The organism is Candidatus Thiodictyon syntrophicum (assembly GCF_002813775.1).
GTDB lineage: Bacteria > Pseudomonadota > Gammaproteobacteria > Chromatiales > Chromatiaceae > Thiodictyon > Thiodictyon syntrophicum.
In genome coordinates, this window is sequence record NZ_CP020370.1 from 2,289,156 (window position 1) to 2,346,826 (window position 57,671).

The following is a 57,671-nucleotide window of genomic DNA, read 5'->3' on the forward strand; positions in this document are numbered from 1 at the left end:
GAAGGGCCAGGAGTAGTTACAGGACGATCGGGTTCATTAGGGAAGGTGCAGTATTTGCCCGGTCGTTTCTGGCCGCTGAATACATCTCTATATGTCAAGGATTTCAAGGGTAACAATGAAAAATTCGTAGCATATTTTCTCGAAACCATGCGCCTGGAGAACTTTAATTCGGGAGCTGGTGTGCCTACACTAAACCAAAATCATCTACACAAATTATCTGTAAGTATTCCACCGCTTTTTTTCCAGCGCAAGATCGCCGGAATCTTAACGGTGTACGACGACCTGATTGACACAAACAAACGCCGTATCGTCCTACTCGAAAAAATGGGCGACGAGATTTACCACGAATGGTTTGTCCGTATGCGCTTTCCTGATCATCAAAATGGCAGGATTATCAGAGGTATGCCGGAGGGATGGGAGCGTAAGAGATTCGGTGACTTCTGTATGCTGAAGCGTGGTTACGATCTACCGAACGATCTCGTGGAAGAAGGCCCCTATCCAGTCGTCGCATCGACATCAGTCAAGACATTCCACAAACATTACAAAGTCGAACCCCCCGTAATCACTACAGGGCGATCAGGTAGCCTTGGTGACGTATTGATGACTCACACGAGGGCATGGCCCTTGAATACCGTGCTCTACGTCCGAAAGTTTTTCGGCAACTCGCCCTTTCTGGTCTACTATACGCTCAAAAATATGGGCCTTGAGAAGTTCAATTCCGGGGCTGGAATCCCGACCCTCAATCGGAATCATGTGAACGGCATACCGATGGTGGTTCCTGATAAGAATCTTCAACAGCAATTTGATAGGATCGTCGACCCGATTCACAAGCAGGCCGAGAATTTTCGGCAGGAAAACATAAACCTCACCAAGACACGCGACCTCCTCCTCCCCCGCCTGATCTCCGGCAAGCTCTCGGTTGCAGACCTCGACATCCAGTTCCCGCCCAGCATGTGCGAAGGCGCCAAGGGGCAGGATCGGGGCGATGCCTCAGGGTGAGCGGGGGCGGGCCTGGGGGCCTTGATCGTCGTTCCGGCCGCAGGGGGACAGGAGGTCGAGGCTTTAGCCGGTCGACGGCGCGTCAGCGCGCCCCGGGTCCGGCTAAAGCCTCGACCTCCGGTGTGAGACCTCGGGGCAGCGGCCGAAACGATGATCAAGCCCGGCCTGGGCCATCCCCTGACCCATATCTTAAAAAAGAAGAATTTCTCTCACGGAGACACGGAGACACAAAGAAAAGATCCCTGATAAGAAACTCGGCGCCCATGACGAGGTGCAAGGTCTTGATCGTGCCAATGCCTGGTACCACTTAACGCGATTGCCCGGACCATTGGCGTAGGGTGCGCCGTGGGCACCTTGAGATGCTGCGGTTGATCGCCGTGGCCAGGGTTTCGGTTGGCGCCAGGGTGCGCACGGCGCACCCTACGGCCGCGGTGGCGTCAATGGTCCGAGCACTTGCATCGTGCAGTACCAGCGCCTGCCTGGGCGGTTCCGGGCCTTAGTCGCAGAGATCTAAGGCCCTGATGTTAGCTTCTTCTCTGTGCCTCCGTGTCTCCGTGAGAGGATCAAGAAAAAATGGCTCCGGATTTCGTGGTTTGCGTTCAAAAAGAAGACCTGGGCGATGTCTGCGGTGATGACATTCAGGTCGGCCGTCTCTATGAAGTGGTCGAGAGGAACGCCGGACATGGAATGATTCGTATCATCGATGACTCGGGTGATCATTACCTGTATCCCGCAACTTGCTTCAAGCCGGTCTTCATCCAGGACTCCGTCGCCCTGCGGCTGAGTCAGGCGTTACCTCACAACTGAACCAGGTTCCATTGAAGTCTATCCACTATAGACAGAGCACCCGATGGAATTTACATGGCGTGACACGAATGAAATCGAAGACTTCTTCTCCTACCTCTGAGCCCCGTCTCCGGGTCGGGCTCAAGGATGTCAGCCGCGAGGAATTCGCAACGGCCGTCGGTGAGCGACTGGGCACCGAACAGGTTTCCATCAGATTGGACGCCTCGGTCATCGCGTTTTTCAAAGCCAAGGCCGGCACGCAGAGCTATGAGATACTGATCAATCAAGCGCTGCATCGTGCGATGGATGACGAGCACATGGAGGACAGGCTGCGCCGGGTAGTCGGCGAGGAGTTGGCGTCACATCGGGACGATCGTCGGGACTGAGTGCGTAGGGTGGATAAGGCGATTTCCGAAAAACTTCGTACCGCGAATGGGGCCTTGATCGTCGTTCCCGCCAGCATCGGCAGGAATGAGGTCTTACGGGGGGCGGTCCCGCACCGTACGGCGCGTGCAAAGCCAAGATATTTAGACAGGATTAACAAGATTTACAAGATGTTATTCGTTTTCAATCTTGTAAATCCTGTTAATCCTGTCAAAAAATTTCGCAACATTCGCATCGTGAACCGCAGGGTGTCGCGGCCGTTGGTCCGCACAGCGGACCCTACGGGACACCTATTTCTCTTGAAATATGAGCCGCGTCAGCGACAATGCCCCTGATCGCTGAAAGGCTCGCCGTCACCGAAACCCCACCCATCACCCAGGACGCGGTTTATGCCGAACTTCATTTCCGAGGACGAGATCGAAGCGGCCATGCTGCAACACCTGCAGTTGCTCTACGGCTACGATGCCCTGATCTGCTTCACCGCCGATCCGGCCGATCTCAACGACGGCTCGGGACGGACCGACAAGCGCGAGGTCATCCTGTATGACCGGCTGCGGGCGGCGGTGATCGACCTGAACCGGGACATTCCCGAGTCCGCCATCGACGACGCCATCAGGCAACTGTGCGACAAGCGTGAGGCGCAATCCGCCATCGCCGCCAACCGGGCGTTCGATGACCTGATCCGCAACGGGGTGCAGGTCGAGTTCAAGGACGCGCAGGGCCGCACCCGGACGGAGCGGGTCAGGATCATCGACTTCGCCAACCCCGCGGCCAACCAGTTTCTGGCCGTCAGCCAGCTCTGGATTCTGGGCGAGCGGGGCTTTCGCCGTCCGGACCTCCTGCTGTATGTCAACGGACTGCCCCTGGTCTTCATCGAGTTGAAGAACTCCAACGTCAAACTCAGGTGCGCCTACGACGACAACCTGACCAACTACAGGGCGGAGATCCCACAACTCTTTCTCACCAATGCATTTTGCGTCTTTTCCAACGCCATCGAGACCCGCGTCGGCAGCCTGACCGCCGAGTGGGAGCACTTCTTCCATTGGCTGCGCCCCGAGGATGAAAAGGAGAAGGACAGACGCGAGCAGATCGCCGCGGCGGGCACCAGCGCCGAGCGGTTCCTCGCCGGTCTCTGCCCCAAGGACAGGCTGCTCGACTATATCGAGAACTTCATCCTGTACCACAAGGATACCCAGAAGATCATCGCCCAGAACCACCAGTTCATCGGCGTGAACCGGGCCTATGAGACCTTTCTTCACCGCGAGGGGCGCGGCGGCCGGCTCGGTGTCTTCTGGCACACCCAGGGCTCGGGCAAGAGCTTCTCCATGATCTTCTATGTCCGGAAAATCCTCCGCAAGTGCCGGGGCAATTTCAGCTTTCTGGTCGTCACCGACCGCGATGACCTCGACGGCCAGATCTACCGCAACTTCCTCAATACGGGCACCGTCCGCCAGGCCGATACCGCTCAGCCCAAGGACAGCGAGCAACTGCGCGCCTTCCTGGGCCAGAACAAGCGACTGGTCTTCACCCTGATCCAGAAGTTCCGTTGGTCCAAGGGCACACAGTATCCCCTGCTTTCGGACCGTGACGATATCATCGTGATCATCGACGAGGCCCACCGCACCCAATACAAATCACTGGCGGAGAACATGCGGACGGGGCTGCCCAATGCCCAGTATATCGCCTTCACCGGCACCCCGCTGCTCGGGCGCGCCCGCAAGACCAATGAGTGGTTCGGCGACTATGTCTCGGAGTACAACTTCAGCCAGTCGATGAACGACGGCGCGACCGTGCCGCTGTTCTACAGTAAGCGTGTGCCGCAGGTGCAGAACCAGAACGACGACCTGAGCGCCGAGTTCTACGAGATCCTCGAGGACGAAAACCTCGATCCGGTCGCGCAGGCGAAGCTTGAACAGCGCTTTGCCAGCGAACTGGAGGTCATCAAACGCGATGACCGGCTAGAGACTATTGCCAAGGATATCGTCTACCATTTCCCCCGACGGGGCTATCTCGGCAAGGGCATGGTCATCGCCGTGGACAAGTTCACCGCGGTGACGATGTACGACAAGGTCCAGCGGTTATGGAAGGAGGAGATCAAGGCGCTGCGCGGCCGGCTTAAGCAGACACCGGACGAACTGCTGGCGGCACGCCTGAAGCGAATGGTTGACTATATGCGCAGGGTCGAGATGGCCGTGGTGGTCAGCGCGGAGAACGGCGAGGAGGAGAAGTTCGACCAACAGGGGCTGGATATCCACCCGCACCGCAAGCGGATGGATCAGGTCGACCCGAACGGCCACGACCTCGAATACAACTTCAAGGACCAGCAGGACCCGCTCCAACTCGTCTTCGTCTGTGCCATGTGGCTCACCGGCTTCGATGCGCCCACGGTCTCGACCCTCTATCTCGACAAGCCGCAACAGGGCCACACCCTGATGCAGACCATCGCCCGCGCCAATCGGGTGTGCGCGTACAGGATCGGCGGGGTCGAGAAGAAGAACGGCGAGATCGTTGATTATTACGGGGTCTTCGGGCGCCTGAAGAAGGCGCTGAAGGACTACGGTGAGGGCGATGAAGGGGAGGGCGCGGCGTCCGTCAAGGACAAAACGGAGATCTTCCGCCTGCTCGATGAGGCCATCGACCAAGGCCGCGCCTTCTGCGCGTCCATCAATATCCCGATCGACAGGGCGCTCGAGGGCCGCGACGTCTTCCAGAAGGTCGGGCTTTTTGCGGACTGGGCCAATGCGCTGCTGTATAAGGACGAGTATCGCAAGTCCTTCAGCGTCTACGAAAACACCATCACCGGTCTCTACGAGGCCGCGAAGCCGGAGGTCCTGGGCCAGCCCGTGGTCCGGACCGTTGCAGTCTTTCAATACCTGCGGGGTGTGGTCGATGGGATCGTCCAGCAGCAGGATGTGGACTCTGCCGTGCGCAGGATCGGCGAACTGCTGGATGAGAGTGTCGTCGTCGATGACGCGGGCTATACGCAGGCCAAGGAGTCCGGTCCGGCCTTCATGATTCGGCAACAGGGCAGGTCCTGGGACCTGAGTACGATCGACTTCGACAAGCTCAGGGAGGAGTTCGGGAAGACCGCCTACAAGAATATCAAGATCGCCGACCTGCGGGCCTTCCTCGAACAGAAACTCGCCGACATGATGAAGCAGAACCTCACCCGGCGGGACTTTGCGCAACGCCTGCAGGCGATCATCGACACCTACAACGCCGGGAGCACCTCGGCCGATGCGGACTATGCCGCGTTGTTGCGATTCACCCAGGCACTCCGGGAGGAGGAGGAACGGCACGTCCGGATGGGGCTCACCGAAGACGAACTGGAGCTCTACGACCTGCTGTGCAAGGACAAGATGACCAAGGAAGAAGAGCAGCGGGTGCGCCTCGCGGCCAAGGCGCTGCTGCGGCGCCTGACCGGGGACGCCCCCAAGGTCCTGGTGCAGGACTGGTTCAAGGACAGCCAAACCCGGCTGGCCGTCCGCGACGAGGTCGGCAAGGTGCTCGATCTGCACCTTCCAGACCAGGGTTACGACAAGGACCTCTTTACGCAGAAGCGCGACCGGGTCTTTGAGCTCACGCTCGATCTTGCCATCAACCACCGCAAGTGGGCGGCCTGACCCGGGCCCTTCGGCCGCGGCGGTGGGCTTGATCATCGTTTCGGCCGCTGCCCCGCGGTCTCACACCGGAGGTCGAGGCTTTAGCCGGACCCGGGGCGCGCTGACGCGCCCTCGACCGGCTAAAGCCTCGACCTCTTGTCCCCTGCGGCTGGAACGACGATCAAGGCCGCGGCTTGCGTGCTCCCGCTCCCGCGGGTGCGCGGGTGCGGTCAGAACTGGTGTTTTGACGCCGATCCCCTAGGGTACGCATCGCGTACCCACCGAGCCGCGGCAACCTCTGGGGCCGGGTACGCGATGCGTAGGCTACAGGGACCGGACCTTCTCGTGGACCGGGCGTCGTTGTCGTTGTCGTAATCGAAGAGTCCGATCACGACAACGACAACGACAACGACAACGACCAGGACAGTGGACCCGGAATCTCGGTCGGCACATCAGTTCCGATCGCACCCGTGCCCCGCCGCTCGCCCCGCGCTCCAATGGGGTATCCTGCACGGCTTCCGATCCGTTCCGGCATCATCGACCGCCATGACCGTGACAGTCCCCGCCACGCCCGCGCCGCCTCCCGCCGGACGCCCCTGCACCGGCCGCGGGGCATGGGTCACGGCGCTCGCGGCCAAGGTCTCGCTGCGGACCCTCCTGGTCGCCACCTTCACCTTACTCGCGATCGGCGCCGCGGGCACGGTGGGCATGCTGTCTTATCAGGCCGGCCGGCAGGCCGTGACCACCCTGGCCAACCAGTTGATGGCCGAGATCGGCGCCCGTGTCGACCAACGCCTGGCCTGGTATCTGTCAGGGCTGCGCAACATCGTCGAGACCAACGCGGTGCTGATCCGACAGGGCCGGCTCGCGGCGGACGATACCGCGGGGCTCCAGGGGCATTTCGCCGCCCAACTGGGCCTGTTCCCCGGGGTGGACAGCATCGGTCTGGTCTCCGCCCGGCGGGACATGCTGATGCTGGCACGCGGCGGGCCGGACGCCCTGATCATTCGCCGCTGTGACGCCGCCACCGGTTACCGCCTGCATCATTTTCGGGCCGACGCGGACGGTCGGCCGGGTGAACTGATCGAGTCGCGCGACAACTACGACCCCCATAACGACCCGCCCGGCAAGCCCTGGTATCCGGCCGTGCGCGAGAGCGGACAGGGCAGTTGGCGCCTGTCGGTGAGCCTGGCCAAGGGGCAGGATCACCCGGCACTGATCACCTTTTATGCCCTGCCCTTCGATGACGGCCGGGGCGTGGCGCAGGGCGTGCTGGTCGCCGGCATGACCCTGTCCGGTATCGGCGAGTTCCTGCAGGGTCTGCAGGTCAGTGCCCACGGGCGCGCCTTGCTCCTCGACCGTGACGGGCTGTTGGTCGCCACCTCCACCGGTGAGACGCCCTTCGACAGCCGGGCACGCACCGAACACGGGCAAAACGTCGCGGTGGAGACCCGGCGCCTGGCGGCGAGCGCCAGCACCGATGCGGTGACCCGCGAGGCGGCCCGGCACCTCTCGGCGCTGCAACCGGCGCTGGGGCAGTTGCGGGTCCCGCTGAGGTTCGATTTCGCTTTCAATGGGCAGCGTTACCTCGCCCAGGTCGCCGCGGCCGTCCCGGAGTTGAGCCACCCGGACTGGCTGACCCTGGTCATCGCGCCCCGGCGGGACTTCACTGACCTGATCGCCGCCCACCTGCACCGCCCCGTCCTGCTCGCCGGCCTGACACTCGTGATCGCCGTGCTGCTCGGTCTGGTGGCCGCCGACGCGATCAGCCGCCCCTTGAGACAGTTGACCGCGGCGACCCGGCGCCTGGCCGAGGGTGATTTCGCGCAGTCGCTCCCGCCCGCGCCGATCCGGGATCTGCGTGAGTTGGGTGAATCTTATGGCAAGATGACCCTGCGGTTGCGCGATGCCTTCGGCGAACTGCACCAACTCAACCAGACCCTGCGGGTCGCCGAAGGGGAACTGGCCGGACAAAACCAGCAACTGGAGCGGCGGGTCGCGGCGCGTACGGCGGAACTCGCGGCGGCGCAGACGCGGGTGCAGGACAATGAGCGCCGCACGCGCCGGATGCTGGACTACATCCCCACCGCGATTGCGGCGTCCACCTTGGAGCCCGATTCCAGGGTGACCTACCTGAACGAACAATTCGTGCAGACCTTCGGGTACACGCTGGCGGACATTCCCCGCGTGCAGGACTGGGCCCGGCGCGCCTATCCCGATGAGGACTACCGCCGGGGCGCCATGGACTGGTGGGACGCCGCGGTGGCGACGGCGATCTCGCAGCGGGGTGAGGTCGATTCGCGGGAGTACCGGATCATCTGCAAGGACGGCACCGCGCGGGATGCCGTCATCCGTGCGACTACCCTGGATGACCTGCTGCTGGTTTCGTTCTTCGACATCACCGTGCGCAAGCAGGCGGAGACCGAACTGCGGCAAAGCGAGGCACGGCTGCGCAGCTATTTCGAGCAACCGCTGGTCGGTATTGCCGTCACCTCGCTGGACAAGGGCTGGCTGGAGATCAATGACCGGCTGTGCACCATCCTGGGCTATACGCGCGACGAGCTGCGGCGCAAGACCTGGACGGAACTCACCCATCCCGATGATCTGGCGGCCGATGTCGCCGAGTTCGAGCGCGTCTTGCGCGGCGAGCGCGACAGCTATTCACTGGAAAAGCGCTTTGTGCGGGCCGATGGCCGGGTGGTGCCCACGGACATCAGCGTCGCCTGTATCCGCGGGCCGGACACCAGACCCGAGTATTTCGTGGCGCTGATACAGGACGTGACCGAGCGCCGCCGGGCTGCGGAGGCGCTGCGCGAAAGCGAGGAGAAATTCCGCCTGGCCTTCGACAATGCCAATACCGGTATGTGTCTGGTGGACCTCGGGGGCCGGCTCTTTCAGGTCAATGACAAGATGACCGCCATCTTCGGTTACGCCAAGGCCGAACTGGAGGGGATGACCGTCAATGACCTGGCGTATCCCGACGACCTGGGTCTGAGTCCGCAGTTTATCGATCATGCGGTGCACGGCACCGGCGACAGCGCGTCCTTTGAAAAGCGCTATCGCCACCGTCAGGGCCGGCTCATTATTGGCGAGGTTGCCTCGTCACTGGTACGCGATGCCCAAGGGCAACCCCGGTATTTCATCTCCCAGGTCCAGGACATCACCGACCGCAAGCACGCCGAGCGGGAGCTGGCGCAGGCGCGGGACGCCGCCGAGACCGCCAACCGGGCCAAGGGCGAGTTCCTGGCCCACATGAGCCACGAGATCCGCACCCCGATGAATGTCGTGCTGGGCCTGGCGCAGGTGCTGAACCGCGAGCCGCTCACCCCCACTCAGCGCGACATGGTCGGGCGCATCCAGACCGCCGGGCAGTCGCTGCTGGTCATCATCAACGACATCCTCGACCTGTCCAAGATCGAGGCCGAGCAGTTGCGCCTGGAGCCGCGCCCCTTCGTGCTGGGGGCGCTGCTGGAGCGAATCGACACCATGATGGCGCCGGGCGCCCGGGCCAAGGGGCTCGTCTTGCGGGTCGCGGCGGCGCCGGCGGTGCCGGGTGCCCTGCTGGGCGATGCCCTGCGACTGGAGCAGGTGTTGCTCAACCTGATCGGCAACGCCGTCAAGTTCACCGAGCGGGGGCAGGTGACCCTCGCGGTGCGCCTGCTGCGGACCGAGCCGGCGGCCGTGCGCCTGCGCTTCAGGGTACAGGATACCGGCATCGGCATCGCCGCGGAGGCGCTGGAGCGGCTCTTCACCCCCTTCACCCAGGCCGAGGAGGGCATTACGCGCCGCTTCGGCGGCACCGGGCTCGGCCTGGCCATCAGCAAGCGCCTGGTGGCCCTGATGGGCGGCGAGATCGGCGTCGCGAGCCGGGTGGGCGAGGGCAGCACCTTCTTGTTCGAGTTGTCATTGGCGCGGGCGAGCGCCGCTGACGGGGTCCTGGCCCCGGTCGCGCCGCTCGGGGGGGCGGTGTTGCGGCCCACCGCGCCGCGCCTGGCCGGGGCGCATTTTCTGTTGGTCGACGACAGCGCCATGAACCGGGACCTGGTCGAGCGGGCCTTGGCACTGGAAGGCGCCACCGCCACCCTGGCGGCCGACGGCCAGCAGGCCCTGCAGGTCTTGAGCAGCCGGCCCGGGGTCTTCGACGCGGTGCTGATGGACGTGCGAATGCCGGTCATGGACGGCCTCACCGCCACCCGTCTGATCCGCGCTGAGTTGGGCCTCACGGACCTGCCCGTGATCGCCCTCACCGCCGGCGTCTTGGCCGAAGAGCGGGAGGCCGCCCGCGCGGCCGGCGTCAACGCCTTCCTGCCCAAACCACTGGACCTGGAGCAACTGACGGCCGTGCTGTTGAACTGGGTCAAGCCGAGGTCAGCGGCGCCCGACGCCGATACCGCGGCGGCGCCTGGCGCGCCAATCCCCGCCGCCGCGCCGGTCCGCGGCCAGGACGCGGTCGCGGGACTCCCTGACATCGAGGGCATCGACCGGGCGCGGGCCGGGTACCTGATGCCTGACCGCGACCTGTTTCTCCGGGCGCTGGGGTGGTTCGCCGACGAACATGGGCAGACCGCCGACCGCACGGTCCGTGACCTGGCCCAGGGCGAGCGGGCGAGTGCCGCCCGGCGGATGCACAACCTGCGGGCGGGGGCAGGCCAACTCGGGGCCGCGGACCTCGCGGCCCTGGCCGGGGCACTGGAGGCGGCCATCGACGGGGGCGAGACGGGACTGGAGGGGCGGCTCGCCGCCCTTGGCCGCCAGGTCGCGGACCTGCTGGCGGCCAGCGTGCCCTGGCGGGAGGCCGCCACGCCCGGGACACCGGCGTCGGCCGGAGCGCCGCCGCCCCTGGACGCCGAGCGCCTCGCCGCGCTGCGCGAGGACCTGCGTCGCCGCAACCTGAAGGCCCGGCAGGGCTTCGAGGACCTGCGACCGGCGCTCGCGGGCGCGCTGGGCGAGGCCGGTGCCGAGGCGCTCGGCGGTGCCATCCATGGCCTGCGCTACGCGCAGGCGCTCGCCGCCTTGGATGAGGCCGCGGCGGGCCCCAATCGTGACACCGTGCAGGAGACCAACCCGTGACGGCGACCGCCAGAATCCTGATCGTCGATGATGATCCCGCGGCCATCGAGGTGGTGGCCCATGCGCTGGCGGGGCTCGGGGAACTGTGCTTTGCCACCAGCGGGGCAGAGGCCCTGTCCCTCATGGCGAATGACCCGGCCGACCTGGTCCTGCTCGATGCCAACATGCCGGACCTGGACGGTTTCGCGACCTGCCGGATCCTGCGGCAGGACTATCCGGACCTCCCGGTGATCTTCGTCACGGCCTACGGCGAGGAGGGGCACGAGGTCCAGGCACTCGCGGCCGGGGCCGTCGACTTCATTCACAAGCCCATCAAGCCGCCGGTGGTCCGCGCCCGGGTCGGCGTGCACCTGCAACTGCGCGCCCTGAACGCGGCCTTGCGCGTCCTGAGCGACCGCGACCCCCTGACCGGGATCGCCAACCGTCGCGCCCTGGATGACCGGCTGGACCAGGAGTGGCGGCGGGCCGCGCGGCGGGGGCAGCCGCTCGGCCTGCTGATGATCGATATCGACCACTTCAAGCGCTACAACGACCACTACGGCCACCTCCAAGGCGACGCTTGTCTGCGCCGGGTGGCGCAGGCCCTGGCCGACACGGTCACCCGCGCCGGCGAACTCGCGGCCCGCTACGGGGGTGAGGAGTTCGCGGTGCTGTTGCCCGGCAGTTGCCTGGCGGCGGCCGCCGCGCTGGGCGCCCGGGTCTGCGCCGCGGTCCGCGCCCTGGACCTGCCCCACGCGGGGTCCGACGCGGCGCGCCAGGTCACGGTGAGCATCGGGGTCGCCAGCGGCGTGCCGCGGCCGGTGCCGACCCTTCCAGGCCCCCAGGCGACCAAGGCGCCTGCCGCGGACGGCGCCGCGGGCCTGGAGTGCATCGCGGCCTTGCTCACACGGGCCGACCGGGCGCTCTATGCCGCCAAGGCCGCGGGCAGGGATCGGGTCTGCGTGGACGAGCCCGGGGCGCACTGCTGATCCCGCCGGGCGCTGTCAGCGTAGCGCCCTGACAGGCTTGATCCTCGCCGACAATAGTCTAATATTCAGGGGAAAGGACGAAAACAGGAAATATACGACACACGGGAGGTCGGTGCGATGTTTCTCAAGACCCTGGTGTGGGGGGCGGCGGCGGCGTCGTTGGCCAGCGGTGCCTACTTTGTCGCCCAGGAGATGAGGACCTCCGAGTTGCAGGCGCGCTACTTCTCCGCCATCGTTGACCGGATGCGCTTTCAGGTGGAACCGGGATCCAGCCCGACCATCCGTTATCCGACTGGCGGACCCTACGATCAGCGGCTGGGTTATGCGCAACTGCCGGACTTCTTGCCACGGCTTAAGGCGGAGGGGTTCGCGATTGCCGCGCAGGCGCGCCTCTCGCCGACGCTGCTGCGGGCGATGGATTGGGGTTTCAACGCCGCCTATCCTGAGAAGAGCCAAGCCGGGCTGCGGCTCTACGCTCGCTACCCAGACCGAAAAGTTCCGCCATTCCGGCGGCGGTCGCACCGGCTCCGTGCCGGAAAAATTTCGCCAGATGGGTAGCGCCTCATTGCGGGCCTACCTCGGGGGACCGCAGACCCTGGAGGCGCGGCGCGCCATCGCACTCAACTATCTGAATGCCATGCCGCTCGCCGCCGTGCCCCGTTATGGCGAGGTGCATGGTCTCGGTGACGGTCTGTGGGCCTGGTTCGGGGTCGACTTCGACACCGTCAACGCGCTGCTGACCTCCGGCAGTTTCGGTGCCGACCAAGGCGCCGCCGGGGTCACCGAGCCGCAGGCCCGTGCCTATCGTCAGGTCTTGTGCCTGTTGCTCTCCCAGCGCCGTCCCTCCTGGTATCTGCGCGAGGGACATGCCGACCTGCAAACCCTGGCCGACAGCCATTTACGTCTGTTGGCCGCACGCGGGGTCATCAGTGGGGCATTGCGCGATGCCGCGCTGCGGGTCAGGACCGATCCTGCGGCGTACCCGGTGCCGGTCCTGGCGGCGTTCGCCGACGACGGCAAGACGAGAAGCGTCTGGCGCGCCCGGCTCGCCGCCGCCTTGGGGCTGGATCGGCTCTATGATCTGGATCGGCTCGATCTGACCGCGCGCGCGACGCTCGACCTTCCGACCCAGCGGGCCGTGACCGATGCCTTGCACCAACTGCGGCGGCCCGAGCAGGCGCGCGCGGCCGCCGTGATCGGCGGCCGCCTGCTCAATCCCGCAAGCAGTTTGGAGCCCATCGTCTACAGTCTGATGCTGTTTGAGCGCGGGCCGGCAGGCAACCGGCTGCGCGTTCAGGCTGACAATTACGCCGGACCACTGGCTGATGCGCGATCTGGTCTATTATCACCTCTACAATCCGCAGGGCGTAGCGCACTGGATCGACGAAGGCGATGATGAGATGCGGCAGGCGTATCTGGAGCGCTTTGTCGATAAAGAAGGGCAAACCTATCTGCACCGTTTCTATCAAAAATATCGCGGCAAGAGCGAGGCGCAGTCCTTGGCCTTGCTGACCGACGGCGTGTATCCCCTGCCGCATCGCCTGGCCACTGTCTACCGGTCGGTGTACCCGCGGCGGGACCTTGCCGCCTTCGGCGCTTGGCTGCGTGCCAAGCACCCGGCGTTGTCCGCGTCGGACACCGACGAACTCTATCAAAAATATTCGGTCGAGCATTTCGATCTGCAGGACCGCGGCTATCTCGCGCGCATCCATCCGCTGGAACTCTGGTTGGTCGGCTACCTGGCGGAGCATCCCAACGCCACCTTCAGCGAGGCGGTGGCCGCCAGCCGCGAGCAGCGGCAGCAGGTCTATCGCTGGTTGATGAAGGACAGCCGCCGGCGCGCTCAGGACACGCGCATCGCGACCCTGCTCGAAACCGATGCCTTTATGATGATCTATGATGCCTGGAAGCGGGTGGGGTACCCCTTCGAGACCATGACACCATCCTATGCCAGCGCCATCGGTGCCTCGGGGGACCGTCCCGCGGCGCTGGCGGAACTCGTTGGGATTCTGCTGAATGACGGCAAACGCCGGCCGCTGGTGCGCTATGAGAGCCTCGACTTTGCCGTCGGCACGCCATACGAAACGCGGTTGCAGATGCCCCAGAGCGAGGGCGAGCAGGTGCTGTTGCCGCAAGTCGCTGCGGCCGCGCGCGGCGCGCTCGTGGGGGTGGTCGAACAGGGTACCGCCGTGCGGGTCAAGGGGGCCTACAAAGGACCGGACGGCAAGCCGTTGCTGGTCGGCGGCAAGACCGGTACCGGCGATCATCGCCGCGAGGTCTTCGGCCCCGGCGGCCGGCGCATCGCCAGCCAGGTCATCAGTCGCGCGGCGGTGTTCACCTTCTTTATGGACGACCGCTTTTTCGGTGTATTGACCGCCTATGTGACCGGGCCGACCGCGGTCGGCTACCGCTTTACCAGCGCCCTGCCGGTGCAGATACTCAAATCGCTGGAGCCGACACTGCGGCCCTTGATCGCCAGGGCCTATGTGCCGCCGCCGGCCCCCGAACCAGAGAAGCCGGAAGCGGTCACCGAACTCGCTGCCGGTGTCACTCCAGTTGCACCGACAGCGTCCGATGGCACTCGGGGCGCGACACCGGTTTCCCGCCCGGCACCGAAAATCACCAAGGTCGTGACGCCGAAGAAGGCGAAGGCCCTCAAGCCCGCACCAAGAAAAATCCGCAATCTCGAAGATCTGTTTTGAGCGCCGTCAACGCCGGTCCCGCCGCCCACGCAGGCCTCGATCGCCGTTCCGGCCGTAGAAGCGGCTTCCAGCCGCTTTGAAGCGCCAGGATGGCGCTTCTACGAGCACTGGCCGCTTCGCGGCGGCCGGAACTATCACCAAGGTCCCCACGCAGGGTCGCGCCGAGCGACGCCTTGCGGCAAGATAGCGGCTCGCGCGCCGGCCCCCAGGCCGGCCAACCCGATCATCGCGACCGCAGGACAGGCACAGACCCGGATGCAGCAGGAAAAGATCACACTCTCCCAACTCGAATCCTTCCTCTTCAAGGCCGCGGACATCCTGCGCGGCAAGATGGACGCCTCCGAGTACAAGGAATTCATCTTCGGCATGTTGTTCCTGAAACGCCTGTCCGACGAGTTCGACCTCAAGCGTGCACAGTTGCGCAAGCGCCTCGCCCACCTGGACGACGACCTCGCCTTCGACCTCCTGGAGGACCGGACCGCCTACGGCGAAACCTTCTTCGTCCCGCCGCGCGCCCGCTGGAACGCGTCCTGGATCGATGAAAAGGGCCAGGAGATCCCGCCGCTCAAGCATCTCAAGCACGACATCGGCGCCATGCTCAACAAGGCCCTGTGGGCCATCGAGGAGTCCAACGACGTGCTGGCCGGGGTGCTCAAGGGCAACATCGACTTCAACGCCACCCGCGGCAAGACCAAGATCCCGGACCAGAAGTGGAAGGACCTGCTCGACCACTTCAACGACCCCCGCTTCATCCTGGTCAATGACCGCTTCGAGTTCCCGGACCTGCTCGGCGCCGCCTACGAATATCTGATCAAATACTTCGCCGACAGCGCCGGCAAGAAGGGCGGCGAGTTCTATACCCCGGCCGAGGTGGTGCGCCTGCTGGTGCAGCTCGTCAAGCCCCAGGCCGGCCAGGAGGTCTATGACCCCACGGTGGGCTCTGGCGGCTTCCTCATCCAGACCCACCAGTATGTCGAGGAGCAGGGCCAGGACAAGGACGACCTGAACCTCTTCGGCCAGGACTCCAACGGCACTGTCTGGTCCATCTGCAATATCAACCTCATCCTGCACAACATCACCCGCTTCACCGTGGAGAACGGCGACACCCTGGAGAACCCCCAGATCCTGAAAGCAGGGCGCATCCGCACCTTCGACCGGGTGCTGGCCAATCCGCCCTTCTCCCAGAACTACAGCCGCGCCGGTCTGGTCCACGACTACCGCTTCTGGGAGTACTGCCCGGAGGCCGGCAAGAAGGCGGACCTGATGTTCGTCCAGCACATGATCGCCAGCCTCAAGCCCAACGGACGCATGGCCACCATCATGCCCCACGGGGTGCTCTTTCGCGGCGGCAAGGAACGGCTGATCCGCGAACACCTGATCGAGAAGGACCTGATCGAGGCCATCGTCAGCCTCCCCCCGGCACTCTTCTACGGTACCGGCATCCCCGCCTGCGTACTCGTGGTGCGCAAGGACAAGCCGGATCACAGGCGCGGCAAGGTCCTCTTCATCAATGCCGACCGCGAATATGCCGAGGGCAAGAACCAGAACCGGCTGAGGCCCGAGGACATCGAGAAGATCGACCACTGCTTCACCCAGGCCCGCGAACTGCCCAAATACAGCCGCCTGGTGGACCAGGCCGAGATCCGCGACCGGCACGACTACAACCTCAACATCCGCCGCTATGTCGACAACAGCCCGGAACCCGAGCCCGAAGACCTGCGCGCCCATCTGTTGGGCGGCGTGCCGGCGGCCGAGGTTGAGGCCCACCGCGCCGACTTTGCTCAGTTCCGCATCGACCCACTCAACGGCAAGAGCCCGCTCTTCCGCTCCCTGGCCGATGAGGGCCGTCCGGGCTATCTCGCCTTCCGCGCCGGGATCGACGCCAAGCCCGCCATCAAGGGCTGGTTGGAGTCCGATTCCAACCTGCTTGAGACCCTCGCTAACCACGACGTGGCCCTGGCCGACTGGTGGTCAGAGGCGCGCGACGACTTCGCCCAACTGGAGTTCGCCCGGACCGGGGGGGCCAAGAAGCTGCCGGAGGTCCGCGCCGAACTGCTCGCGAGCCTCAAGGCACGACTGATCCCGCTCGCCGTACTCGACGAATTCCAGTCGGCCGGGGTCTTCGTCAACTGGTGGCGAACCATCCGCTACGATCTGAAAACCATCGTCACCAGCGGCTGGTTCCATGGCCTGATCCCGGACGCCTATCTGATCGCCGCCTTCTTCCAGCCGGAGGCCGACGCCATCGAATTGCTGGAGGCCAAGGTCGCCGAGGACCAGGGCGCCCTGGCCGAGGCCGTTGAGACCGCCCAGGAGGTCGCAGGCTTTGAGCCGGAGGAGGACGAGAAGGTCACCGCGACGCTGATCAAGAAGGCGCTCAAGGACCTGATCGACGACCTCAAGGGCAGCGCCGGGGCCGGGGCCGCGAAGGAGCGCAAAGGGCTCATCGACGCGCGCGATGCCATCACGGCCGTCGAGGTCCGCATCAAGGCGAATAAAGAGCGGCTGCGGGAACTGCAATTCGAGTTGGATCTGAAGCTCACACTCAAGCGCGTCGGCGCCGAGGACGAGCAGGCCGAGTCAAAGGAGTTGATCCGCAGCATCGACGAACAGATCGCCGGGCTGGATGCGAAGGATCCCGAGGACAAGAAGCGCATCGCCGCGCTCACCAGGGACAAGGCCGCTTTAGCGCGTCGGTGTGCACGCGCCGATTCATTGCTGGCCGAGATCGGCGGTCAACTCACCGAGCAGGAGGCCAAGGACTTGATCCTCAAGAAGATCTATGACCTGGTGGCCAATGAACAGACCCGCTATCTCAACGCTGCTCGGCGGCGGCTGATCGCCGTCTGCGAGAACCTGTGGGACAAGTATGCGGTGTCGAGTCGGGACTTGGAGGCGGAGCGGGCAGACACTTTGCGGGAGTTGGATGGGCTGCTTGATGGGTTGGGGTACTTGGAGTAAGAACGATGGATGACTTCGACGTTCGATCCATAGGTAGCCTCTTCGAGTACACTATCCCCGGTGAGTGGGGTGGTGATGCCACTCCTGAGTCTGGGGTGCCCGTGTTACGCGCCACAAATTTTACAGACAGCGGTGCTATCGATTATACAGATATCGTGTACCGCGAAATCCCTCCCTCACGCCTTTTGTCTAGGCGAGTGACCAAAGGAACCATCCTGATTGAGAAGTCCGGAGGAGGACCGTCTAAGCCAGCCGGGAGAGTGGTCTTTTGTGATTCGCATTTCTCAGGATGTGCTTCAAATTTTGTAGAGATCGCGAAGGTCAAGAAAGGCTTTGATGCGAATTTCGTTTTCTATCTTTTGTATTATCTTTATCAGATCGGCTTAGTTGTCAAATATCAACAGCAAACGACGGGTATAATCAACTTCAAACTAGATCAATACAAGGATGAAAAGGTTTCTATACCCCGGAGCACTGCCGAGCAAACTGAAATTGCCGCGATTCTTACAACCATCGACAAAGCCATTTCACAAACCGAGGCCATCATCGCCAAGCAGCAGCGCATCAAGACCGGCCTGCTGCAGGACCTGCTCACCCGCGGCATCGACGAGCACGGCAACATTCGCTCGGAGGCAACCCACGCCTTCAAAGACTCTCCGCTGGGGCGGATTCCGGCAGAATGGGAGTTAAAGTCACTCAGCGACGCGTTCGCGATGCCGCCGCGAAACGGCATCTATAAACCGGCTCAACAAATTGGGGAAGGCTCCCTTCTTATCGGACAAAATGCTTTTACCAGGGACGGGACTTTAGACTACGCGCTCGCGCGTCGTGCTTTTGTCAATGCGGCTGAGCTGGAAACCTTTGGGTTACAAGAAGGTGATCTATTGGTCTCAAGAGTATTTGCTACAGCGGACGGAGTCGGAAAACCCGTCGCCGTTTCCGATCTTCCGGAACCGGCGGTCTACGAGTCGAACATGTTGCGGCTGCGCTTCAATACTGATTGCGTGCATCCTGGTTTTGTGTTCCATTGGCTGTTGTCTCATCAGATGCGATTGGCGATTACATCGTCTGTTAATGCATCGAACCAAGTGAGCATCAACCAAAAGACTCTCAATACACTACCCATTGTTATCCCAAAAAAATGCGAGCAAGAGCGGATTCTTGGCGTCATTGTCACAGCGACGGAGGCACAGCTTGACCTGAAGCGGTCGTTGGTGAAACTTCGGCGCAACAAATCCGCCCTCATGCAAGACCTCCTAACCGGCAAGGTCCGCGTCACGCCACTGCTGGAGGCCGGAGCCTGACCCATGTCCGCGGTGCCCTGTATCGATCCCCTCGAGATCCTCGGCCGCTTGTATTGGGCAGAGGGCGACGACCTGGAATTGAAATCGGCCCGGGGCGGGTTTTCTCGTTCCCACGCTCCTGCGTGGGAATGCCGCGCGGGCGCTCCGCGTCCGGTCTCGGCAATGGACGCGGAGCGCCCGCACTTGCTCCCACGCTGGAGCGTGGGAGCCAGAGGGAGACTCTTCTTCTCGCTGCTGGGGGTGGAAGACGATCGCCGCGTCAGCGGGATAGCGGACCCGCTTCTCGTTCCCACGCTCCAGCGTGGGAATGCCGTCCGGCCGCTCCAGCGGCCCGAGGTGCGACGCGACGCCGGAGCGTCGGGACTTGCTCTCACGCTGGAGCGTGGGAGCCAGATCGAACGGGGACTCCGAACATATCAGGTGGGACTCCATACATATCGATGCCGACTCCGTACATATCGGGGGAGGGCTCCGTACCTATGGACGCGGACTCCGTACATATTCCTCTCGTTCCCATGCGGAAGCAGGGGAACGCCGTCCGGCCGCGGAAGCCTCCCGCGGCGCGAACCGAGCTTGTGGGCTTAAGTGCATGTCACTGAATCTGAATCCAGAGAAGGCACTGATATTCCGAATCATTCACGCACAGAATGTGCCGTGGGTCATGGATCATGGCCTGCATTGCCGAAATTCCGCAATCCAAGATTCCAACTTCCGCACGATCGGGAACCCCGACCTCATTGATAAGCGGCATCAACGCATAGTCCCCGTACCCCCGGGCGGGACCTTGAGCGATTATGTACCCTTTTACTTTACCCCGTCATCACCCATGTTGTACAATCTGACGACGGGCTTTGGTGGCATCACTCAATGCCCGAATGAAGACATCGTGGTCCTGGTGTCGAGCCTTCCGCGACTGAGACAGTTGCGCCAATGCTTCGTCTTCACTGATCGCCATGCCTATGCGCAGGCGGCTCAATATTTCTGCGATCCGGCGGATTTGAAGAACATCGATTGGGCGATACTTCGGAATCGCGATTTCAAGCGCGACCCGGATGACCCGGGTAAATTCGAGCGTTATCAGGCGGAGGCGCTGGTTCATCGTCAGGTGTCTTTCGCCGCACTGCTGGGCATTGTCTGCTATACTGATGGAGTCAAGTTGGCACTTAAAGAACAGGCGATGTCGCGAGGCATCGAGATCAAGGTGCTTTGTGAACCGGGCTGGTATTTCCGTGATCCACTACACTAAAGGCAATCTGTTGGACGCCGATGTCGAGGCGGTCGTCAATACGGTCAATACCGTGGGCGTGATGGGTAAAGGCATCGCGCTCATGTTCAAAGAGCGGTTTCCTCAGAATTTTTCGGCCTATGCGGCGGTCTGTAAGGACAAGAAATTGGCGCCTGGGGGGATCTTTGTTACCGAGCGCACCGATCTGCTGGGGCCTCGCTGGGTGATCAATTTCGCCACCAAGGGGCATTGGCGTCACCCCAGCAAGATGGAATGGATCGATACGGGTCTTGCAGATCTGCGTCGCTTCATTCGGGAACACGGGGTGAAATCCATCGCCGTGCCGCCCCTGGGTGCCGGTAACGGCAAGCTCGATTGGTCCGAGGTCAAGCCGCGTATCGAGGCGGCGCTGGGCGACTTGACAGAGGTTGATGTCATCGTCTATGAACCTACCAGCCAATACCAGAATGTAGCCAAACGTAGCGGCGTAGAGAAGCTCACGCCGGCACGCGCCTTGATTGCGGAGCTGGTGCGGCGCTATTGGATACTGGGGATCGAATGCTCGCTGCTCGAGATACAGAAGCTGGCGTGGTTCCTGGAGCGCAATATCGAGATCTATGCGCTCGACGATCCGCTGGACCTTCGCTTTGAAGCCAATAAATACGGTCCCTATGCCCGCCGACTACATCACCTGATCAACGGTCTGGACGGAAGCTACCTGCACTGCCATAAGCGCCTGGCGGACGCCGGCTCCTTGGATGTCATCTGGTTCGAGGACAGCAAGAAGGAATATATCAAGGTCTACCTCGACGGTCCTGAGGCAAAGCCCTACCGCGCTGCCTTCCACGAAACCACCGCGTTGATCGACGGGTTCGAGACCCCTTTGGGGTTAGAGCTTCTGGCGACAACGGATTGGCTGATCGATCGGGAAGGCTGCCCGGCGACGGTTGAGGGCATATTGGACGGATTGAAACACTGGCCGGGCGGCGGCCCTGAGGCTGGTCCACGCAAGCTGAAGTTGTTCGACGAACGTCTCATCCGGCTGGCCCTAGAGCGTCGGTCCCAATGGGACCAGGGCAAGTTCCAAACAGTGCGCTGAACGAGAGCTATCATGGCCTTCCAGGACAAGACCCCCGCTTACCTCAAACTCGACGAGCGCAACCACGTCGAGAAACCGTTACTCGATCAACTCGCCGGGCTCGGCTGGGAGGTCATCGACCTGGGTCAGGGGCAGACCCCGGCGCAGAGCTTGCGCGGGTCCTTCGCGGAGGTGGTGCTGGAGCCCGTCTTACGTGAGCAACTGGTCCGGATCAATCCCTGGCTGGAGCCGGACCAGGTGGACGAGGTGGTGAAGCAGATCACCGGCTTCTCGGGCAAGGACCTGCTGGCGAACAACCGGCACGTCCATGACCTGCTGCTGGGCAATACCAGTGTGGCCGAGAACCGTCAGACCGGGGAGAAGAGCCCGACGGTGCACTTCATCGACTTCGATGGCCCCGACCCCAAGGTAAACAACCGCTTCATTGCGGTCTGCCAATTCAAGGTGCGTATCCTCGGCACCGAGTACCATATCGTCCCGGACATCGTGCTGTTCATCAACGGTCTGCCGGTGGTGGTGATCGAGTGCAAGTCGCCCAAGTCCAAGGAACCGATCCCGGAGGCGATCGAGCAGTTGCTCCGCTACAGCGGGCAGCGCGGCGATCAGGGCGAGGGCAGCGCGCCGCTCTTCTGGTTCAATCAATTCACGGTAGTGACCTGCCGCGATCAGGCCAAGTTCGGCACCATCACCACCCACAGTGAGAAGCACTTCTACCGCTGGGCGGACCCCTATCCGCGCACCCTGGACGACCTGGCCCACGGTGCGAGCTCGCCCAATGATCAGCAGCGCCTGGTCGCCGGCATGTTGGTTCAGCGCAACCTGCTGGACCTGATCCGGACCTTCACCCTGTTCTCCACGACCGCCGACGGCAAGACGATCAAGATCGTCGGGCGCTATCAGCAGTTCCGGGCGGTGAAGCTGGCGGTGAAGCGGCTATTGGAGGGTCATACGCCGCGTCAGCGCAGCGGGGTCATCTGGCACACCCAAGGCTCGGGCAAGTCACTGACCATGATGTTCATGGTGCGTGAGATGCACCGGCATCCCGCCCTGCAACAGTGGAAGATCGTCTTCGTCACCGACCGCACCCAACTGGAAGAACAACTCACCGCCACCAGCCAGGCGATCGGTTTCACGGTGAAGGTGGCAGACAGCATCAGCCGCCTGAAGGACCTGTTGCGCACCGACTCCTCGGACCTCGTGATGGCGATGATCCACAAGTTCCGGGATGAGGAGTTGCAGGAGACCTTCCCCGAACTGAATGCGAGCCCGCACATCCTGGTGATGACGGACGAGGCCCACCGCTCCCAATACAGCCTGCTCGGCGCCAATCTGGACCGCGCCATCCCCAATGCCGCACGGATCGGCTACACCGGCACCCCGATCGACAAGACGACCCGGGTCTTCGGCGATTATATCGACAAGTACAGCATGCGCCAGGCCATCGAGGACGGCGTGACGCTTGAGATCGTCTATGAGGGGCGCGCCGGGAACGCGCAGGTGGCTGACCAGCAGGCCATGGATCAGGCGTTCGAGGACCTGTTCAGCGATTACAACGTCGCCGAGCGACTCCAGGTCCTGGGTTATGGCTCCAAACTGGCCTATCTTGAGGCCGAGCCGATCATCGCCGCCAAGGCGGCCGATATGATCGATCATTATCTCACGCAGGTCTTCCCGAACGGCTATAAGGCCCAGGTCGTGGCGACCTCCCGCGAGGCGGCCGTGCGTTATCGGACCTGCCTGTGCGCAGCACTGGCCGCTGCCGTCGCGCGGTTGGAGCAGTCCAATCCGACCAGTCTGGACCTGGAGCGGCTGCGTAAGCTCGCGGTCGGCGTGGTGATCTCCGGCGGGCAGCTCAACGACAAGAAGCCGCACCTGGAGCTCTATGCGAATCCGGCCGAGCACAAACGGCTGATCGCGAGCTTCAAGCTGCCATTTGATGCGGTAGTCGCCGGGCAGTCTGGCGGCAAAGGCGGTCGGATCAATGGTGACGTGGGCATTCTGGTAGTGAACCACATGCTCTTGACCGGGTTCGATGCGCCCATCGAGCAGGTCCTGTATCTGGATCAGGTGATCCGTGCGCACAACCTGTTGCAGGCTATCGCCCGGGTGAACCGGGTGGCGGGGGTCGCCAAGGGCAAGGGTTTCGTGGTGGACTATGTCGGTATCGGTCACCACCTGCAGGCGGCGATCGACAACTTTGACGAGCGGGAGCGCCGCGAGGTGCTGGAGAACCTGAGCTTCCCGGAGGACGAACTGCGTGACCTGGACGCCGCCGAGCGTGCCGTCATGGCCTGGTTCGGCAAGTTTGGATTGACCGACCTGACCGATTACGATGCCTTCAGTGACCTCTTCTATGACGAGGACTGCCGTTTCGAGTATCTGCTGCGCTTCCGCGAGCTGACCCGCTGCCTGAACCTGGTCTTTCCGGCGCGCCATGTGCTTGCCTATATGGAACGCTATAAATCGCTTGCCGAGATCAACGTGCTGGCCGCCAAACATCTGCGCGATGAACGCCTGAGCATGCGCGGCATCCCGCAGAAGCTGCGCGCGATCACCGATGCGCACCTCATGGCACGGGGGATCGAGCAGAAGGTTGCACCGATCTCGATCCTCGATGAGGGTTTCGAGGCAGAGGTCGGTAAGCACAAGCGCACCAAGACCAAGGCGGCAGAGGTAGAGCACGCCATCCGCCACCATATCGAGATCACACTGAACGATGACCCCGAGCTTCAGGCATCCTTTGCCGCGGCGCTAGCGGCCATTTTTGCCGAATTCATCGACAATTGGCAAAAGATCTATGAGGCACTGGAGAAGCTGCGTCAGCGCATGCGCGCCGCGGAATGCGAGGAGACCTATGGCCTCAACAAGAAGAAACAGATGCCGTTCTTCCGCATGTTTCGCGGTGAACTCTTCGGCACGCCGGTGCCCGCGCAGATCCCGGCCGGGGTGCGCGAGGAACGCGGCGATTGGTCGGCGGTTGCCGCACTGAACGACGATCAGATTGCCGGCCTCGTGGACCTCACCCAGCAGGTCTTCAACGCGGTGGAGCGCGAGCTGAAGCTGACCGGATTCTGGGAGAGCATACCCGCACGCAATAAGCTGTGCGCCGAACTGTTGATGCTCTTTCTCGCACCGCGCTTCAAGGGCCTGCCCGGTATCGTGACACGACGCGACGCACTCATCAGTCGGGTCCTGGAGATCGCGGAACGCAACCACGACGCGATTCTCTACGCGGCTTGAAATGGACCTGACCTATCGCACCCTCTTCTCGAAGCGCAAGACGCTCAGTATTTCCGTCGAGCGGGATTGCTCCGTGGTTGTTCATGCACCCGATGGTACCGACCCGGAGCGCATCAGGCGTGCCGTCGAGTCCAAGCGGCTGTGGCTCTATGAGAAGACACGTCACCCGCAGAAGACCCAGACGCGGACCCACCCACCGGGGACTGAACTGGTGTCGGGCGAATCGCTCTTGTATCTGGGGCGGCATTACCTGATCGAGATCGTCGAGCGGGAGGGTTTCGCCATCGAGTTTCGCAATCGCTTCATCATCCCCAGGGCGCGCGCCGCCGGTCGTACCGAGGTCTTTCGGGAGTGGCTCCAGGCGCGCGCCCGGGGGCTCATACTCCCACGGGTGCGCAAACAGGCGCAGGCACTGGGCGTTGCGTATGAAGAGGCCAAGATCACCGACGGACATTACCGCTGGGGCTCCTGTACCCCGGGCGGCAATCTCAATTTCAACTGGCGGCTGATCAAGGCGCCGCTCTTCGTGATCGACTACGTGATCGCCCATGAACTGGCCCACCTGATCGAGCCCAACCATACCCCGCGATTCTGGAGTATCGTGCGGATCGCGGTGGTACAGATGGACAAGGCGAAGGGGTGGCTCAAGGAAAACGGGCAATTGCTCGAACAGGATCTATGACAATGAAGCGTCGATTTCTGCTTGCACTGCGGGCGCGAGTCGCTATGCGAACCACGGGGAGCGGGTGGTCGCTGGACAGCGGCGCAAGCAGGCCGCCAGCGACACGGGTGCAGTGTTCCCGGGGCCAAGCCACGTAAATGCTTGCCTGTGGGCAGGCAGTGGACGCTACTCGCGGGTCTCCATCTTGCGCTGGGCCTCCATCAGTGTCCGTTCGTCCTCCGGCGTCAGCTTGGGCTGGTCGATGCGCAGCGTGAGCCGCTCCAGGGTACCGCTGAAGCGGAACGGCACCTGATAGTCCCCGTCGTCGACCCCGGTGCCGGTGTCGGCGCCGACATCGAGATTCTCATCCCACTGCATCGTTAGCGGCAGGGTTTTATCCATCCTCTGGACGGCCAGCTCGCGGCCGTCCACCTTGAGCACGCCGGTGCCGCCGCGCCCGATCCCGCTGACGCTATTGAAGGCGAGGGTCGCCTGCCCCAGACCGTCATATTGGAAATCGAATTCGAGTATGTGTCTGCCGGGCGCGAGCGGCTCGCCGCCCTCCCAGCGCACCCGCTTCATGTCGACCAGGTTCCACAGGAAAACCGGGCGGCCCTTGAGCAGATAGAAGCCGAAGCCGCCGAAGCGCCCGCCCTGGGTGATGAGCATGCCCTCGGCCCCGCCTTGCGGGACCTCGATCTCGGCCTTGAGGTTGTAAGACGCATTGAGTATCCCAGGCGCGGCACCCATCGGCGTTCCGGTGAGTTCGCCGGTCCAGGTGAAGGTGTCGCGGCCGGCGGTGGGGCTGGGCCGCAGGGTGCCGCCCCGGGTGAGGAAGCTCGAGTCCAGCGGGAGCACCTGGTGCCGTTGCGCCTCCTCCCAGAACATGCCCTGTAACTCCTTGAGCTTGTCGCGATGCCGGTCGGCGACATTCTCGGATTGGGTCCAGTCATGGCGCAGGTCGTAGAGTTCCCAGGGGAAAGCCAAGGGGTCTCTGGCGGGCGACAGCAGGTCCCAGGGCGGACGCACGACCGCCGTGCCGGCCATCCAGCCGTCATGGTAGAGGGCGCGGTCGCCCATCATCTCGAAATACTGGGTCTGGTGCGGGGACGGCGCCGCGGCATTGCGCGCGTCGAAGCCATACCTCATGCTGACCCCCTCGATCGGGCTCTGTTTGATGCCGTCGACCACCTCGGGCGCGCGGACCCCGGCCGTTTCCAGGATCGTCGGCGTCACATCGATCACATGGTGGAACTGGCCGCGAATACTGCCATGGTCCTTGATCACGGCCGGCCAGGAGATCGCCATACCCTGCCGGGTGCCGCCGAAGTGCGACGCGATCTGCTTGGTCCAGGAGAAGGGCGTACTGAAGGCCCAGGCCCAGGGGGCGGCCATGTGTGGATAGGTCTTGTCGGACCCCCATAGGTCATAGAAGCGCGCGAGTTGGACCCCGACCGGGATCTCGACACCATTGAAGGTCGCGACCTCGTTCGGGGTGCCGACCATGGTCCCCTCGGCGCTGCTGCCGTTGTCGCCGCTGATGTAGATGATCAGGGTATTGTCGAGCCGGCCCAAGTCATCGACCGCCTGGATCACGCGGCCGATCTCGTGGTCCGCATACATCAAATAGGCGGCATAGACCTCGGCCTGACGGATGAAGAGCCGCTGCTCGTCGGCCGAGAGCGCCTCCCAGTCCTTCAACAGGTCCTTGGGCCAAGGGGTGAGTCTCGCGTTCTGCGGGATGACGCCTAGCCGCTGTTGGTTTGCGAAGATCTGCTCGCGCAGCCTGTTCCAGCCTTGGTCGAAGAGCTTGAGCTGCGTCGCCTTCGTGATCCATTCCGGCGTGGCATGATGCGGTGCGTGCGCCGCGCCGGGGACATAGTAGACGAAGAACGGCTGGTCCGGCGCCAGGTTGTCGACGCGCTTCATATAGGTGATCGCCTCGTCGGCCATTGCGGTGATCAGGTTGAAGCCGGGACTGTCCTGGGGATGATGCTGTCATAGCCGGGATAGCCCGTCGCCTGTTCCGTAATCACGCCGGTGCCGACCGAGTGGTGATTGCGCCCGGTGAGCAGCGCGGCACGCGTCGGCGAGCACAGTGCAGTGGAGTGAAAGTTGGTGTAGCGCAGGCCGTTGGCGGCGATACGCTCGAGTGCGGGGGTGGGGATGACGCCGCCGAAGGTGGACGGGGCACCGAAGCCGACATCATCGGTCATGATCAGGAGCACATTGGGCGCGCCCTTGGGCGGGACTATACGCGCCGGCCAGTAGGGCTCGGACTGCAAGGCGTTGCGCTCGATGCGGCCGTGAAACGCCGGCGGCGGCGGGAGTTGGCGACCGTCGATGGTCGTCGTGGCGGCCGACGAGCCTGGCGGTGCCGCGGCGGGCCCCGCGGCGGCGCGGCTGCCGCCGCTCGGGGCAGTGCCGAGGATGACCAAGGCAAGGGCCATGGCGATGTGCGGTAAGGACCGCGGCGGTCTTGGCAGGTGCATATCGACCTCGATGGATTCGGTTGATCGCTCACTGGGTGCCCCGCGACCGGCGCTGACAGTGGCCGGATTCGCTCTACGCGATTCTAGCAGTTGCCCGTGATTTTGCTATGATTCCAAGCAGGTAAGCCGCCGGGCCGCCGCAGCCCTTGGAACCGATGGCGATGGCGATGGCGCGGCACTGGTTGTCGCGGACCTGTGACAGCCCCGTCAGAACGAGCACCCGCGTCGGCGGATTCTTGCCCAATCCTTAGCGCCCTGATAGGCTTGATCCTCGTCGGCAATCTAGTCCAGGATTGAAGGGAAAGAACGAAAACAAGGGCAGCACAGTAATGGTCCGTCACATCCTCTGCGGCACCTTCGTCAACGAAAGCGAGCGCCTCGCCTGCGCGCGGCTGTTCGCCAAGCTCCAGGCCGCCCCCGGCGACTGGATCATCCTTTCCAACCTCAATCACGCCCAGCACCCCAGCGTCCGCTCCGACGAGATCGACGCCGTCGTCATCGGCCCGCCTGGCGTCTTCGTCCTGGACTCGTTCCAGGAGGCCGAGGGCTATCCCGGCGAGTTGGTCTTCTATTCCCTGGTCGACCCGGCCGCACCGACCCTGTCCGAGCGGCGCAAGGATAGCGGTTGCGACCTGCCCGCCCGGCTCGCCTATGCCCAGGCCGCCTCCCTACTCACCCTGTTCGAGCCCGGCGAGCAGCTGGCCGACCAGGTCCGCGGAATCCTGGAACTGGGCTGCGCCCCCAATCCGAGCGACCGCCCGCCCCTCGACGACCTGGCCCAGGCCCTCGCCGACCTGGCCCCGGCCGAGGCCCCGGCCGCTCCGCCCAGCCTCCCGCCCGCCGATTACTGGGACGAGGACACGGTGGTCGACTTCCAGCAGTCCCGCTACAAGATCGTCGGCCGGTTGCTGGGCAAGGGCGGCATCGGTCTGACCTTCAAGGTAGTCGAACTCGATGCCCATTCCGATGAGAAGTTCGGCACCTATGTCGCCAAGCTGGTACGCGATGCCGCCGACGGCGAGGCCGCGATCCTCGCCTACAAGCCCAAGAATCTGATCGTCCAGGGCGGGACACTCGTCCTCACCGACTACGACACCGTAGCCCTTGCCGGCGAGGCGGCCCGCGGCGGGACCTTCCCCTATACCAGCCGACTCGGCCCAAGAGCCCCGCGAGTTGGACACCTTGAGATGCGTCGCTGCTGAGCGCATCCTAGGGGCCAGTGCCGTTAAGCGTTCGCCGTGCGGCGCTCCCAACCGATCGCCGCGCCGTTTGGCACCACCATGCGTCTCCAAAGGCTAGCTTCATGCGCCGGGTTGTAGATATGAACACGACCGACATCGAAGGCATGAGCGTCGCAGAGCCTATGCAGGTTATGGAGGCGATCTGGGCTTCTCTGTTGAAAAGTGATTCAGAGATGGAATCGCCGGACTGGCATCAAGACGAGTTGGTAACGCCGTTTGGGCTGATGGAGACCTTGCAATGACCGTCACCCCCGTCTGGCGAGACCCGATTGTCGCCGAACTACATACCATTCGCGAGCAGCTTGCAGAACGTTTTCACAACGATCTGGCAGCGTATTCAAGGGCAGCGGAGGCCCACTGCCGCGAATTAGGATTCCAGATTGCGCAGTCTCCGGCGTATGAGGAGTCCAGGACTCTCGACCTTTATCAAGCGTCGCTGCCTGGAATTTGCGACCCGCGACAAGTGGACCTGACTGAGCGATGAAACTTGGGGAAGACGCACTGTCTCAGGCGCAAGTATCACCCCCTGAGTTCACTGCCAAGAGCCTCCGAGACGACTTCGCGGACGCATTAGTCAACTCTGCGCCTTTATCCCCGAACGATTGTGAGTCGGCGCCCCCACGACGTATGGCATCATACGGCCGAATTGAAGAATGGCTGCATCGCGGATGGCCTTGCTTTGCTCAATGTGCACAAGTGTCGTGTAAGCGCTGCTGCAGCATGGTCTGGATCGCGCGTTGAGTATTCGAATCAGTCGCAGTGTCCGCTTTCGCAAGAAGTCCTCCGGTATGCTGAAAGAGCGCCATCGAATTGAAGACGTCTGCGAGGTACATGTTTCAGCTATCCAGAGATTAAGGCGCCACAAAGGCGAGGTAGAAGCGTAGCCCAGAGAGACACGATGGCAGACTTTCTTGAAGGTCAGTTGATCATAGTGCGGCCAAGGCGCCCGCTGTTGGCGCAACACAAGCTATCGTGCCGCCTCGATCAGCTCGATATCCTTCTTAAGCAGGTCATTAACCAGACGATCAAAAGGAACGCCCTTGGCATCCGCCCGAGCCGTCAGATAACTCTGGACTTCCGCATCCAGATACACCGGAAGTCTAAGAACCGCGCCTTCCCGAAAGAACTTCCCACGCTGCGCCCCGGAGAAATCGATCTCTGCAGGCATCTCGTCGTTGGTGTCGTCTATTTGGCTTGACATGGCTCACCTATCGCGGCTCGTTCTGGTACTGTTGCCGTTCGCGGCGTGTGGCTTCTCGGGCGGAGATGATGCGGACCAAGACGCTCTCCCCAGGTTCGCACAGATAGGTGTGAGAAACCGCCAGGAATCTGCGGCGCGTCGTGGCGCCAAGGGTAAACCAGCGCTCCTCGTCAGTGCTATGCGCGACGTCGAATATGGTGAGCGCCATCGGATCAAGCAATACCAAGGTGGGAACCGGTGGAAACGGCCGGCTCGCGGGGCCCGCTGGTCAACCGGTTGTGTCAGGGACTCGACCGCTTTCCAGGCACCGGTCAGACCAGCACCCAGACGGGGCGCTTCCTGGCTGCCACCGCCGAGCGTCGGCGCAGCGGCGCGGGCTCGGTACCGGAGGCCGATCGTTGGTTGCTGGAAAGCGTGACGCGACCGGGCGGCGTGACCCTGCCGCGGCTGCGCTGGGCGCGCCGGGCCGACTCCAGGCCCACGACTCCCGCCCATGTCTCAATCGCCTTCGATTGCTTCGCCTCGCGCGTGGAGTGCCGCAATCAGGCCGCACTGCCGGCCGATGGGGTACTGGAGGCCCACGGGCTGACGCTGATGCCAAGCCGGACATTTCAGGCCGCGCCCACACCACACTGGTTGAGCTTCATCCCTCCCAACCCGGACGGGGAGAAGCACGCGGTCACCGGCATCCTGACCAAGCGTCAGGTGGGGCTGCACGCGCACATCCTGCGTACCGGAACGCGACGACCTGGGATTCATGCAGTTGATCACCTCCACCAGCAGCTTCGACGAGGTGGTCAATCTGCTGGACGGCGCCTTGGGCGAGATGGGCCTGTCCGCCAGCCCCCGCAATTGCACCTACCTGCTGGATGCACTCAAGGCGGTCAGCGGTCGGCTGGCCTTGCGGCTGGCCGGGGCCGGTAATGCGGTCCAGGAGATGATTGCGGTCGCGCTGGCACAACGGAACTGTGCGCGGGCCGGCGGTGATGTCCCGGCGTGACTATCGCCGGCCGACGGTTTCCTGATCCCGCTGGAGATCACCGCGTTAGCTGGGGCTGCGGTGTTCTGGCAGTACCTCTGTTTGCACCCTTGAGCAGGCAACTGTCGCTGCCGCACCGGCCACCGGGCGGCAAGGTCTTGTGGCCCTCGCTGATCATTCCGGCCTTCGGGTGGACAACCGCGAGCGCAGTCTTCCCTCTATTTCCTCACGGTTGCCGCGATGTCCCGCGCACTTGATAACGCCGTCTACGTCCATATCCGGGGCGAGGGCGGGTCCAAGAAGAGCGTTCGCGACACTGATGAGGCGGTGCACATGCAGCAGGTTGGGGAGATTCGCTCTCATCACCCATGGCAACACGACCAAGAGGCATGAATCAGATGCAAAATCTTACGGATTACCCACAACTGCAGGCGCTGCTGTCGCAGGACCCGGAGGCCACCACCGAGTTGCTTGCGGTATCCAAGGCACCGCTCGGGGACTATCTCATCGTTGGGCAGAACGATGACGAGTCCGGCGGCTCATACCTGGTCTTTGCTGCACAGGACGGCACGGTCCAGATCCTGGCTGCCGACACCACGGTCTTCCCCCTTTCCGCCGCCACCGTCCCGGCCGAGAATATCGATGAACTCGCTGAGCAGATTGTCGGCTCCGAAATCGCGAACACCGCTCGCGGCGCGCGCGCCGCCGCCGAATTTGATTCTCCGCTCGCCAGTTTGGGCGAAGAGTTTCCGGCGGACCTCGAACGGGCCATGCGACGCGCGCTCGGCAACCGCCCAGTAATCACCCGTGCTGCCGGTCAGACCAACCATCAACGCATCCACGCGAGCGCCTTGCAGCATGAGAACAAACTCAGTTCCAAGCAGGCAAGCGGCACCCAGAACGGGAAACTGGCCTGCGCCTGGGCAGTCAACCGCGTGGTCAATGATGCGCTCGGTCGGCCCGTTGGCGGCGGGCTGTCAACCGCCAATATGGACGTTGCGCTCAGGAACGGAAAAGGGGACCGCATCCCGGAATCCGATGCGACCGCGGGTTCAATCATCATTTCGCCGACTGAAGGGCGTGTAGTTGGCCATGTAGGTATCTTAGGCAAGGGTGGGCTTGTCTATTCAAACTCATCCAGCAAGGCGCTTTGGGTTCAGAACTACACTATTTCGACATGGCGCAGACGTTATGGAGACAGGGGCTTGGACGTGAAGTTCTACAACGTAGTTTAGCGCCCGGGCCGATCGGGTGGGTTGCGGCTCGCGCTCGACCGACCCGCTCGGCCGCGGAGTACGGGTTGGGAGCGGCTGCGGGCTTAAGGCGTCGGCCGCGCCATTGAGGGCCTCGACCGAGGGAAAAAAGGGGCCCGGTTTGAATGGCACTGAGATAAGCCCGACCGACTATCTCGACCCAGGCGCCTGCTTCCAAGGCGTGGGCTTGCGGAGTGTGCGCGACGGGGTCGATCAGCCAGGCGTGGGGGACGCCAAACTGTGCGTAGATCGGCATCTTGACCTTGCGGTCCTTGCTCTCGGTCGAGGGCGGACGAACTTAACTTACCCAATCCAGAACCACCAGCGCCCGGTGATGCGCCTTCGGCAACTAAAGTTTCAAACCCCTCCGCGGGACGGCCACTTCGCCCCGTCCCGACTGCTTATTCCGTTGCCGATCCGCGTCGCGAACCTGTGAGTTCGGAGAAAACGTTGCGGACGGGTCAAAGCCCCGTCCGGCATCGCTGAACCGGCGTCACGAGTGCGTGGGCATGGCGCCCGGCCGCCTTAGCCCCCCGCTTCCCGAATGAACTCCCGGTAGAACCGCGCGCTGTCCTTGAGCGTGCGTTTCTGGGTAATGCGGTCGACATGGATCAGACCGAAGCGCTTGGCATAACCTTCGGCCCACTCGAAGTTGTCGAGCAGGGACCAGGCGAAATAGCCGCGCAGGTCTACCCCTTGTTCCAGGGCGGCGTGGGCGGCGGCCAGGTGGTCGCGCAGGTAGTCGACCCGCCGCGGGTCATGGACCTGGCCCTTCGTCGGTTCCGGGTCGTCGAAGGCGGCGCCGCTCTCGGTGATGTAGAGCGGCAGGTCGCCGTAGCGCTCTTTGATCCAGACCAGGGTCTCGGTCAGGCCTTGCGGGTAGACCTCCCAGTCCATGGCGGTGCGGGGGCGGTCGGTACGGGTGAGGCGCCGGGCCTGGAGGGGCAGGTCGGTCGGGTCGTGGCGGACCAGGCCGCGCGAGTAATAGTTCACTCCCAGGAAGTCCAGGGGGGCGCTGATCCGCGCCAGGTCCTCGGGTGGGAAGCGCGGCCAGTCGGAACCGAAGATTGCCGTCAGTTGGTCCGGGTACTGCCCCAGCAACAGGGGGTCCAGGAACCACCGGTTGATGAAGTGATGGCGGCGCCTGGCCGCCTCCTGATCGGCGGGTTCGTCGGTGGCCGGCGCCTGGGGCTCCAGGTTGAGGCTGATCCCGATCTGGTGACGGCCGAGATCCCGATAGGCGGCGACGGCGGCGGCGTGGGCACAGAGTTGATGGTGTGCGACCAGCGGCGGTTCGTGCAGGGTGCGGCGTCCGGGGGCGTGCTCGCCGGTCAGATAGCCCAGGACGGTGCTGACCCAGGGCTCGTTGAGCGTCACCCACAGGCCTACCCGGTCGTCCAGGGCCTCGTAGAGGGTCGCCGCATAGTCGGCGAACCATCGGGGGCTGTCGGGGTTGACCCAGCCGCCGCGCGCCTGCAGGGCCTCGGGCAGGTCCCAGTGGTAAAGGGTGAGCATGGGCGCGATACCGCGCTCCAATAGCCCGTCGACCAGGCGCTGGTAGAAATCCAGGCCGGCGGCGTTGACCCGCCCCGTCCCATTCGGCAGGACCCGCCCCCAGGCGACGCTGAACCGGTAGGCGTTGAGCCCCAGTTCGGCCATCAGGTCAAGATCGGTGTGCGAGCGGCGGTAATGGTCGCACGCGAGGTCGCCGGTGTCGCCGTTGACCGTGCGCCCCGGGGTGTGGCTGAACCCCTGCCAGATGCATGCGCCGGCCCCGTCGGCGAGCGGCGAGCCCTCGATCTGGTAGGCGGAGGTGGCGGCGCCCCAGAGGAAGCCGGTGGGAAAGGTCAGGTCGTGTGACATTGGAGCCCCGTGCAACCAAGAAAGAAGAGTTGGCCGCAAATGAACGCAAATTAACGCAAATAAGAAGAAATGACTGGATTGGATTAACGGGGATTGCCGTTCACGGCTTGGCTGCGTGGCGCCGGACCAGCCTCCGGAGCCGGTTGCTTGCGCTGGCCCCTCTTAATTTGCGCTCATTTGCGTTCATTTGCGGCTAATCCTCTTCCCAACTAAGCCTGGATCAGGCGCTCCCCGTCCGCGGCCTTGCCCGGGAGCGGCACCAGGGTCCAGTGGCCGTCGCGATGGATGGTGAGCAATTGGTCATACATGGTCGTGTCGTCGTCCTCTTCACCCAGGGTGACATAGGTAATGCCGCGTTCGCGCAGCAGGTGCAGCAGTTCATCGACCTGTCCTTCAGTGAGTGCGCGCGAGGGGTGGTCCAGAAAGACGAAGGCGGGTTCGGCCAACAGCACCCGGGCGAAGGCGAGTACCTGTTGCTCGCCCAGCGACAGGAGTTCGCCCCAGCCCTTCTCGTTGTCCAGTCCCCCGGCGCGCTCGATCGCCGCCACCAGTTTGAGCCGCCGCAGGGTGGTGAGGATGCCCTCGTCGGAGAAGCGCCGCCCGCTGCCGGCCTTCGCCTTGCCGGCCGCCTCGGCGCGGGCGGCGTGGGTGGATTGGTCGGCGGGGTGGCGTTCAGTCGCGGCCGGCAAGAGCACCTCCCGCAGGGTCCCGGGCGGGACATAGGGGCGCTCGGGCAGGAACAGCAGATCGCCCGGATCGGGGCGCGTGATCTCGCCCTCGCCGCCGCTCCAGAGGCTTGCGGTGGCCCGGAACAGGGCGGTGCGGGCCGAGTCGTCGGCGACCCGGATCAGGACGTGGGTACCGGCCGGGATCGAGACGGTCAGGTCCTTGATCAGATGGCGCCCGCTGCGCGGCGACTTCAGCGTCAGGCGGTCGAAGGCGATCAGCCCGCAATCGGAGCAATAGGTGATGGCCGGGGAGGCGGTGTCCGCGGCCACCTGCATGGCGTTGGCCAGCGCCGACAGGCGCACGATGACGGCGCTATAGGCGGAGATCGACTGGAACTGGGTGACGATCAGTGAAAAGGCCCCGATCAGGTGGCCGAAGGCCATGGCCGATTGGGTGATGACCCCGAATTCGGCCTGGCCGCTGATGAACAGGGGCGCGACCAGCAGGGCCGGGATGATCTGGATCAGATAATTGTAGCCGGTGGTGAAGAATCCAAGATTGCGATTGACATCGATGATGCGCCTGAAATTCGCGATCAACTGGTCCAGACGGTCGTGCAGGCGATCCCGCAGCCGGTCCTCCTGACGCACCAGGGCGATGGCCTCCGCGTGCTCGCGCACATGCAGCAGGCGGGCGCGGAAGTTGGCCTCCTTGTCCGACTGGTCATAATTGAGCTGGATCAGGGGCCGCCCGAGGAAATAGGAAAAGAGCGACCCCGCCGCGGCGTAGAGGATCGTCACCAGCAGCAGGAGCGGGCTGATGGACCACATGACGCCGGCGAAGGCAATCACCGTAATGGTGGCGTTCAGGAACATCAGCACGAACGACAGTGTCGTCGCGGTCAGGGAGCGGATGTCCTCGGAGATGCGCTGATCCGGATTCTTCAGGTCACCATAGGCGTTCATCTTGAAATAGATGTGATCGCCCGTGTATTTGTCGATCGCCCGCGCGGTCAGCCACTTGCGCCACAGCAGCCCGAGCCGCTCCTCGCAGTAGCGGTGAAAGACCGCGACCATGGTCGAGACGGCGAAGACGATGAGGTAGAGCAGTGCATACTTGACGAAGGTGCCCATCTCCTTGCTTTCGATCGCCGTCATGAAGTCGCGGCCCACGTAGCTGTTGATGACGTTCAGGGCGCTGATGCTGAGCAGGAAGACCACCAGGAGGGCGGCAAACAGTTTGGCCTGGGGGCCGACCTCGGAGCGTGCCAGGGCGGTGATCATGCCCCAGAAGCGGGGCCAGGCGTTTTTGCTGAGCGACATGCGGATCGGTTTCATCACTGGGTATTATCTTGCTGGGGAGGGCGGGCGTCCGGGCGGGCGGTCTCGTGCCGCCGGGCCCTGGAGGTGTCGCGGTCGGCGGGTTGCGGCAACAGCGAGCGATGACACCCGGCGGGCGCCAGTATACCCTTGCGCCCCGGACCAGCCTCAAGGGACTTCGACCGGCCGGGCCTGCGACCACCGACGCTGGATCAGCGCCGCCCGGCGCTCATCAGTCCCCGCTAACTTGATAACATTCCATAACAATTGATCAGGAGTCGTCACGATGCAGGTCCGGGTTCTCGACGTTTTCGCCGATCCCGCCGGGTGGCTGGCGGTCGCCGCGGGCGAGGCCCGACTCACCATCACCACCGAGCCCGGGCCCCGGGGTCCGGCCCTGCGGCTGGATTTCGACTTCCGCGGCGGCGGCGGCTTCGTGGTCGCGCGCCGCACCCTGGCCCTGACCCTGCCGGACGCCTTCGCCTTCCACTTCGACCTGCGCGCCGAGGCCCCCGCCAACGCCTTCGAGTTCAAGCTGGCCGACCCCGGCAATGCCAATGTCTGGCGCTATCGCGAGCCCAAGTGCGCCTTCGCCCCCACCTGGCGCACGCTCGACATCAAGGGTCGGGAGATCGACTACGCCTGGGGGCCGGCCGGCGGCGGATCGCCCCGGGAGATCGGTGCCATCGAGTTCGCCATCGTGGCCGGTCCGGGTGGCTGCGGGACGGTCTGGCTCAGCAACCTGTCCCTGGTCGACCGCACCCTGGAGCGGCCGCCGCTGGTCACGGCCCTCTGCCACCTGCCCGGGCACCCGCCGGAAGAGGTTATGGACCTGGGCGCGGACACCCACTGGCGGCCGTCGCCGAGCGCGCGGGCGAGCTGGCTGACCATCGACTTCCATGAGTCGCGCGAATACGGCGGCCTGGCCCTGCGCTGGGCCCCCGACGCCCAGGGCTGTGCCTTCGAGGTCCAGGCCAGCGACGACGGGACCAGTTGGCGGACCCTGCATGAGGCGAGCGGTGCGGCCGGGACCGAGAGCCTGGTCTATCTGCCCCAGGGCGAGTCGCGCCTCCTGCGCCTGGACCTGCGCGCCGGGGAGGGCGCCCCGCTGCCGGGGCTGCACTGTGTCGAAGTCCTGCCCTACGACGCCTCGCGCAGCCGCGGTGACTGGTTTCACACCATCGCCCGGCGCGCCCCCCGGGGCCACTATCCCCGCTGGCTCTATCGCGAACAGACCTACTGGACCCCGGTGGACATCCCCGACGGCGCGGTCCCCGCGCTCTGCAACGAGGATGGCCTGGTGGAGCTGGACGAGGGCAGTTGCAGCCTGGAGCCCTTTCTCTATCTGGACGGCCGGCTGATCACCTGGGCCGACTGCACCATCACCCAAAGCCTGGAGCAGGGGGAGTTGCCGATCCCCTCGACCCACTGGGATTGCGGTGAGGTGGTCTTGACCACCACGGTCTTCGCCACCGACCAGCGCGGGGACCGGCACCTCTTCATCCGCTACCGGGTGGCGAACCAGGGTCAGAGCGGCCGGACCCTCACCCTCTTCGCCGCGGTGCGGCCCTTCCAGGTCACGCCCCCCTGGCAGGCCCACCAGGCGCTTGGCGGCCCCAGCGAGGTGCGCTCGCTGGTCTTCGCGCAGCGCGCACTGTGGGTGAACGGCAACCAGGCACTGGTGCCCCTGGGGCCGGTGGGCGGGGTCGGGGTGGTCCCCTTCGACCAGGGTCCGATTACCGACTACCTGGCGTGCGGGGTGCTGCCCGCCGCGGTGGCGATCGAGGACCCCGTCGGCTTTGCCTCCGGGGCCTTGGGCTTCGATCTGGACCTGGCCGCGGGGGCCCAGGTGGACCTGTACCTGGTCGCGCCCTTCGGCACGGTCGCCCCCGGCACCCTGGGGCGGCGCGTGCCGGAGGGCCTGTGCGGGGCCGATGAATTCGCGCGTGCGGTGCGGCAATGGTCGCAGACCCTGGGTCAGGTCCGTTTCGACCTGCCGGAGCCGGCCGCGGCGGCCGCGCGCGCCTGCAAGACCGCGATTGCCCATATCCTGATCAACCGCGACGGGCCCGCCCTGCAGCCGGGGCCGCGCCGCTATACCCGCTCCTGGATCCGCGACGGTGCCGTCATGGGCGCCGCCCTGGCGCGCCTGGGTTGTCCCGCGGCGGCGGTCGCCTTCATCCGCTGGTATGCCCAGTTCCAGCGCGAGGACGGCAATGTCCCCTGCTGCGTGGACCGCACCGGGGTGGACTGGCTGGCGGAGCACGACAGTCACGGTGAGTTCGTCTTTGCCGTCGCCGACTGTTACCGCTTCACCGGCGACCTGGGCCTGGCGCGCGACCTCTGGCCCCAGGTGCAGCGGGCGATCGGTTTCATCGAGCAGTTGCGCGCCCAGCGCCTGACCGCCGACCACCGCGTAGGCGAGCACCGCACCTGCTTCGGCCTCCTGCCGGAGTCGGTCAGCCACGAGGGCTATCTGGCCCAGCCGGTGCATTCCTATTGGGACGACTTCTGGACGCTGCGCGGCTGCAAGGACGCGGCCTTCCTGGCGCAGGCCCTGGGTGAAGGGGCCGAGGCGGCGCGGCTTGCCGCCCTGGCGGACGATTTTCGCGCGACGCTGCTTGAGTCGATCGCGTTGACCATGGCCACCCGCGGGATCGACTTCCTGCCCGGCTCGGTGGAGTGGGCGGACCCGGACCCCACCGCGGTGGCCAATGCCCTGACCCTGATCGATGAGTTCGACGCGCTGCCGGCCGCGCCCCGCGCCCGCACCTTTGAGCGCTTCCTGGAACGCTTTCGCGCCATGCACGGCGGCGGGGCGCCCTGGACCAACTACACGCCCTATGAGATCCGCATCATCGGTGCCCTGGTGCGCCTGGGCTGGCGGCGCGAGGCGCATGAACTGCTGGACTTCCACCTGGCCGAGCGCCGCCCGCCGGCCTGGAATCAGTGGCCCGAGATCGCCTGGCACGACCCGCGCGCCCCCGGTCACCAGGGCGACCTGCCCCACGCCTGGATCGGCGCCGAATACGCCCTGGTCTTCCGCGACCTGTTCGCCTATGAACGGGGGGCGGACCAGTCACTGGTGGTCGCAGCCGGCATCCCCGAGACCTGGCTGGCGGCGGGTCCGGTGGCTGTGTCCGGGCTGCCGACCGCCTACGGCCGGTTGGACCTGCGTCTGGCCCGCACCCCGGACGGTGGCCTGACCCTGGACCTGGGGGGAGACCTGCGCCTGCCGCCGGGCGGTATCCGCTTTGCCCCGCCGGGGGCGGGGCGCGCGGACGAGATTGTCATCGCCGCGCTGCCCGCGCGAATAAGAAGTACGTTAGTAGGTTAAACCTCGCCTAGGCCGGAATGCGTAATTTTTCTTCCTCCGGATCGAGCGTCGTTTTCGTCCAGAGGCGCCCAACCATAGCCCAGATCCGCCTCCTGATGGATGTGCGTTTCGTCGAGATAGATCAGCAGCGGGGGCTCTCTGGCCCTAAGGTGCGCTGCAGGAGGGTCTGGAGTTGCGCGACGAACGCTTCGCGGGCGGCGGTCGTGGCCCGGTTGAGCAGCGCCTTGGCCTTCTTCCAGGAGAACCCCAGCCGTTTGAGCGCCTGACGGACCGTTTCACGACTGACGCAGCGCTGAAGGCGCGTCTCGATCCAGGCCACGAGGCGCTTGAGGGTCCAGCGCGGCGGGGCAGTGTGTTGCGCAAGTTCCTACGTATCCCGCGCTGGGCGCGGTTTAGTGCATATTTTCGGCGGTTTTGGTCAAGAACCACTCCTTCGATCTGGCTGCACCGGCCAGCAGGCGCGCGGTATAATCGGCCTACGGTGCTTGCGACTTGGCCATGCGTCGATGCTTTTACCAACGCCCGGAGTCTCGGCCATCCTTGATGTTGCACCGCAACATTCCGGCGGCATGTGCATATTGCGCGCTGAAACACCGCTGGCCGCCGAACAGGGCTGGCTGCGGGAGTTGACGTTATGGCTTACTTACGAGGAGTTGCCCGCGGCTGACTCCAACAGCTTACACAATCAGGACATCTGGTCGTGTTTCGAGTGGCGGGACTTCTTCTGCATTGCACGGATCGGGCGGTGGGTCGCTGGCGATGAACACCCATCGACGCGCGCGCATCTGCGGCTCTGGCTGCGGGAAGCGATCGGGCCGGGCTGCGATCCGGGCGTGTTGATCGGACAGTCCGGAGCCTTTCCGCTGGACGACCAGGCGCCGGCAAACGTGACCGATGAGGGTACTTGGCCCGACTCGGATACCCTGACCATCCTCAGAACCCGGCGTCGTGCTGCGATTTCTCTGCTGGCCTGTCTGCTGCAAGCACGCGAGGAAGGTCGGGTGCTGGCGGTTGCGGCCGAGCCCGCCCAACTCAGGGCAGATGCCGATCTCCAGCGACTGATCCTGGTCGCACGCGCGGCCTTGCCAAGAACATGGAAAATGTCATTGCGCCTTCGCCTTTTCACGCTGGTCCCTGGGCTGTTCATCCGCCGGGAGCGCGCGGGACTGATTGCCATTCCGGAGCACCTCGCGCGTTCCGCGCTTGCAGCCGATAAGTCGGTATTCATCGCCGATGCCGACGGGATGCCACGGTTCCAACAACAGCTGCGCCCCGACGTCCTCGCCTATTCCCAGGCGCTCATTGAGCAAACGCTGACGCTGCCGACGGGCCTCCTGGCCTATGGGAACCGCTGCGACTGGGGCAATGCCGACCAATGCACGGACTGGGCAGCCCAGACCAGAAATCTGCCGCTTTGCTACCGTCTGGCCGAGGGGCTGCGACGTGATGATCAGCGCAATCTGGAAGGGCTGTTCCGGGTCGTCATCTTCAATGCTGCCCTTGCCGATGCGGCAATACCGTGGGAACAGCTGGTGAGCGTCGCGGAATGGCGACGTTTCCCTGCTGCCGCGCTTGGGGATTTCGTATTGTTGGAGCCGTCAAGCCTGAATCCCGGCGCGCGCCGACTACAGTCGGTGTTGGAACAGGTTCTCATCGAGCATGGGTGGCAGATTGATGCAGCACCGCAAGCAGTAGCACCGCAACGCCTGCTTGCACTGGCGATCCACCGGCCAGCGCTGATCGGGGCCGAGCTGCGGCGCAAGTTGGTGGCAGGTACCGATCTTGACGCCATTTTCGGAATTGCGCCTCCGGATGCGTTGATCCTGTCCGGGGTACTCGGGACCTTTCTCGCGGTACACCCGAGTGTTGGACCCGCCGTGGTGCAAAATGCGCGCGCGAAAGCCTGGCTGCCGACGCTGCTGCAGTCCGTCGGGACGGGCATCCTTGATCTTTCGGGATGGGGTAGCTTCTATCTGAGCTCCGCTGATTCTGAGGAGTTGCTCGCCTTGGCCGAAGACATCGCGGTGCGGCCGGAGGCGGCAGCGGCATGGTGTCCCTTCATCGGCGAATTGGTTGCCAGATTGCAGTCTTCAGCAACGCTCGACCCGAGAACCTTGGCGAGGGTCGCACGGAGACTCATCACCGCCGTGGTGCCGACGCTGTCGCCCCAGACCTATTTGGTACTGCTGGATCTGCTCACGGCTGCCGAGGAGAGCGCGGACGAGGTCGAGCCCTTGGGCGATTGCTTCGCAAGAGCACTCGAACAAGCCGATGACGAGTCCCGGCCTGCCATGGTCGATGCGCTCCTCGCGGCGTCCGGGCGGACCATGGATGCGCGGATGCTGATCGGTGCCGACGGTGATCTACGCATCCCGCTTGATCCGGTGATCGCCGCGCGCCTGCTGGATCAGGAAAGGCTGACCGAGACGCTGTCGGTCGTTGGCCTGCTCGGGCTCTTGAGAGCACTGCCTGAGAGCGGCGACCGCGCGGCGCAACTGGTGAGGTTCATCGATCAACGCTGCGAGAGCCGGATGGACGAGACGATCACAGGGTTGATCGCTTCCGGCCTGTGGGATTTCTGGATCGCGCACACCCAGCTTGACGACCAGAGTCGGCGCCAGTGCGCCGTCGCCTGGCTACAAGCGGCGGTCTGGGACAGTGCGACTGCGCCCCAGCCGACGCTGGAGGGCTGGCGACTGGCACTGGCCGTAGTCCGCGAGCCGGGCCTTGATGAGGGTGACCTACCGCGCCTAAGGGTAGATCGTCCCCAAAGGGGGAGCCACGGCTGGCCGCGCGTGCGTTGTTTCGAGCCGGAACAGATCGCCGACTTGGCGGGACTCTGTGCGAACGCGGGCGCCTTGGCGCGCCTCCTGGAACTCGTCGAGGGTGCCGAAATGCCGTTCGATCTCGGGGACGTTGCGGTCTTCATCGCCGAACATGCCGCGGGACAGGAAATTGCCGGACCAATGCTGCGATGGCTCGCGACCGGGCCTTCCGCACGCCAAGTCCCGCTCACACTGGACGAATCGGCGCTCCTGCTCGCGCGCTGTGGCCGACGCCGGGAGCGCGCGCTGGCGGCGCGCCGACGCTCGCTGGTCTCGGCGCTCATGCACGCCCCGAAGGAGGTGCTGGCACTGGCCGAAGAATTGCCGACAGAGGCCCGGATGGCGTGGCATCATGATCTGCGACGCTGGGTGGCCGCTCGCATCCAGGAGCCAACCGCCTGCCGCCCGATCCTTGAGACCCTCGAAGGAGCGGATTTGCCCGAGGCGAACGCGGCGTCATTCCCGAGGCGTCGGGCCGCTCTGCGTCTCGCCGAGCAGGGATTTACCCATGTGGCCGCCTTTCTTGACGCTGGGTACGAGGTGGATCTCGCCGCAGAGGGAACCCTTGCCGCCCTGGTGCCCAGGTTACCGGGCGCGATCGGCCGTCGTCTGGACTGGTCGCCGATCGCCGACCTGCTGCAGGATACCGGGGCACACGACGCAAACACATCGATCCGGCGCTCGCTGACCACCCATCCGCTGCGGTTGCTTGCCGCGCGGCTTGCCGACCGCCGCAGCCCGATGCCCGAGGAACCGCTCCTGTTGCTGGAAGACCTGTTTAGGGCCGCTCAACAGCGTCCGGAGCTGCTCGCGCCGAGTCATGCGCAGCCAGGCGAAGCGTACCCGAGCGAGATCGCCGCAGTGCATATGGCAGCGGTGCTGTTGCCGACTCTCGGGATCGCTGGGATCGGCAGGCTGTTTCTCGTGTCCGTACCAGCGCCTTGGCGCGATGATCGCGGCTGGATCGCCAGCCTGCGCGGTGGACTGGCGAATGCTTTGACGGGTATTCCGTGGCGTCGCGCGTGCGAGCGGATGAGCGTCGTCGACGCGCTGCTCTATGCCCACGCCACTGCCTGGAATCCGGGCGCTGGGCCGGGCCTCGCCCGCTCAATCTGACTCCCGGTTGCGCGGTAGGGCTCTCCCGCCGCCATCGATCCGAAAATTGGGTTACTATGTGAGCGCAATGCCAGTGGGAGCAGCTTCAATGTACGATCCGCTGACCCTTTATTCGCCGCCGGGGATTGCGGATGCGGCGGTCTTTCGCTTCACCCTGGCTACGACGCCGGCGAGTCAGGATCCTGCCGTATCGGCGGTGTTGATCGGCTACACACCGCAACCGCCCGCCGCCCCGCTGCTTGAGGGGATCGCGGAGCGCGTGGCCTTGTTCTCCGGTGATCCGAGCGAACGGGCCGTGATCCTGGACCTGGCGGCCGCCCTCGAGGCGATCGTCGGACCTTTGCTGTTGCTCTTGGTTATCCCGCGAGGTGCCGCGGCATCGGTCACGCTCTGGCCCTCCGCCGGGTTTGCTCAGCCGTCGGCGCGGGCGCTACGGATCGCGCCGAACGAGGATGGCTTCGTCGCGGTCCAGCCATCCGAACCGGTCCCCATTGGAGCCCGCGAACACCTCGTGGTACCTTTAACCATGGCCGCCGAGGAGGCCCTTGCGACTTGGTACGACCGATTGAACGGGTTCGCGCCGGAGCTGCGCCAGTTGTTGCTGGTCACCCTCGCGAGCCCGGCGATCGACGTGCGGCTCGACCGTATCGAGGCCAGCATGGCGACACTGGCCGCCGGCATCGGGGGGCCGACCGCGGCCCCGCGGCCTTCGCCAAGGCCGTCCACCCGCGCCTGGGGACCGCGCTGGGCGGTACTGGCGGCCTTCATCGGCGCATTGCTCGGTGCGATGGTGGGCTCGTGGTTACAGGGCCAGTTCCCTGGATTGCGCTAGCGCTGCGTCCGACGGTTCTGGTGGGGGCGGTGCACTCCGGCAACGTTGGTTACCGGCGTGGATCGAATCCACAGCTTCGGGCGGCGCCGGATCGAACAGAATCAACAGGCAGCAGCGACGCGGCAATAACGCATGATTACCATCACCGGCCTTGACGGCCAGACCTACCAGCCCATCGATCTGAGCTTCTCCCTTGAAGCACCGGGCGAGCGTGCGGTGGTGCTTGTGGCCGCGCTGCCGGGCAGCGGCCCCGTGCAATTCGCCGTGAACGATGATGAGCGCCATCAGCGGTTTCTGGTCGAGGTGCCGTTCCCGCGCAGTGACGAGGTCAGCGAATCGAGGCGGTTGTGGCTTCGCATCGACGAGGCAAACCGGATTCGCGTCGAGGCGGACGCAGGGACGCGGCTCCTGATTCTGCCCGCGCGCGCGCCCCTCCCGGCCAACTACCTATCCCCGGTCGCTGCGCCAGCGGCGATCGACATGGCGATCCTGCTCGACGGCACCTCCCGGCTGTTGCGCAGCCACAGGCAAGAGGGCGCCGACCCGGCCACGGGTTGGCAGGCGCATATCGATCAACTGGCCGTGCTGGCGGCTGCCCTGGTGGACGGCGTGGCGCGCGCCCGCTTTCGTGTCCTCGCCTACGGCGATCATCCGCTGTCGGACATTCTTGCGGACGATCTTAAGAGCGCTTACGTCCTCTTCCCGCCGGACCCGGACGTGCGCCGCCACTTCACGCCATTCACCGTGGATGCCTTGCGGAAGGCACTAAGCGAGGTTGTCGGTACGTCCGGGGGCGATTTCATCGACGCTTTAGGTGAGGCACTCGATGAGTGTGCCTTCGCGCTCCACTGGGACGACGCGACAACCACTCGTAGGGTGTTAGTCATCTCCGGCGAGTCGCCGGGCCTGACCCTGCTCGACGACAAGGCCGAGCTGCCCGCCGGGGCCAATGGCGTAGCTGGTCGCGCCGACATCGAGACACCCCTCGCGTATCTGCATCAATGCCGTGGGGTGGAGGTGCTCGCGATCTACCACGGCGCCCCGGCCCAACTGAAACTCGACGGGTCAGGACCCATCGCGACAGACATCCGGAGCATGCTGCAATACGCCGAGCGGCAGTTCATGGAGCAACTCGTCTGTAGCCCGCGCTTGGCCTGTACGGCCGTCGACTTCAACCCGGATGAACTGGCCAGTCATTGGCGGTCGCTGCGAATACCCATGCGTCGGTTTGCGGGGCCTGCCATCGTGACGGTGAACGGCGCCTCGGGTCGATCCGGCTGACCCTCTGGTTCGGCGCAGAACCTAGCCTGATCGGGGGTTGCTGGAGCGGGGCAGTCAAACGAGCATCTTCGCCGGAACGCTCAGGCTTCAGTCATTGCTGCTCGTGAGGCACGCAGTCGGCCTGCTCAGGTGTTGTTAGCCCCGCCCGTTCGAGCCAGGCGCGGATCGGTTCCCGGACGCTGTGATCGCGACAGCGCAAACTGCGCCGGATCGCCTCCGTCGGCCCGGTACTCTCGTCCCAGTGGGTCGCCAGCCCCGTCTGCGGCGGCACCAGCACCGGGAAATAGAGCAGTGGTGGCACCCGAGTACCATCGGGCATTCTCAGCTGTGCGCGGACCTCGGGATCGCTGACAGTGGCGAGCCCAAGGGCCGTCAGCACATCGACCTTGACCTGCCAGTGCTCGGCCTGCGCGGCGGGTGGTGGGTGATGGCTGACGAAATCGATCCACCGGAGCAGCAGCGAGCCATAGGCGCCCAGCGCGGCCCGCAGCCGTTGGGCTGCATCCGCACTGGGGCCTCCGTCCAGGATCTCGATCAATTGATCCGGTTCGATCCAGCGGGCGTCCGTCCGCGCCGCGAACGTCCAGAGCCGTTTGATGGCCACCGGGGCCTCCGCCGGCGGTTGGGTCAGGGGCAGGTCGCGGACGGGCAGGCCGGATGTGCCCGCCCCGTCCCGGACAGCGGAATCCGCGTCTGCGCGCTGGTCGGCGTTCGCCTCCGCTGTCGGCGACGCGGACCCGCCGAGCGGTGTTGGATCCGCCCGCAGCAGCGCTTGACCCAGTAACAATGCCCGTTCCCCTGCCGCCGAGAGGGACTCCTGCCCGGCGGTTGGCTGGGATCGAGTAGAGTCGGGGACAACGAGCAGATTCCAGCGCCGCTCCAGTTCTTCCCAGCGCGGCCTGCTCGAGACGAGCCCACCGGCGATGGCGCAACGGTCCGCGACCGCCCGGGGCAGGGGCAGCAGCAGGGCCGCGACGGCCTCAGGACTCAATGCCAAGGCGCTCGGCAACAGCGTCGCGCGGTCGCCGAGCAGGTTTCCGTAGGCCGCGGCGAGGTCGGCCTCGGTCAGCGCCGCGGCCAACGCGGACACACCGGATTGGATCGTTGCGCGCAGTTCATGTGCCGAAACGCTGATGTGGCCGTCGGCAGGGGCGGTGATCGCCAACCGATACCGCGTATCCACCCAGGCAGACTGTGGCGCGCGTTCCCACCAGACGGCATCGTCTCGCGCCCGCAACAAGGGCAGCAGGGCCAGCGCGACCGCTGCCGCTGGTAAGGATGGATCGGATTCGGCAATCAGCACCTGCTTCTCGCTGAAGCCCCGCCGGCCGAAGGCGTCGATGGCCCGACTCGGATAGGTACAGAACGCGCACCAGCGGCCCTGCCAACCACGCCAGTGCCATGACCGTTCCGGCCGATCCTCGGCCCCGAGGTTCAGCGTGATCGCAAGGTCATCATCCGCAGGGAACCCTGGGCTCGTGGCGAGCCAGCGGTAGTCGGTCGTGGCGCCGGGCGCCTTACCCCAGACCCCGCAGGAGAACCGCAGCTCGAAGGTCAGCGCTGCCGAGAGACCCGCAAGCGCGGGCCAAGCCAGCAGGTCTAGGGCTGTGCCCCGGTGATCTGATCCAAGATCCATTCAAAAGGCCGCTCCACATGGATGGTATTGGTGCCGGTCCACAGCGGACGTGGCGTCAGGTCATCGTCGTAGACCACCGTCGGTAACAGGATGCCGCAACGCGGCCGGACGCCTACCGCCGAAATCGGGAAGAACGCCACTCGCGCAACGTTAGTCTGGATAAATTCCAGCGACCGCGCATAACGTGTTTTGAGCTTCTTGTCCTTGAGGACGTCGACGAATCCTTGCGGGTTCTCCCTGGCGTGCTGAACGTCGTCGAAGTCATTGAGCAACCGGTCGCACATGGAGATGCAAACGGCTAACGGGCGATCAGGATTCGGCGCCCCTTTCCCATAGAGGGTCGTGACGATCTGCCTGATATAGGGATCGGCGTCGGTCCGCTCCGGATCGATCAGCAGCAATATCCCGTCGGTATCCTCCCGCAGTTTTGCCAGCAACGCCGATCCGGAGTCGCCATCGGTGCGCTGTCGACCTGCCGGGGCAAGATTTTCGTATTCCTTGCCGGCGCGATCTTCAACCACGATTCGCCAGCAGGGACCATCGTCCGTACGGCAGGCAATACATTCATAGCGTTCCGGAGTTTCGCTGGGGGTCGTCGCATACGGAAACCGATTTGCATCGAAGGTCTTCCCGATGAAGAAGCTCTGATCGCCGGCTTCCTGCACGGCCGTGAAGGACCACGAGCGTACCGACGAATCAGGACGCGGGATACCCAGCAAGGCCATCATCAGCGTGGTCTTGCCGGCACCCGCGAGACCCCAGACGGCAATGCGGATATTGGGAACGGGGACGGGCCTGTCGCCCGCCTCGGCAAAGGCTGTCCGAGCAACCATACCGACATCGATGAGGCCAGGATCGCGTCGCCTGAGGGCCGCAACCAACTGACGCGCCCGCCACGCTTGCGGGTCTTGGCCCTGGTTGCGCGGCAACTGCCCCGGTTTGTCGACCGCGCCACAGACAATCACGCGCCAGTGTCCCTGCAATTTCATCGCGTCGAGGCCCCGTGACGGCAGCCAGCCGACCACTGAGAGGTCATCCGCGAGCGTCCGTTCCAAGGGCAGCAACAGCGCCAGGATCGCAAGCGCGGACAGGGGTTGCCGCTGATGACAGAACGGGACCCAGGGGTCGCCGGCCAGGATGGCCGCATAGAGTGCAGTCAAGTCGTCGTCGGTCAGAATCCGCAGCAGGTCCGCAATGCCACTCTCCAACCGATCGGCCAATTGGTCGCGGTCAAGCTTGACGGACTCCGGCAATGCGGGCAGCGGCGACGACGGATCGACCCCATCGGGTCCGTCCGGCACCGCCAGCCCCGCAAGCAAGGCGGCCGCGACCAAGGCCGCGGGCACACCCTCGGGCCGTCGGCAGATCAGCAAGTGTTTCCGCAGCCCCGGCGAACCTTCGTGAGCGGGCGCGAAGGCCATCGCTACAAACCGGTCCTGACGGACCTGCCACGCGAAGCCTGCCGCCGGTGCGTCTTCGGCGCCCAAGGGGAGGTCAAGGTCCAGTCCGGCCCCGACCGGGTCGAAGCCGCCGCGGCCATGCCAGCCCGCTCCGTCCCAAGACGCCCGCTGAACCGGCAACTCCAGTGGCGTATCCAGGCCGCGGCCAGCCAGCGCTGGCCAATCGGTCAGTCTCGTTACCATGATCGTCAACTCTGGTCGGTGGTCGGCATTGGTTAACTCCGTCTGAAATCCGGCTGTATCGTGCCAGTCTCAGGGATGCTGTTGCAAGAACCGATCGATCTTGTGGAGTAACTTGGCGGGCTCCTCCGCGCCCGTCGCGATTTGCTGCTGAACCGTCGCCAACAACTGATTCGCGTCTTCGCTGCCGCGAAACGCCTGCAATTGCGTCAGGAGTTGATCCAGCCTAGCGAGGTCCTTTCGCTTCACTTGGTCCTCGATGCGTTTGATCAACTTATTTGCCCGCGCCAACTGTTGTTCTCTGACCGGCAGGTCCGCGACGGCCAGCGCGGTCCCATCGAGCAGATCCTCCACTCGCCCGCGCAGGAAGTCCGCCCGCAAGGCCACACCGTCAGCGACTGGCGCCCGATCGAACCGGGGCTTGACTGCGAGCCAGGTCCGGCGCGCGGTCGCGATCCGCTGATCGAGCTGCTCTTCCTGCGTCGGCAGCTCTTTCATCACCTCGCGCGCTTGCGCGAGTGCCTGATGTCGCTCTTCGACGGCGGCGATGAGATCTGTCAGATTTGCGGTGTCCCGGGGTTGGCTCGCGGCCGGATTGCGGAGCTTAAGCACCAGCTCCGACGCCGGCTCGCCATGCCCGAGATTGCCGGCCGACGCCTGCGTCAACCTGTGATGCATCTTTTCGGCGCAATCGAGCGCCTCGGCCTGCGCCTCGTTGTAGAGCACCCGGGCCGACTCCCTGGCTTGGCCCGCATACCTCAGCAGTGTCGGCGCGTCCGTGTCCGTCGGCAACGGCGGGACGGTCGTGGGCTGACTACGCAGCTTGGCGTGCGCTTTGGCGCGGGACTCCAGGCGCTCTGCAAGCGTCTCCAGTGCGATGCGCCACTGGCCCTCCCACCCGGCCAGCGCCGCTTCCCATTCCTCTAGCGGCTTGCGCTGCTGCTGGTTGTCGTTCCCAGGGGCTTGCAATGGCTCGCGCCAATCGGCCGGGGTACCGGCGTCTACGCCGGTCGCGGCCGGGAGGCTGGCGAGCGCCTCGCAACGCTCCTTAATGGCGGTGAGCCAACGCTCGCACCGGTCGAGCTCGTGCTGCTGTTCCACCACCCTCGGCAGATCGGCAAGGATCGCCTGCGCCCCGGTACGTGTTCGCAACTCGCCCAGGAACTGGTCAGCCCGGGCGAGTTGCGTGCAGCAATCCGGGAGCGGGGCGCGAGACTGCAACCCATCGATCAAAGGTGCCATTTCCGCCTGCAACCGGGCCTGGCAAGCGCCGAGTCGGTCCAGCCGGTCCTTCCACCAGCCGTCGAAGCGTCGGCTACCGTCCAGGGTCTCGCAGAGTGTCCTCCTGGCGCTGTCGTAACCTTCAGTCCAGTTCCTGAATTCATGCGCCGGATCGATGGCCGCCATGGCGAGTCGATCAATCTCGGGTGCGAGGCGCTCCGCCACCGCCTGGTTGGTCGCGGTGGTGTCCAAGAGCAGGTCGGCGACCTCCGTCCAGACTTGGCGCAATTCGCCCAATCGCTGGTCCCGCCAGGTCCGTGCCCGCTCCCGGAAGCCGCTGAGCAGGGCGTCGGCCTCGTTCAATGCTGCGACCCTGTCGGTCTGATCCCGGCTTTGGCGGAAGCGCACGTTGATGTCGGTGAAGGCGGTCTCGTCCGCGGGTCGACGCACCGCGGGCACCTTAACCTCTATCACCCATGAATAGAGCTGATCCAGGATATCACTCGGCGCACCGGCCGCGAGCGCCTCGGTTACAGGAGGGGAGGGCGGCGGCGGCGCCGCGGGTGAAGTCGTGGCTGCTGCCGATAACCCTGATGTGGCTGGAGCGGACGCGGCGGTCGGTCCTGACGGCGGCATACCCGTCGCCATCGGCGTGGCCTCGGACAGGATGCCCTGGACCTCGTCACGCAACCGCGCACAGGCGTCCGGATCCTCAGGGACGCCCGCGGCGAACCTGGCGCTGAAAAGTACATCGAATTCGTCTCGGCCCATGTTCTGCAACCGCGCCCGGTGCTCCAGTGCCTGCTGCAACACCACCACCAGGCCTTCAAGGCAGAGGGCTCGCCGGGACAGCGTATCCAGGGCAGACCGCGTCTGTCGTAAAACACCGGCATCGATCGAATCGATGCGCGCAGACTCGTCGATGGCAGCGAGGATGGCCGCCCGCTTACGCTCGATCTCCTGACCCAGGGGCAGGAATGGACCAACCGGGACTGGTGTCGATGCGGTCAGGCGTCTGCGGATGGACTGGCACAGATTGTCCACGGCACGAATCAAGCCAATTGCCTGATCCAGTCCGTCGAAGCGTTCCTTGATCGCCGCGAGTTCCGCGGCGCCGACCAGCAGCCCCGCCAGCCCCCGGCGTTTACGCTCGATCAGTGCCTTGAGCGCGTCGTACTCGCGCCGCCAGGTCACAGCCACCGCGGGTGCCTTGTCGCACGCGCCTCCGGACTCGCCCCAGCGCGTCAGCATCGCGTCAAGATCACTCAGTTGGCGCCGTCGCTCGGCGTTGAACATCGCGCTCTCCTCATCTCATGGTTCCGACCTTCATCACCGAACGGGGTACCGGACCCATCGACATCACGGGCAGCGGCACCGTCACCGGCACGGTCATACGTACTGCTCGATCAGCTCCAAGGCGTCCCGCCGACGCGGCAGCTCATCCGGGTTGTCCGCGAGGGCCGCCGGGGACCGCGTGCAGCGTTCGCAGCCGTCGTCGCTCGCGCAGGGACAGGCCGCCAGCCAGCCGCGGGCGCGTGCCAGCAGGTTCAATAGCAACGCATTGTCGTCCTCCAGCGCCTCGATCAAGCCAATGCCGCCCGGGAACAGATCGACGATGGCGATGCCGGACACTTTGGTACTGCCAATGGTCTCGCCGAGCACCGGCACCGCGTCGAGTGCATCCGCCTCCGCACCGATATGCACCGGCAGCATATGCCGCAACACCTGGGCCAGGGATATGAGTCCCAGACGCGCGGCGTCCGGCAACCGCAACACCAGTGCCCGCGTACGGAAGCGCTGGGAGATCGGCATCCGGTACCAGGTGATATCATCGACCGAGCCGGTGCCCGTGGTGAGGTTCGGAACCACCCGCCGCACCCCGTGGATCACCTCCAGATAGGTCGCAGCGACCGCAACACGTTCCAGCGAGCCCTTGTCGGTTTGGCCCCGGCCGAAGCTGACGGCACGACCGGTGGCCTCGATCTCGCGCAGGAGCGGTTTACGGATGCGCCAGGTCAAGGCAAAGCGGTCATCCTTCTCACACTCCAGCCATCCCAAATCGATGATCTTATCTAGATTCTGCCACTCGCGCACGCGATACCGCTGGCCCCGATACATGAACGCGCGTAGCGGGTAGGCCAGGATGGTCAGCCGCTCCGGGTCGATGCGCAGACGCACACCCCGGTCCGGCCCGCTGTCCGTGGCCTCACGCACCTCGATGAGGTTGGTGCCGATGGTATCCAGCGGGCGGGCCTCATCGGTCGGAATCCGGTTCGTCTGGTACTCTACCTCCACCTGCAAGCGGTCGCGCGCGTCAAGGAAACGCACCGCTCGCCGACGCACCCTCTCCTTCGCCACCAGGTCATCCAGCGTCCGCTCGACGACGTCCTCGCGCCACAGGAAGGTGTTGAGTAAACCCTGCCCAGTATCTGGCATTTCGTTCAGCGCCAACAACAGATGTCGTTCCACGATCGCTGGATGCGCCTCCGCGCCAACCAACCGGCGCGCGGCATCGAAGCCGACCCGCCCGGAGCCGGTGTCGCCCAGTTGGGTGAGCAGGAAGTCGGCGTAGGGGTTGGCGGACCGCTGCAGGCCGACGTGGAAAGGGCCACTGCCGCCGACGCGCAGGCCTCCGCAGCAGACCATCTCCAGTAACGCGAGCAGATCCCGATCGCCGATCTCGGCCAGCCAGGCGAGGGCCCGTTCTCCCGACGGGACCAATCGGCCAGCGCCGTCCGCGGCAAGCACTTCCCGCACCTCACGTACCTCGGGCTCACTGACCGTCGGCGGTACCGTGACAGCGGTCGGCCAACCCTCCTCGACCGACACCAGCGTCGCGACCAGTACCGGAAAGCGCACGCGCTCGCGCAACCGCGCAGCACTCGCGAGATCGCCGAAAAAACGTTGGTGGCTGGTCAGCCGGTGCAATTGCACCGGATGCGCAAACGACCGGGGCACCAGCACCTCAGCGTTCGCACCGAATCGTGTCGGCAACAGGCGCTTGACGAACCGCGAGGCCTGATCGTCGCCCTGAAAGGCGCTGCGCACAAAGGCCAGCACCCTCACATCTTCGCGCCCGCGGGCATCCACCAGACGGTGCAGCCGGCGCGAGACGGCCCACATGTTGGCCCCAAGTACGCCGGTGTATTCATGCACCTGCCACCAGGCGATCATGCCGATGCGGCGCAAGGTGGCGGGGTCCCTGAGCATGGGCAACAGCAGGTCCGACAAGGCATTGGCATCGACGATCCACAGACTGGTCTGGCGCAGCTGCTCCAGCCGGCTGGTCACCACCGCCACCGCGTTCGGGCGGCCCAGCGCCCGCATGGCCTCCTCGAGCGCCGCCGCGAGCACGTCCGCGCCGTCGGCACAGACCACGAGCGTGGTCACATGCAGGCGCTCGTCCAGCAACAGCGCGCCCAGGGCAATGCCCTCGGCCTGGCCGCACAGGTCTGGCGCGTATACAACGCGCGCCAGGCCATCGCCGGGCACCGGGTTCAGCAGCGCGGCCAAGGCCTCGATCAGTTGTGGCGCCCCGCCGCCGAGACCGGCGCGCTCCAGCCGCCGGGCGAGTTCGCCCACGCCGGCACCGCGCGGGGCAGGCCAGGGGGGGCTGGCGGGGAGACGGATCAGCGTCTCCAGATCGACCCCGCGCCGCCGCAGCGCCGCCGGCCAGTCCAGCGGCTGGGGCGGTGGAGCGGGCGGCGGCTCGCTCGCGGTCTCGGGCCTCAGGGCAGTCCGCTGCGGGCCGCTGAGGGCCACCATCACCAGCGCGATCATGACCGTGCCGAGGCTGGCCCAGAGCGCGGCGGGATAACCCTGCGGTCCGCCGCCGAGCGCGCCGCTGGTCCATGCCAGCACGGCCCACAGTGGAAACGCCAGCAGCAGCACCCAAAGCCGCGACCAGCGTTCGCCGGCACCGTCGATAGAACTGCCGATGGAACCGGCAAGCCAACGCGCCTCGGCGTCTCGCGCTGGCGCGCCCGGGCCGCCGCGCCACCACCCCCAAGCCACCAGGAACGCAAAGACACCGAAGGGGATGGCCAGGGCGAGGAGAAACAGCTTGATGTCCCCCGCGCCGGCCGCGTTGCCGAAACCGGTGCGGTCGAAAAACCGGGGCCACCCCAGCGGCCAAAACCCGACGGGCAACCAATCGGCGAGGTAGCACAAAGGTAGCAGGACAAGCCAGCACCCACTCGTCCACAGCACCACGCTGGCCCACAGGGGTCCGGTGTCGCGATTGCGCTCCCGCCCCTGGGCCAGCCGGTCAACGATACCGGCGATCCCCTGCGTTGCCCCCAGCAGAAACCATGCAATCCAGAACACATAGTCACTCGCCAATTGCAACAGCAGCAGCAACAGATCAAGCACCTTCATTTGCCAACCCCGAGGGCGCCCCGCTTGACGCCGAGCAGCACCTTGATCAGATAGGCACGGGAGCCGTCCACGCCGGGCAGGATGTTGGCCTCGTCCAGGCCCTGATCGATCAGATAGAGCCTGAGTTCCGGGTCTTGATGCCAGACCCCGGGCATCAGGCAATACTGCGCCAGTGGTGGAACGCCTTCCTGTGTCCGCCAGGTGAACGCGGTCTCGAATTTCCCCGAGGCCGTCCAGTCCGCGATATCCCTAATGAACTCGGCCGCCTGACGCCGCCGCTGCTCGGCCTCCGCCAGTCCGCTGTCGCGATTGCGCACGCGGGCCTCATAATCGGCACTGAGGTCGGCGATGAAGCGGAACGGATTCAGAAACGCGTCGCTGTAGCGCTCGTCCCAATCGACGAAGGGTTCCTTCTCGCCCTGCGCGGTGCGGAAGTGGCCCTCGCCGACGGGATTGAGATCGAGCACGGTTTGGAGATCCTTGAGGCGTTTATGCTGGCGTCGGATACCGGTCACCTCGTCGGAGGTCGGGGCGTAGTCCGACGGCAGATTCCGGTCGTCGAGCGCGACCCCCTGCCAGCGCAGGAAGTTGCGCAGTTGCTCGCGCAGCCAGTGCAGTTCCCGACGGCGCTCCTGCAGGCGGGCCAGCACCCGGATCAGTTCCCGCGTCGCCTCGGAGCGGACAATGAGCTTCAGCTCATCGGTCGCACTGGCGACCAGCCCCCGCACAGTCGCGCGAATCTCGCCGCGGTGGCCGAGCAGCGAACGCAGCGCCGCTACCAGGCGACCCTGCTGCGGGTGCGCGAACGTCAGCTCGGTCCGCTGCACCCGTGACGCCAGCCGCCCCTGGGCCAGGAACTGCCCAGCCGCGGCCAGCAGCAGCCACAGTATCGGGCCAACCACCAGGATGTTGGCGAGGTCGGGTGGCACGCCGTACCCGCGCGAAAAATCGATAGCGATCGGCAACAACCCCAGGGTCAACAGCCCGGCGAACATCCACCACCAACCCTTCCGACGCATCTTCTCGGGTTCCAGACGCAGCTCGCGGTAGTGGATATAGCGCTTGTGCAGCGGCGCGAGGCGGGCGTTCAACGCGCGCAGTGCCTCCGACCAGCGCCCCTGGTCCTGGTTGCTCGCCTGGCGCGGACTGCCGGGTTCAGCGCCCAGTTGAGTGCCGGCACCCTCGATCGCGGCGATCACGGCGGACAGGGAGGCCGGGCGCTCCGGATGGTGCAGGGCCGCGACGACCGCTGCCGGGATGCGTTGTCCCAATGGCGTCAGGTGGTCGCGGTAGATCTCCCGCAGGCTCTCGTCCGCAAGCTTGCCGATACTTCCATCGACGCGCGCAAGCTCCTCCTCCAGACGCTCGGCGGCCCACCTCAGCCAATCCCGGTTGCGGAAGTCCCGCTCGCGCAACCGCCGCTCGAGCGCGAGCAGCTCGTCATCGGCCAGACCACGGAAGCGCTCGGCATGCACCAGCCCGTCGAGGGCCGCGGGCCGGAAGCCGTCCAGGGCTTCGAGCAGCGGTGCCGGCTCGACAGCCGTACTGTCGTCCGGGTTTCCTGCCAGGTGATCGAGCCATTGGATGGCAAAACAGGCGGCCGCGAGTCGGCACAACAGCACCGCGTTCCAGTCGGCGATGCGCACGCCAAAGGTCGCGACGGGACTTTCCCGCCCATCCGCCTGGAACAACGGTTGCAGTCGGTCGCCCCCGCGCTGCGCCTCGAACAGCAGCAACTCCAGGAACGCGCTCGCCTCGTCGGCGCGGGCCTGCCTGTCCCGAACGCCCGCGGTGGTCTGCCCGTCGCTGAGGTAGATCCGATCGCAGCCCAGTCGACCCTCGGCGGTGCGCCTTTCCCAATGCTCGACGAAGCCGCCGAGCGCCTCCCGCACCCCAAGTCCAGTGTCTGCGCGGTAGTTCGTGAAGTCCAGGATCAGAATGAAGCCGAGCCGCCGACCGGTCCCAAGGCCGCTCGCGAACACCTCCATCGGTTCCAACCGATCGAGCAGCTCGCTGAACAGCAGCTTTAGAAAACCGATCGTATCCAGGCTGTCGCAGCGGGCCACGGCGACCAGATCCAGACCCGGCAGGGTACCCTGGGCACCTGCGTTGGCGGATACCGCCATCAGTTCGTTCACGATCCCGGCAAGCCGGTCCACCGGTGGCTTGTCGCCGGCCGCCGGTCTCAGCACATCGATCTGCGCGAACACGTCGCGCAGCGTCTCGCTACCCCCCTCCCGTCCCCAATCCGCTGCCGACGGTGCGTGCGGGCCGCCACGATCGATCAGGGCCAGTGCGAGATCCCGGCGGCGGCCGTTCGTGCCGGCAGGCCCCGACACGCGCCGCTCCAGCACGCCGCGCAGGGCTGAATGCTCCAACACCCGCCGCAGTACGTCCGCGCCGAAGGCGCCCTCGCCGATCAGCAGGGTTGGGCGGGACGGGGGCAGCCGTTGCGAAGCCTTTGTGTCCGTCACATCGGGACCTCCCTCAGCTGAGCGGGCATTCGGTGACCATGCCTAGAAACCCAGGCTCTCAAACGGGTCGGCCGCCGCCGAGGGCGCCGTGCGCGGCTCGAATTCCCGCTCCAACAATGCCTTGACCGTCGCAAAGATCGGTTTGTCCAGGGCATCGTCGGGCGTTGTCCGGCCCTGATCCTCGCGCAGCTCGATGCCTACCAGGTAGTTCTGCACCACGTCCCGGAGCTGCCCGCGCCGCTCGCGTACCGTGTCCTCACCCAGCTCGCGAAACCGTGCCGTGACCGCCTCTTCCAGGATCTGTACCAGATTCGGCTTGCGGTGATACTCGCCCAGGCGGTAAAGCGCCGTCGAGAGATTCCGCCCGAGTTGCTGGCGGCCGGTACCCGGGGTCTGCCAGAGCCAGTCGCCCCCGTCGCGCCGGATCACGCCGCTGACCAGGCCCTCGGCGAGCTTGAGCAGTGCCCAACCCACGGTCACGCGCGACTTGCGCGGGTTGAGGTTCGGCAGCGCCTTCTCCCACTTGTAGGCGGTGTGCAGGTTGTAGCTGCGCCGTTCGTCCGCGGCCGTGCGCAGATAGGCCGCCTCCATCTCGTTGACCACCGGATCGAAGTAGTAGGCCGGGATCGGCGACTCCACGTCATGCACGATCATCAGCCGCGGTTCGTGCCAGCGATCCACCTTGACCTGCCGGCCACCCGCCGAAAGTACGTCGGTCACCCGCCGCACGAACGCCTCTTGGGCGCTGGAGTCGCCCCCGGCCTGGTGCCCGAGGATCAACTGGCGCGTGCGATTGACCTTGACGCCATCGTCGAAGGCCGACGCCTCCGCCGAGCTGACCCGGGCGAATACCCCCGCCAGTTGCGCCAGCGCAAGAAACTTCTGCCGCTCGTATTCGCTGACCTCGCCATCTT

Annotated in this window: 38 protein-coding genes (2 of these 38 cut by a window edge); 24 read left to right on the forward strand and 14 right to left on the reverse strand. The window is 65.0% G+C overall.

Features of this window, described 5'->3' with window-relative positions; all coding sequences use genetic code 11:
- From THSYN_RS09805 to THSYN_RS09870, 15 genes are all read left to right on the forward strand, one after another.
- Positions 1 to 999 carry the 3' portion of a restriction endonuclease subunit S gene (locus tag THSYN_RS09805; RefSeq protein ID WP_100918976.1) on the forward strand. 141 nt of this gene lie to the left of the window's left edge, so the window shows 999 of its 1,140 coding nt (coding positions 142–1,140); the start codon falls outside the window, past its left edge; its stop codon occupies positions 997 to 999.
- A 573-nt stretch (positions 1,000 to 1,572) separates the two neighbouring features.
- Positions 1,573 to 1,806, forward strand: a complete 234-nt coding sequence (locus THSYN_RS09810) for a hypothetical protein (protein ID WP_100918977.1) — start codon at positions 1,573 to 1,575, stop codon at positions 1,804 to 1,806.
- Positions 1,807 to 1,874: 68 nt separating this feature from the next.
- A complete protein-coding gene (locus THSYN_RS09815) occupies positions 1,875 to 2,171 on the forward strand; it encodes a BrnA antitoxin family protein (protein ID WP_100918978.1) in 297 nt (98 codons plus the stop codon).
- Positions 2,172 to 2,558: 387 nt separating this feature from the next.
- Positions 2,559 to 5,792, forward strand: a complete 3,234-nt coding sequence (locus tag THSYN_RS09820; protein WP_100918979.1) for a type I restriction endonuclease subunit R — start codon at positions 2,559 to 2,561, stop codon at positions 5,790 to 5,792.
- 525 nt (positions 5,793 to 6,317) lie between these two features.
- A complete protein-coding gene (locus THSYN_RS09825) occupies positions 6,318 to 10,841 on the forward strand; it encodes a PAS domain S-box protein (protein WP_100918980.1) in 4,524 nt (1,507 codons plus the stop codon).
- The gene (locus THSYN_RS09830; protein WP_100918981.1) at positions 10,838 to 11,809 is read left to right on the forward strand and encodes a diguanylate cyclase domain-containing protein; all 972 of its coding nucleotides are present in this window, start codon (positions 10,838 to 10,840) and stop codon (positions 11,807 to 11,809) included. The genes THSYN_RS09825 and THSYN_RS09830 overlap by 4 nt, the downstream gene beginning before the upstream one ends.
- A 117-nt stretch (positions 11,810 to 11,926) precedes the next feature.
- A complete protein-coding gene (locus tag THSYN_RS35785) occupies positions 11,927 to 12,367 on the forward strand; it encodes a hypothetical protein (protein WP_236849004.1) in 441 nt (146 codons plus the stop codon).
- Positions 12,360 to 13,205: a hypothetical protein gene (locus THSYN_RS09835; protein WP_335582497.1), complete on the forward strand. Its 846-nt coding sequence runs from the start codon at positions 12,360 to 12,362 to the stop codon at positions 13,203 to 13,205. Before THSYN_RS35785 ends, THSYN_RS09835 begins: the two co-directional genes overlap by 8 nt.
- Positions 13,135 to 14,511, forward strand: coding sequence for a hypothetical protein (locus tag THSYN_RS09840; RefSeq protein ID WP_100918983.1), 1,377 nt, complete (start codon positions 13,135 to 13,137; stop codon positions 14,509 to 14,511). The genes THSYN_RS09835 and THSYN_RS09840 overlap by 71 nt, the downstream gene beginning before the upstream one ends.
- 255 nt (positions 14,512 to 14,766) lie before the next feature.
- A complete protein-coding gene (locus THSYN_RS09845; protein WP_100918984.1) occupies positions 14,767 to 17,472 on the forward strand; it encodes a type I restriction-modification system subunit M in 2,706 nt (901 codons plus the stop codon).
- 5 nt (positions 17,473 to 17,477) lie between these two features.
- Complete coding sequence (locus tag THSYN_RS09850) at positions 17,478 to 18,776, forward strand: restriction endonuclease subunit S (protein ID WP_100918985.1); 1,299 nt, start codon at positions 17,478 to 17,480, stop codon at positions 18,774 to 18,776.
- A gap of 589 nt (positions 18,777 to 19,365) precedes the next feature.
- On the forward strand, positions 19,366 to 20,022 hold the full coding sequence (gene darT, locus THSYN_RS09855) for a type II toxin-antitoxin system toxin DNA ADP-ribosyl transferase DarT (RefSeq protein WP_100918986.1): 657 nt from the start codon (positions 19,366 to 19,368) through the stop codon (positions 20,020 to 20,022).
- On the forward strand, positions 20,006 to 21,100 hold the full coding sequence (darG, locus tag THSYN_RS09860; RefSeq protein WP_100918987.1) for a type II toxin-antitoxin system antitoxin DNA ADP-ribosyl glycohydrolase DarG: 1,095 nt from the start codon (positions 20,006 to 20,008) through the stop codon (positions 21,098 to 21,100). Before darT ends, darG begins: the two co-directional genes overlap by 17 nt.
- Positions 21,101 to 21,112: 12 nt before the next feature.
- Positions 21,113 to 24,340, forward strand: coding sequence for a type I restriction endonuclease subunit R (locus THSYN_RS09865; RefSeq protein ID WP_100918988.1), 3,228 nt, complete (start codon positions 21,113 to 21,115; stop codon positions 24,338 to 24,340).
- 1 nt (position 24,341) lies between these two features.
- Positions 24,342 to 25,022, forward strand: a complete 681-nt coding sequence (locus tag THSYN_RS09870; RefSeq protein WP_100918989.1) for a M48 family metallopeptidase — start codon at positions 24,342 to 24,344, stop codon at positions 25,020 to 25,022.
- Positions 25,023 to 25,187: 165 nt separating this feature from the next.
- Here THSYN_RS09870 and THSYN_RS09875 read toward each other — a convergent pair whose 3' ends face one another.
- Both THSYN_RS09875 and THSYN_RS35790 read right to left on the reverse strand, forming a co-directional pair.
- On the reverse strand, positions 25,188 to 26,954 hold the full coding sequence (locus THSYN_RS09875; RefSeq protein ID WP_236848845.1) for a sulfatase-like hydrolase/transferase: 1,767 nt from the start codon (positions 26,952 to 26,954) through the stop codon (positions 25,188 to 25,190).
- Between the two features lie 8 nt (positions 26,955 to 26,962).
- Positions 26,963 to 27,493 carry a sulfatase-like hydrolase/transferase gene (locus tag THSYN_RS35790; protein ID WP_236848846.1) on the reverse strand — a complete coding sequence of 177 codons (531 nt, stop codon included), beginning with the start codon at positions 27,491 to 27,493 and terminating at the stop codon, positions 26,963 to 26,965.
- 329 nt (positions 27,494 to 27,822) lie between these two features.
- On the opposite strand from THSYN_RS35790, the gene THSYN_RS09880 reads away from it, so the two are divergent.
- The 3 genes from THSYN_RS09880 (at position 27,823) to THSYN_RS33635 (ending at position 29,218) form a co-directional block, all read left to right on the forward strand.
- Entirely contained in the window at positions 27,823 to 28,695 is an 873-nt protein-coding gene (locus tag THSYN_RS09880; protein WP_100918990.1) for a nuclease-related domain-containing protein, read from the forward strand.
- A gap of 119 nt (positions 28,696 to 28,814) precedes the next feature.
- Positions 28,815 to 28,976 carry an addiction module protein gene (locus THSYN_RS33630; RefSeq protein WP_157817559.1) on the forward strand — a complete coding sequence of 54 codons (162 nt, stop codon included), beginning with the start codon at positions 28,815 to 28,817 and terminating at the stop codon, positions 28,974 to 28,976.
- Entirely contained in the window at positions 28,973 to 29,218 is a 246-nt protein-coding gene (locus tag THSYN_RS33635) for a hypothetical protein (protein ID WP_157817560.1), read from the forward strand. The genes THSYN_RS33630 and THSYN_RS33635 overlap by 4 nt, the downstream gene beginning before the upstream one ends.
- 483 nt (positions 29,219 to 29,701) lie before the next feature.
- Here THSYN_RS33635 and THSYN_RS09885 read toward each other — a convergent pair whose 3' ends face one another.
- Together THSYN_RS09885 and THSYN_RS37220 are read right to left on the reverse strand one after the other, a co-directional pair.
- Positions 29,702 to 29,935: a hypothetical protein gene (locus THSYN_RS09885; protein ID WP_100918991.1), complete on the reverse strand. Its 234-nt coding sequence runs from the start codon at positions 29,933 to 29,935 to the stop codon at positions 29,702 to 29,704.
- Positions 29,936 to 29,942: 7 nt separating this feature from the next.
- Positions 29,943 to 30,143 carry a BrnT family toxin gene (locus tag THSYN_RS37220; RefSeq protein WP_100918992.1) on the reverse strand — a complete coding sequence of 67 codons (201 nt, stop codon included), beginning with the start codon at positions 30,141 to 30,143 and terminating at the stop codon, positions 29,943 to 29,945.
- Between the two features lie 549 nt (positions 30,144 to 30,692).
- On the opposite strand from THSYN_RS37220, the gene THSYN_RS09895 reads away from it, so the two are divergent.
- Both THSYN_RS09895 and THSYN_RS33640 read left to right on the forward strand, forming a co-directional pair.
- Positions 30,693 to 30,935: a hypothetical protein gene (locus THSYN_RS09895; RefSeq protein ID WP_100918993.1), complete on the forward strand. Its 243-nt coding sequence runs from the start codon at positions 30,693 to 30,695 to the stop codon at positions 30,933 to 30,935.
- 368 nt (positions 30,936 to 31,303) lie between these two features.
- A complete protein-coding gene (locus THSYN_RS33640; protein ID WP_157817562.1) occupies positions 31,304 to 32,149 on the forward strand; it encodes an NlpC/P60 family protein in 846 nt (281 codons plus the stop codon).
- On the opposite strand, the gene THSYN_RS36965 is transcribed toward THSYN_RS33640, so the two are convergent.
- The 3 genes from THSYN_RS36965 to THSYN_RS09915 form a co-directional block, all read right to left on the reverse strand.
- On the reverse strand, positions 32,082 to 32,423 hold the full coding sequence (locus THSYN_RS36965; protein ID WP_418219911.1) for a hypothetical protein: 342 nt from the start codon (positions 32,421 to 32,423) through the stop codon (positions 32,082 to 32,084). The two genes, THSYN_RS33640 and THSYN_RS36965, sit on opposite strands and share 68 nt — an antisense overlap.
- Positions 32,424 to 32,692: 269 nt before the next feature.
- Positions 32,693 to 34,030: a GH1 family beta-glucosidase gene (locus THSYN_RS09910; protein WP_100918995.1), complete on the reverse strand. Its 1,338-nt coding sequence runs from the start codon at positions 34,028 to 34,030 to the stop codon at positions 32,693 to 32,695.
- Positions 34,031 to 34,239: 209 nt separating this feature from the next.
- A complete protein-coding gene (locus THSYN_RS09915) occupies positions 34,240 to 36,021 on the reverse strand; it encodes an ABC transporter ATP-binding protein/permease (RefSeq protein ID WP_236848847.1) in 1,782 nt (593 codons plus the stop codon).
- Between the two features lie 283 nt (positions 36,022 to 36,304).
- On the opposite strand from THSYN_RS09915, the gene THSYN_RS09920 reads away from it, so the two are divergent.
- Positions 36,305 to 39,355, forward strand: coding sequence for a discoidin domain-containing protein (locus tag THSYN_RS09920; protein WP_100918997.1), 3,051 nt, complete (start codon positions 36,305 to 36,307; stop codon positions 39,353 to 39,355).
- 121 nt (positions 39,356 to 39,476) lie between these two features.
- Here the strand turns inward: THSYN_RS09920 and THSYN_RS09925 are convergent, their stop codons facing one another.
- Positions 39,477 to 39,674, reverse strand: coding sequence for a winged helix-turn-helix domain-containing protein (locus THSYN_RS09925; RefSeq protein WP_100918998.1), 198 nt, complete (start codon positions 39,672 to 39,674; stop codon positions 39,477 to 39,479).
- Positions 39,675 to 39,861: 187 nt separating this feature from the next.
- On the opposite strand from THSYN_RS09925, the gene THSYN_RS09930 reads away from it, so the two are divergent.
- The 3 genes from THSYN_RS09930 (at position 39,862) to THSYN_RS09940 (ending at position 45,409) form a co-directional block, all read left to right on the forward strand.
- Positions 39,862 to 43,296 carry a hypothetical protein gene (locus tag THSYN_RS09930; RefSeq protein WP_157817563.1) on the forward strand — a complete coding sequence of 1,145 codons (3,435 nt, stop codon included), beginning with the start codon at positions 39,862 to 39,864 and terminating at the stop codon, positions 43,294 to 43,296.
- Between the two features lie 88 nt (positions 43,297 to 43,384).
- Positions 43,385 to 44,128 (forward strand): hypothetical protein, encoded by a 744-nt coding sequence (locus THSYN_RS09935; RefSeq protein WP_100919000.1) that lies wholly within the window; start codon positions 43,385 to 43,387, stop codon positions 44,126 to 44,128.
- Between the two features lie 132 nt (positions 44,129 to 44,260).
- Positions 44,261 to 45,409: a hypothetical protein gene (locus THSYN_RS09940; protein ID WP_100919001.1), complete on the forward strand. Its 1,149-nt coding sequence runs from the start codon at positions 44,261 to 44,263 to the stop codon at positions 45,407 to 45,409.
- A 91-nt stretch (positions 45,410 to 45,500) separates the two neighbouring features.
- Here THSYN_RS09940 and THSYN_RS09945 read toward each other — a convergent pair whose 3' ends face one another.
- The 6 genes from THSYN_RS09945 to THSYN_RS09975 form a co-directional block, all read right to left on the reverse strand.
- On the reverse strand, positions 45,501 to 47,045 hold the full coding sequence (locus tag THSYN_RS09945) for a hypothetical protein (protein WP_100919002.1): 1,545 nt from the start codon (positions 47,043 to 47,045) through the stop codon (positions 45,501 to 45,503).
- Positions 47,009 to 48,688 (reverse strand): P-loop NTPase family protein, encoded by a 1,680-nt coding sequence (locus THSYN_RS09950; RefSeq protein WP_157817564.1) that lies wholly within the window; start codon positions 48,686 to 48,688, stop codon positions 47,009 to 47,011. The genes THSYN_RS09945 and THSYN_RS09950 overlap by 37 nt, the downstream gene beginning before the upstream one ends.
- A 69-nt stretch (positions 48,689 to 48,757) precedes the next feature.
- Entirely contained in the window at positions 48,758 to 51,202 is a 2,445-nt protein-coding gene (locus tag THSYN_RS09960; RefSeq protein WP_100919005.1) for a hypothetical protein, read from the reverse strand.
- A 93-nt stretch (positions 51,203 to 51,295) separates the two neighbouring features.
- Positions 51,296 to 54,283 (reverse strand): Zn-binding domain-containing protein, encoded by a 2,988-nt coding sequence (locus THSYN_RS09965; protein ID WP_100919006.1) that lies wholly within the window; start codon positions 54,281 to 54,283, stop codon positions 51,296 to 51,298.
- On the reverse strand, positions 54,280 to 56,757 hold the full coding sequence (locus THSYN_RS09970; protein WP_100919007.1) for an AAA family ATPase: 2,478 nt from the start codon (positions 56,755 to 56,757) through the stop codon (positions 54,280 to 54,282). Before THSYN_RS09970 ends, THSYN_RS09965 begins: the two co-directional genes overlap by 4 nt.
- Before the next feature lie 42 nt (positions 56,758 to 56,799).
- Positions 56,800 to 57,671, reverse strand: the 3' end of a protein-coding gene (locus tag THSYN_RS09975) for a tubulin-like doman-containing protein (protein ID WP_100919008.1). 2,428 nt of this gene lie beyond the right edge of the window; 872 of the gene's 3,300 nt are visible here — the last part of the coding sequence; its start codon lies beyond the right edge, outside the window; it ends in the stop codon at positions 56,800 to 56,802.

Excerpts from the sequence above, each read along its gene's own strand:
- THSYN_RS09945 (WP_100919002.1), bottom strand. The coding sequence starts at position 47,045 with ATGGATCTTGGATCAGATCACCGGGGCACAGCCCTAGACCTGCTGGCT.
- THSYN_RS09965 (WP_100919006.1), bottom strand. The coding sequence starts at position 54,283 with ATGAAGGTGCTTGATCTGTTGCTGCTGCTGTTGCAATTGGCGAGTGAC.
- THSYN_RS09835 (WP_335582497.1), top strand. The coding sequence starts at position 12,360 with ATGGGTAGCGCCTCATTGCGGGCCTACCTCGGGGGACCGCAGACCCTG.
- THSYN_RS09960 (WP_100919005.1), bottom strand. The coding sequence starts at position 51,202 with ATGTTCAACGCCGAGCGACGGCGCCAACTGAGTGATCTTGACGCGATG.
- THSYN_RS09865 (WP_100918988.1), top strand. The coding sequence starts at position 21,113 with ATGGCCTTCCAGGACAAGACCCCCGCTTACCTCAAACTCGACGAGCGC.
- THSYN_RS09825 (WP_100918980.1), top strand. The coding sequence starts at position 6,318 with ATGACCGTGACAGTCCCCGCCACGCCCGCGCCGCCTCCCGCCGGACGC.
- THSYN_RS09940 (WP_100919001.1), top strand. The coding sequence starts at position 44,261 with ATGATTACCATCACCGGCCTTGACGGCCAGACCTACCAGCCCATCGAT.
- THSYN_RS09885 (WP_100918991.1), bottom strand. The coding sequence starts at position 29,935 with ATGTCAAGCCAAATAGACGACACCAACGACGAGATGCCTGCAGAGATC.
- THSYN_RS09920 (WP_100918997.1), top strand. The coding sequence starts at position 36,305 with ATGCAGGTCCGGGTTCTCGACGTTTTCGCCGATCCCGCCGGGTGGCTG.
- THSYN_RS09930 (WP_157817563.1), top strand. The coding sequence starts at position 39,862 with ATGCTTTTACCAACGCCCGGAGTCTCGGCCATCCTTGATGTTGCACCG.
- THSYN_RS09935 (WP_100919000.1), top strand. The coding sequence starts at position 43,385 with ATGTACGATCCGCTGACCCTTTATTCGCCGCCGGGGATTGCGGATGCG.
- THSYN_RS35790 (WP_236848846.1), bottom strand. The coding sequence starts at position 27,493 with ATGCACCTGCCAAGACCGCCGCGGTCCTTACCGCACATCGCCATGGCC.
- THSYN_RS09850 (WP_100918985.1), top strand. The coding sequence starts at position 17,478 with ATGGATGACTTCGACGTTCGATCCATAGGTAGCCTCTTCGAGTACACT.
- THSYN_RS09845 (WP_100918984.1), top strand. The coding sequence starts at position 14,767 with ATGCAGCAGGAAAAGATCACACTCTCCCAACTCGAATCCTTCCTCTTC.
- THSYN_RS09915 (WP_236848847.1), bottom strand. The coding sequence starts at position 36,021 with ATGTCGCTCAGCAAAAACGCCTGGCCCCGCTTCTGGGGCATGATCACC.
- THSYN_RS09950 (WP_157817564.1), bottom strand. The coding sequence starts at position 48,688 with ATGGTAACGAGACTGACCGATTGGCCAGCGCTGGCTGGCCGCGGCCTG.
- THSYN_RS36965 (WP_418219911.1), bottom strand. The coding sequence starts at position 32,423 with ATGCCGATCTACGCACAGTTTGGCGTCCCCCACGCCTGGCTGATCGAC.
- THSYN_RS09820 (WP_100918979.1), top strand. The coding sequence starts at position 2,559 with ATGCCGAACTTCATTTCCGAGGACGAGATCGAAGCGGCCATGCTGCAA.
- THSYN_RS09880 (WP_100918990.1), top strand. The coding sequence starts at position 27,823 with ATGGTCCGTCACATCCTCTGCGGCACCTTCGTCAACGAAAGCGAGCGC.
- THSYN_RS09810 (WP_100918977.1), top strand. The coding sequence starts at position 1,573 with ATGGCTCCGGATTTCGTGGTTTGCGTTCAAAAAGAAGACCTGGGCGAT.
- THSYN_RS33635 (WP_157817560.1), top strand. The coding sequence starts at position 28,973 with ATGACCGTCACCCCCGTCTGGCGAGACCCGATTGTCGCCGAACTACAT.
- THSYN_RS09870 (WP_100918989.1), top strand. The coding sequence starts at position 24,342 with ATGGACCTGACCTATCGCACCCTCTTCTCGAAGCGCAAGACGCTCAGT.
- THSYN_RS09875 (WP_236848845.1), bottom strand. The coding sequence starts at position 26,954 with ATGGCCGACGAGGCGATCACCTATATGAAGCGCGTCGACAACCTGGCG.
- THSYN_RS33640 (WP_157817562.1), top strand. The coding sequence starts at position 31,304 with ATGAATCAGATGCAAAATCTTACGGATTACCCACAACTGCAGGCGCTG.
- THSYN_RS09840 (WP_100918983.1), top strand. The coding sequence starts at position 13,135 with ATGCGCGATCTGGTCTATTATCACCTCTACAATCCGCAGGGCGTAGCG.
- darT (WP_100918986.1), top strand. The coding sequence starts at position 19,366 with ATGTCACTGAATCTGAATCCAGAGAAGGCACTGATATTCCGAATCATT.
- THSYN_RS09910 (WP_100918995.1), bottom strand. The coding sequence starts at position 34,030 with ATGTCACACGACCTGACCTTTCCCACCGGCTTCCTCTGGGGCGCCGCC.
- THSYN_RS35785 (WP_236849004.1), top strand. The coding sequence starts at position 11,927 with ATGTTTCTCAAGACCCTGGTGTGGGGGGCGGCGGCGGCGTCGTTGGCC.
- THSYN_RS09815 (WP_100918978.1), top strand. The coding sequence starts at position 1,875 with ATGAAATCGAAGACTTCTTCTCCTACCTCTGAGCCCCGTCTCCGGGTC.
- THSYN_RS09895 (WP_100918993.1), top strand. The coding sequence starts at position 30,693 with ATGCAGTTGATCACCTCCACCAGCAGCTTCGACGAGGTGGTCAATCTG.
- THSYN_RS33630 (WP_157817559.1), top strand. The coding sequence starts at position 28,815 with ATGAACACGACCGACATCGAAGGCATGAGCGTCGCAGAGCCTATGCAG.
- THSYN_RS37220 (WP_100918992.1), bottom strand. The coding sequence starts at position 30,143 with ATGGCGCTCACCATATTCGACGTCGCGCATAGCACTGACGAGGAGCGC.